Annotated in this window: 37 protein-coding genes and 2 pseudogenes; 26 read left to right on the forward strand and 13 right to left on the reverse strand. The window is 66.3% G+C overall.

Annotation, left to right across the window (positions count from 1 at the left end; translation table 11 throughout):
* Positions 1-120: 120 nt before the first annotated feature.
* Entirely contained in the window at positions 121-1,290 is a 1,170-nt protein-coding gene (locus tag ABZW16_RS25450) for an acyl-CoA dehydrogenase family protein (RefSeq protein ID WP_354958529.1), read from the reverse strand.
* Between the two features lie 246 nt (positions 1,291-1,536).
* Between ABZW16_RS25450 and ABZW16_RS25455 the strand changes: the two genes are divergently transcribed.
* Entirely contained in the window at positions 1,537-2,058 is a 522-nt protein-coding gene (locus ABZW16_RS25455) for a hypothetical protein (RefSeq protein WP_354958530.1), read from the forward strand.
* Between the two features lie 788 nt (positions 2,059-2,846).
* Here ABZW16_RS25455 and ABZW16_RS25460 read toward each other — a convergent pair.
* From ABZW16_RS25460 to kstR, 5 genes and pseudogenes are all read right to left on the reverse strand, one after another.
* Complete coding sequence (locus ABZW16_RS25460; RefSeq protein WP_354958531.1) at positions 2,847-3,716, reverse strand: metal ABC transporter permease; 870 nt, start codon at positions 3,714-3,716, stop codon at positions 2,847-2,849.
* A 710-nt stretch (positions 3,717-4,426) separates the two neighbouring features.
* Positions 4,427-5,257 (reverse strand): annotated as a pseudogene (locus ABZW16_RS25465) (ATP-binding cassette domain-containing protein); the annotation flags it as partial.
* Positions 5,258-5,468: 211 nt separating this feature from the next.
* Positions 5,469-6,344, reverse strand: coding sequence for a zinc ABC transporter substrate-binding protein (locus ABZW16_RS25470; protein ID WP_354958532.1), 876 nt, complete (start codon positions 6,342-6,344; stop codon positions 5,469-5,471).
* Positions 6,345-6,534: 190 nt separating this feature from the next.
* Entirely contained in the window at positions 6,535-9,105 is a 2,571-nt protein-coding gene (gene otsB / locus ABZW16_RS25475) for a trehalose-phosphatase (protein WP_354958533.1), read from the reverse strand.
* A 248-nt stretch (positions 9,106-9,353) separates the two neighbouring features.
* Positions 9,354-10,016 carry a cholesterol catabolism transcriptional regulator KstR gene (gene kstR, locus ABZW16_RS25480; RefSeq protein ID WP_354958534.1) on the reverse strand — a complete coding sequence of 221 codons (663 nt, stop codon included), beginning with the start codon at positions 10,014-10,016 and terminating at the stop codon, positions 9,354-9,356.
* A gap of 119 nt (positions 10,017-10,135) precedes the next feature.
* Between kstR and ABZW16_RS25485 the strand changes: the two genes are divergently transcribed.
* The 7 genes from ABZW16_RS25485 to ABZW16_RS25515 all read left to right on the forward strand — a co-directional run bounded on the left by ABZW16_RS25485 (position 10,136) and on the right by ABZW16_RS25515 (position 17,678).
* A complete protein-coding gene (locus ABZW16_RS25485; RefSeq protein WP_354958535.1) occupies positions 10,136-12,307 on the forward strand; it encodes an acyl-CoA dehydrogenase in 2,172 nt (723 codons plus the stop codon).
* Positions 12,308-12,380: 73 nt separating this feature from the next.
* Positions 12,381-13,445: an acyl-CoA dehydrogenase family protein gene (locus tag ABZW16_RS25490; protein WP_354958536.1), complete on the forward strand. Its 1,065-nt coding sequence runs from the start codon at positions 12,381-12,383 to the stop codon at positions 13,443-13,445.
* Entirely contained in the window at positions 13,430-14,590 is a 1,161-nt protein-coding gene (locus ABZW16_RS25495; protein WP_354958537.1) for an acyl-CoA dehydrogenase family protein, read from the forward strand. The genes ABZW16_RS25490 and ABZW16_RS25495 overlap by 16 nt, the downstream gene beginning before the upstream one ends.
* 34 nt (positions 14,591-14,624) lie before the next feature.
* Entirely contained in the window at positions 14,625-15,563 is a 939-nt protein-coding gene (locus tag ABZW16_RS25500) for an OB-fold domain-containing protein (RefSeq protein ID WP_354958538.1), read from the forward strand.
* Entirely contained in the window at positions 15,560-15,970 is a 411-nt protein-coding gene (locus ABZW16_RS25505; RefSeq protein ID WP_354958539.1) for a MaoC family dehydratase, read from the forward strand. The genes ABZW16_RS25500 and ABZW16_RS25505 overlap by 4 nt, the downstream gene beginning before the upstream one ends.
* On the forward strand, positions 15,970-17,157 hold the full coding sequence (locus tag ABZW16_RS25510; protein WP_354958541.1) for a lipid-transfer protein: 1,188 nt from the start codon (positions 15,970-15,972) through the stop codon (positions 17,155-17,157). Before ABZW16_RS25505 ends, ABZW16_RS25510 begins: the two co-directional genes overlap by 1 nt.
* Before the next feature lie 77 nt (positions 17,158-17,234).
* Positions 17,235-17,678: an NUDIX domain-containing protein gene (locus tag ABZW16_RS25515; RefSeq protein ID WP_354958542.1), complete on the forward strand. Its 444-nt coding sequence runs from the start codon at positions 17,235-17,237 to the stop codon at positions 17,676-17,678.
* On the opposite strand, the gene ABZW16_RS25520 is transcribed toward ABZW16_RS25515, so the two are convergent.
* Entirely contained in the window at positions 17,675-18,253 is a 579-nt protein-coding gene (locus ABZW16_RS25520) for a TetR family transcriptional regulator (RefSeq protein ID WP_354958543.1), read from the reverse strand. The genes ABZW16_RS25515 and ABZW16_RS25520 overlap by 4 nt on opposite strands.
* Before the next feature lie 64 nt (positions 18,254-18,317).
* Here ABZW16_RS25520 and zapE point away from each other — a divergent pair, with 64 nt between their 5' ends.
* The 8 genes from zapE (at position 18,318) to ABZW16_RS25560 (ending at position 24,522) form a co-directional block, all read left to right on the forward strand.
* On the forward strand, positions 18,318-19,292 hold the full coding sequence (zapE, locus tag ABZW16_RS25525) for a cell division protein ZapE (RefSeq protein WP_354958545.1): 975 nt from the start codon (positions 18,318-18,320) through the stop codon (positions 19,290-19,292).
* A 165-nt stretch (positions 19,293-19,457) separates the two neighbouring features.
* The gene (locus tag ABZW16_RS25530) at positions 19,458-20,375 is read left to right on the forward strand and encodes a DUF4129 domain-containing protein (RefSeq protein WP_354958546.1); all 918 of its coding nucleotides are present in this window, start codon (positions 19,458-19,460) and stop codon (positions 20,373-20,375) included.
* Positions 20,372-20,866, forward strand: a complete 495-nt coding sequence (locus tag ABZW16_RS25535; RefSeq protein ID WP_354958547.1) for a hypothetical protein — start codon at positions 20,372-20,374, stop codon at positions 20,864-20,866. Before ABZW16_RS25530 ends, ABZW16_RS25535 begins: the two co-directional genes overlap by 4 nt.
* A 103-nt stretch (positions 20,867-20,969) precedes the next feature.
* Positions 20,970-21,932, forward strand: coding sequence for a MoxR family ATPase (locus tag ABZW16_RS25540; RefSeq protein ID WP_354958548.1), 963 nt, complete (start codon positions 20,970-20,972; stop codon positions 21,930-21,932).
* Between the two features lie 172 nt (positions 21,933-22,104).
* Positions 22,105-23,391, forward strand: coding sequence for a DUF58 domain-containing protein (locus tag ABZW16_RS25545; RefSeq protein ID WP_354958571.1), 1,287 nt, complete (start codon positions 22,105-22,107; stop codon positions 23,389-23,391).
* Positions 23,388-23,843: a hypothetical protein gene (locus tag ABZW16_RS25550; protein ID WP_354958550.1), complete on the forward strand. Its 456-nt coding sequence runs from the start codon at positions 23,388-23,390 to the stop codon at positions 23,841-23,843. Before ABZW16_RS25545 ends, ABZW16_RS25550 begins: the two co-directional genes overlap by 4 nt.
* Positions 23,844-23,914: 71 nt before the next feature.
* Positions 23,915-24,148 carry a DUF433 domain-containing protein gene (locus ABZW16_RS25555; RefSeq protein ID WP_354958551.1) on the forward strand — a complete coding sequence of 78 codons (234 nt, stop codon included), beginning with the start codon at positions 23,915-23,917 and terminating at the stop codon, positions 24,146-24,148.
* Positions 24,145-24,522: a DUF5615 family PIN-like protein gene (locus tag ABZW16_RS25560; protein WP_354958552.1), complete on the forward strand. Its 378-nt coding sequence runs from the start codon at positions 24,145-24,147 to the stop codon at positions 24,520-24,522. Before ABZW16_RS25555 ends, ABZW16_RS25560 begins: the two co-directional genes overlap by 4 nt.
* A gap of 11 nt (positions 24,523-24,533) precedes the next feature.
* Here the strand turns inward: ABZW16_RS25560 and ABZW16_RS25565 are convergent, their stop codons facing one another.
* Positions 24,534-25,400, reverse strand: a complete 867-nt coding sequence (locus ABZW16_RS25565) for a MaoC/PaaZ C-terminal domain-containing protein (RefSeq protein WP_354958553.1) — start codon at positions 25,398-25,400, stop codon at positions 24,534-24,536.
* 188 nt (positions 25,401-25,588) lie between these two features.
* Positions 25,589-27,313 (reverse strand): 3-oxosteroid 1-dehydrogenase, encoded by a 1,725-nt coding sequence (gene kstD / locus ABZW16_RS25570; RefSeq protein ID WP_354958554.1) that lies wholly within the window; start codon positions 27,311-27,313, stop codon positions 25,589-25,591.
* Between the two features lie 105 nt (positions 27,314-27,418).
* Here kstD and ABZW16_RS25575 point away from each other — a divergent pair, with 105 nt between their 5' ends.
* The 9 genes from ABZW16_RS25575 to ABZW16_RS25615 all read left to right on the forward strand — a co-directional run bounded on the left by ABZW16_RS25575 (position 27,419) and on the right by ABZW16_RS25615 (position 37,047).
* Positions 27,419-29,059 carry an FAD-binding protein gene (locus ABZW16_RS25575; protein ID WP_354958555.1) on the forward strand — a complete coding sequence of 547 codons (1,641 nt, stop codon included), beginning with the start codon at positions 27,419-27,421 and terminating at the stop codon, positions 29,057-29,059.
* A gap of 1 nt (position 29,060) precedes the next feature.
* Complete coding sequence (locus ABZW16_RS25580; RefSeq protein WP_354958556.1) at positions 29,061-29,846, forward strand: 2-keto-4-pentenoate hydratase; 786 nt, start codon at positions 29,061-29,063, stop codon at positions 29,844-29,846.
* A gap of 10 nt (positions 29,847-29,856) precedes the next feature.
* The gene (locus ABZW16_RS25585) at positions 29,857-30,771 is read left to right on the forward strand and encodes an acetaldehyde dehydrogenase (acetylating) (protein WP_354958557.1); all 915 of its coding nucleotides are present in this window, start codon (positions 29,857-29,859) and stop codon (positions 30,769-30,771) included.
* A gap of 13 nt (positions 30,772-30,784) precedes the next feature.
* Positions 30,785-31,819, forward strand: coding sequence for a 4-hydroxy-2-oxovalerate aldolase (dmpG, locus tag ABZW16_RS25590; RefSeq protein WP_354958559.1), 1,035 nt, complete (start codon positions 30,785-30,787; stop codon positions 31,817-31,819).
* Positions 31,820-32,137: 318 nt separating this feature from the next.
* Complete coding sequence (locus ABZW16_RS25595; protein WP_354958560.1) at positions 32,138-33,028, forward strand: hypothetical protein; 891 nt, start codon at positions 32,138-32,140, stop codon at positions 33,026-33,028.
* Positions 33,013-33,831, forward strand: coding sequence for a hypothetical protein (locus tag ABZW16_RS25600; protein ID WP_354958561.1), 819 nt, complete (start codon positions 33,013-33,015; stop codon positions 33,829-33,831). The genes ABZW16_RS25595 and ABZW16_RS25600 overlap by 16 nt, the downstream gene beginning before the upstream one ends.
* 216 nt (positions 33,832-34,047) lie before the next feature.
* A complete protein-coding gene (locus tag ABZW16_RS25605) occupies positions 34,048-34,524 on the forward strand; it encodes a hypothetical protein (protein ID WP_354958562.1) in 477 nt (158 codons plus the stop codon).
* Positions 34,525-34,556: 32 nt separating this feature from the next.
* On the forward strand, positions 34,557-36,254 hold the full coding sequence (locus tag ABZW16_RS25610; protein ID WP_354958564.1) for an asparagine synthase-related protein: 1,698 nt from the start codon (positions 34,557-34,559) through the stop codon (positions 36,252-36,254).
* A 37-nt stretch (positions 36,255-36,291) separates the two neighbouring features.
* Positions 36,292-37,047 (forward strand): hypothetical protein, encoded by a 756-nt coding sequence (locus ABZW16_RS25615; protein WP_354958565.1) that lies wholly within the window; start codon positions 36,292-36,294, stop codon positions 37,045-37,047.
* Positions 37,048-37,120: 73 nt separating this feature from the next.
* Here ABZW16_RS25615 and ABZW16_RS25620 read toward each other — a convergent pair whose 3' ends face one another.
* Positions 37,121-37,690 carry a helix-turn-helix domain-containing protein gene (locus tag ABZW16_RS25620; protein ID WP_354958567.1) on the reverse strand — a complete coding sequence of 190 codons (570 nt, stop codon included), beginning with the start codon at positions 37,688-37,690 and terminating at the stop codon, positions 37,121-37,123.
* 114 nt (positions 37,691-37,804) lie between these two features.
* Here ABZW16_RS25620 and ABZW16_RS25625 point away from each other — a divergent pair, with 114 nt between their 5' ends.
* Complete coding sequence (locus ABZW16_RS25625) at positions 37,805-39,247, forward strand: MFS transporter (protein ID WP_354958568.1); 1,443 nt, start codon at positions 37,805-37,807, stop codon at positions 39,245-39,247.
* A gap of 116 nt (positions 39,248-39,363) precedes the next feature.
* Here ABZW16_RS25625 and hsaB read toward each other — a convergent pair whose 3' ends face one another.
* From hsaB to ABZW16_RS25640, 3 genes and pseudogenes are all read right to left on the reverse strand, one after another.
* Positions 39,364-39,939 (reverse strand): 3-hydroxy-9,10-secoandrosta-1,3,5(10)-triene-9,17-dione monooxygenase reductase subunit, encoded by a 576-nt coding sequence (gene hsaB / locus ABZW16_RS25630; RefSeq protein WP_354958569.1) that lies wholly within the window; start codon positions 39,937-39,939, stop codon positions 39,364-39,366.
* A 38-nt stretch (positions 39,940-39,977) separates the two neighbouring features.
* Positions 39,978-40,883, reverse strand: a complete 906-nt coding sequence (gene hsaC / locus ABZW16_RS25635; RefSeq protein WP_354958570.1) for an iron-dependent extradiol dioxygenase HsaC — start codon at positions 40,881-40,883, stop codon at positions 39,978-39,980.
* A pseudogene (locus tag ABZW16_RS25640) lies at positions 40,883-41,260 on the reverse strand (alpha/beta fold hydrolase); the annotation flags it as partial. The pseudogene ABZW16_RS25640 and the gene hsaC, both read right to left, overlap by 1 nt.
* Positions 41,261-41,361 lie beyond the last annotated feature (101 nt).

Genomic DNA, 41,361 nt, shown 5'->3' on the forward strand with positions numbered 1-41,361 from the left:
TCGAGTTGATCACGCTCGGCCGGGCACGGGGCGCATTGCTGATCGCCGCCGGAATCCCGGTGGCGTTGGTCATGATTGCGCTGATCTGGTCGCTGACGCAGCGCCGCAGGCGCTGCAAATTCAACGCAGCACATGGCGGCCGATCGCGTACTTGTGGACCTCGGTCGGGCCATCGTAGAGGCGGAAGGCGCGCATATCGCGGAAGATCATTTCGACCACCGTTTCATCGCTGATGCCGATGCCGCCGAGCACCTGAACACAGCGGTCGGTGACCTTGAACAGTTCTTCGGAGACGAACGCCTTCGCGATCGAGCTCTCATGCCTGGCCTTCTCGCCCTGGTCCATCAGCCAGCAGGCATGCCAGATGGTGAGGCGGCACTGGTGCAGCGCGATCGCGTTATCGGCGAGCATGAACGATACGCCCTCGTGGTCGCCGATCGGCTTGCCGAAGGCGGTCCGGGTCTTGGCGTATTCGACCGCGATGGACTGCGCGCGTTCGGCCGCGCCGAGCCAGCGCATGCAGTGGGTGAGCCGGGCCGGGGCGAGCCGCAGTTGGGCATAGCGCAGCGCTTGGCCGGTCTCACCGAGCAGCGCCGACTTGGGCAGTACCAGATTCTCGAAGCGCACGACGCCGTGGCCGCCGACGTAGTTGCGATCCATGGTGTTCATGGTGCGTTCGATAATGATGCCGGGTTGATCGCCCTCGGTCAGGAACAGTGTCGGGCCCTCGGGCAGATGCGGGTTCGGCGCGACCCGGGCCATGATGATCCAGCTCTTGGCGCCGTCGGCGCCGGTGATGAGCCATTTGCGGCCGTTGATGGTGAAATTCTCGCCGTCGAAGACGGCCTCGGTGGCGAGCTGATTCGGATCCGAACCCGCGCCGTCGGGTTCGGTCATGGCGAAGACGGTGCGCCGGTGACCGGCGACCGCGGGTGCGAGGTGGCGCTCGACCTGCTCGGGATCGGCGATCTTGGAGAGCAGGAACATATTGCCCTCATCCGGTGCGGCGCAGTTCATTGCGACCGGGCCGAGGGTGGACCAGCCCGCGGCCTCGTAGATCACGGCCTGCTCGATATGGGTGAGACCCCGCCCGCCGAGTGCTTCCGGAGCCTGCACGGTCAGCAGCTTCTCCGCGCGCGCCAGCTCGACGAGTTCCTGGCGCAGTTCATCGGTGGGGCCGTGTGAGGTGACGCGGGGGTCGCGCTCGAAGGGGACGATTTTGTCGATGACGAACCGGCGGACCCGGTCGCGTTCGGCGGCGAGTTCGGCGGGAATCGTGAAGTCGATCATTGGTCACCATTCGTTCGACGGGGCGCGTGGGTCGAGCATACGAAATCGGGGGCTACTGACTGACGGCGGCTGCCATCAAACTCCAACTTGTCGCCGGAAGGGCCTTGCTGACCTGCGCTGATAACGGTGTCAGCGGGGGTGGCGGAGGTGTCAGCGCGCTGTCAGCGCCGCAGGCGATCGTTTGGTCATCGAGCACGGGGAGCCGCACCGGCCCTCGGATGAACAACCCGCTGAGGAGAAATCGCCATGATGACCGTCGCTGCCGTCGCCCAGCTGCTGATCGCCCTCGCCTTCGTCAGCATTCCGCTGGTGCGGCACCGGTACGGAGCCGCCGCCAAGGCCGCCGCCGATGCCGAGCTGACCCGTCAGGGTGTGCGGCCCGCCGTCCTCGAGGAGAACGGTATGCGGTTCGACGCGGGCGGCCACGAGACCTGGGCACCCGTCGGTATCGCACTGGTGATGACCACCCTGGCCGTGTTGAACGTTGCGGGCAACGATTGGGGTCGGATGCTGTCCTGGATCTTCCAGGTGCTGGTGCTGCTCGGCAATGGCGTGATCCTGTACAGCAACCTGACCGCAGCCAAGAGCATCCGAGCAGCCTTCGCCCGCAAGGCCGACCCGGAACTGGCCCGCATCGACGTCGAGCGCTTCCTGGATGCCGCCGAGAACGCCTTTCCCCGTTGGGTAATGCCCTACCTGCAGAACCTGCGCCACGTCATCGTGTTCGGCGGTTCGATCCTCGTCTTGATCGCCCTGCTCGTCGCCTGATCCCCACCCACCGGCCAGGTGCCCGCCGCCGCGCGAGCACCTGGCTTCTGCGCTGCCATCAGTCCGCCGAGTATCCGCACCCGATTCGGCGTGCCGCGCATGAATTCCATGCGTGGCGCGTAGCGGTGTGCGCTGCACCGGCTTCGATACAGCGAGCGCGGGCAGCCTGGCGGCGATGGGCCGATTGCGGCGTCCCACACACGTACCGGTGTGCCGTGCGTGGCTTTTCCCCGGTGCTCTGTGCGCGGAACCGGCTTCGGGGCTGCAAGTGGGTGCAGACGGCCTGGTGGTGGTGGGCTGATCTGGGAGCGGCCGCGAACTGGCGTGTCGCGCGTGGCTTTCCCGGTGGCTCTGCACGCGGCGTGTAGCTGCGTGCGTGGCACTGCTCGGGTCCGGTGAGCGGGAGGTCAGGGGTGGGGCTGCCTGGTCGGTGATCCGATCTGGCGTGTCGCGCGTGGCTTTCCCGGTGGCTCTGCACGCGGCGTGTAGCTGCGTGTGCGGCACTGCTCGGGTCCGGTGAGCGGGAGGTCAGGGGTGGGGCTGCCTGGTCGGTGACCCGATCTGGGAGTGGTCTGCGCGTGTATGGGCCTGCTGTACGTGGGTTCCCCCGGAGACTCTGTGCACAGCGGGCAATTCGCGTACAGCAACGGCTTCGGGACTGGGGAGCGGGGCAGCGGGAGCGGCGGCCTGGCGTCGACGGCCGGGGTGCGGTCCGCGCATGGACTGGGGTGTCGTGCGTGGCTTCCCCGGTGGCTCCGGACGCGGGCACCGGGTCGGTGAGCGGGAGGTCAGTGGGTGCGGGCGGCCTGGCGGCGGCGGGGGCCGAGGATTCGGCAGATCAGGTAGATCAGGAAGGAGATGGTGGTGACGAAAGTGGAGACGGGGACGCCGGGGGCCAGGGATAGCAGGATGCCGCCTACTGCGGCGGTTTCGGCGAAGACGACCGCGAGCACGGTGGTCCGCACCGGATTCGCGGTCAGCTGTGCCGCAGCGGCGGCGGGGGTGATGAGCAGCGCGAGGACCAGCAAAGCCCCGACGATCTGCACGCCGAAGGCCGCGGTGATGCCGAGCATGACCGCGAACACCACCGAAAGCGCCCGCACCGGAACCCCGCGTGCGACTGCCACTTCGGGATCCGAGCTCGCGAAAAGCAGCGGCCGGTAGACCACCGCGAGCACGGCGAGCACCAGTACGGTGCAGGTCACCAGCAGGGCGAGTCCGCTGTAGCCGACGCTAACCACCTGACCGGTGAGCAGCGAGAATTTCGAACCGGCGCGCTCGGGGCCGAGCCACAGGAACAGCACCGAGAGTCCGAGTCCGAACGACAGCACCACCGCGATCACCGAATCACGTTCTCTGGCTTTGCTTCCGAGCAGACCGAACAGCACCGCCGCCACCACCGAGCCGACGATCGCGCCCAGCCCGACCCCGATTCCGGCGAGCAATGCGGCCGCCGCGCCGGTCAGCGACAGCTCGCTGGTGCCGTGCACCGCGAACGACATCTGCCTGCTGATGATCAATGGACCGATCACCCCGGCCAGCAGTCCGAGCAGCGCGGCCGCGAGCACCGCCTGCTGCACGAAGGAGTAGGAGAGCAGATTCGCGGTAGTGGAGAAGTCGAACACCTTCGAAATGACGTCCGACAGCTTGTCGATCACGAACGAACCCCACTCGTCTTCGGCGGTGTATTGGAGACCGGCCGCCCATCCGCCGTCGGCTGTTCAACGGCGACCAGCGGCGGGTGCGCAACCGGCTGACCATTGGTCAGCGGCTGTGCGTCGACGACTGGGCGCGTATCGGGAACCGACTGTGCGTCGGCATCTGGCCCCCCGTCGGCAATCGGCTGCGCGTCGGCAACTGGCCGTCCATCGGGAACCAGCTGCGTGCCGGCAACGGGGTGCGTGTTGGCAATTGGCTGTCCGTCGGCAACCGGCGGCGCGTCGGCGACTGATCGCTCATTGGAAAGCCACCGTGTGTCGGCATCTGGCTGCGCGCTGACAAGTGGGTGAGCGTCGACAACTGGGTGCGTGTTGGCGACTGGTTGTCCGTCGGCACTCGGCTGTGTGTTGGGACTCGGCTGTCCATCGGCAACCGGGTACGTGTTGGCAACTGGCCCCCCATTGGCAACCGGCTGTGCGTCGGCAACTGGATGGGTGTTGGGATCCGGCTGTGCGTCGGCAACTGGATGGGTGTTGGGATCCGGCTGTGCGTCGGCAACTGGATGGGTGTTGGGAACCGGCTGTACGTCGGCAACTGGATGGGTGTTGGGAACCGGCTGTGCGTCGGCAACAGAGTGCGTGTCGGCGACTGGCTGGGTAACAGCAACCCGTTCGGGATCGGAAAGGGTTGCGCCGTGGCAATGTTGGGCTCCGGCGGCGCCGAAGGCGTCCATCGTGTCGCCGGTGCCGACTACAACCAGCCGGCCGCGTACTCGCAGCACGTCGACCTCTGTCCGGTACAGCTCCGAGAGGACTGCCGAGGTCATCACCTCATCGGGGGTGCCGATACGGAACTTTCCGTCGACCAGGTACAGCACTCGATCCACCAGCGGCAGAATCGGATTGATTTCGTGTGTCACGAAAAGCACTGCGGTGTTGTGGGTTCGCCTGCGCCGATCGATCAGCTCGGATACCAGTCGTTGATTCGCCAGGTCGAGGCTGAGCAGCGGTTCATCGCAGAGCAGCACCTTGGGATCGCCGACGAGTGCCTGTGCCACGCGCAGTCGCTGCTGTTCGCCGCCGGACATGGATTCCAGTGGCGCATAGGCGAATTTCTCCGCGCCGACATCAGCAATGGCGGCGCGGACCTTGCGCTTGCGCTCGGCACGGCGGCGCAGTCCGAGGCCCCAGTTGTGCCCGTCGACACCGAGCCCGACCAGGTCGACCCCGCGCAGCTGGACACCGGCGTCGATCGTCTTCTGTTGTGGCACATAGCCGATATCGGGGTTGCCCGCGCGTGCGGGTCCGCCCGCGATATCGGCGCTGCCGGAGCTGAGTGCGAGCTGTCCGAGCAGCACCTTCAGCAGCGAGGTCTTGCCGGATCCGTTCGGCCCGAGAATCGCGATGAATTCACCGGGCGCCACCTCGAGATCCAGTCCCTGCCAGAGCGTGCGTTCGCCGAATGCCAGGCTGGCGGCGTCGAGGTGGACGACGGGGCGGGTATCCGACGGCCGCTGCTCGGTGGTCGGCGCGGCTTCCATGGACGCACCGGTCACCGGGCTTCTCATCGAATCATTGTGTGCTGCTCGCCCACTTCTCACCCGGCCACCGCTCCTCATCGAATCATTGTGCGATGCTGGCCCATCCGCCACCTGGCCACCGCTCCTCATGGAATCGCTGCGCGATGCTGGCCCATCCGCCACCTGGCCACCGCTCCTCATAGAATCGCTGCGCGATGCTGTCATGATGCGGTCAGGCCAGCGCCGCGGCCAGTGCCTGGGCGTTCTTGGTCTGCCACTGAATGTAATCCATACCGGCAGGGAGGGTTTCGGTCACCTCGACGATAGGTAGACCGTTCGATTGCGCGAGCGCGCGTAGATCCTTGGTGATCTTGTCCTCGGTCTGGATGTTGTAGACCAGCGCGCGAACCTTCTTGCCGGTCAGTAGATCCCGCGTGGCGGCGACCGCGGCGGGGGCCGGATCGGTCTCCTGCTCGATCGCCTCCTGGAACTCGTGCGGGGTCAGATCCTCGGTTCCGGCGGCGACCAGCAGGTAGTGCGCCAGCGGTTCGGTCTGCAGCACCGGGGTCTTCGGGTGCTCGCTGGCGATCTTGCTGGAGATCGCGCTGATCGCGCTCAGTTGGGTCTTGAACGCGGCGGCGCGGTCGGTGTAGGCGGCGGCATGCGCGGAGTCGATTTCGCCGAGGGCGCTCGCGATCCGATCGGCGACCGTGCTCACCGTGCGCAGGTCGTAGAAGACATGCTCGTTCTCATCGTTCTTATCGGTGCGGGAGTCGAACGCGTCGACGGTGCGCTTGCCCCGGATCGCCTTCTCGACGAATTCGTCGTAGCCGCCGCCATTGAAGACGACCAGGTCGGCGTCGCTGATCTTGGCCGACTCCACGGCCGAGGTCTCATGCGAATGCGGATCGGCGGCGGGATCGGTGATCAGTGAGGTCACCGAGGCGTCCGGACCCGCGATGGTCGCGGCGATATTGCCCCAGACGCTGGTGGCGGCGACGATATTCGGCTTATCCGAATCCTTCGAGCTTCCGCATGCGGTGAGTGTCAGCGCGGTGGCCACCCCCACGGCGATACCGGCGAATCCGAGGGCAATTCGTGTGCTCACGCGCGGGGTACTCCTGGCAATGCGGCAGATCTGAGAGTGCTCTAGATCATAATGGAAATCGTTACCATTTGAACTGTAGCAGGAGCCCCCGTCCAGCACGAGCCGGTGTTCGCCGGATCACTGCGGCGGCGGATACGGGCCGGGCCCGCGAACCGATGGTGCGCGGGCCCGGAACTATGCGGCGGTCGCGTCAGACCAGCGCTTCCACCGGCTTGCCCAGTAGCTGTGCACAACGCAGCAGGCCGAGATGGCTGTAGGCCTGTGGATGGTTGCCGAGCGAGCGCTCGGCGACCGGGTCGTACTCCTCGCTGAGCAGACCGGTCGGTCCGGCGACATCGATCAGCTGCGCGAACAGTGCCTCGGCATCCGAGCGCTTGCCGATCAGCAGATACGCCTCGACGAGCCAGGCCGCGCACAGGTGGAACCCGCCCTCGCCGCCGGGCAGGCCGTCGTCGTGGTGGTACCGGTACACGGTCGAGCCGCTGCGCAGCTCCGCCTCGGTGGCCACCACGGTCGCCGCGAAGCGCGGATCCGACGGTTCGATCAGGCCGCTGAGGCCGATGTGCAGGGTGGCCGCATCCAGATCGGTGCCGTCGTAGGCGGCGGTGTAGGACTGGACCTCGTCGTTCCAGCCCTTGGTCCTCACCTCATCGGCGATGATCTCGCGCAGCGTGATCCAGGCCGGGTCGATCTGACGCTCGAAGCGCTGCGCCAGCGTGATCGCCCGGTCCACGGTCAGCCAGCCCATCACCTTCGAGTACACGTGGTGCCGCGGGTTGCCGCGGATCTCCCAGATGCCGTGGTCGGGTTCCTGCCAGCGCCGCTGCACCGCGGAGACCATGGCGTGCACCAGTTCCCAGTCGGCATCCGGCAGCGCCTTGGCCGGATCGGTCAGGCCCTTCGCCTCGCGGCCGTGCGCCAGCGATGCGATGAGATCGACGATCGGGCCGAAGACATCCAGCTGCACCTGCATATTCGCGGCGTTGCCGACGCGGACCGGGCGCGAACCCGCATAACCGGGCAGCTGATCGATCGATGCCTCGGGGGGCAGCGTCTCGCCGTAGAGGGTGTACAGCGGGTGCAAACGTTCCGGACCGGGCAGCGTCTCCAGCACCCGGTGCACCCAGCCGAGGAATTCCTCGGCCTCGGTCAGTGAGCCGAGCGAAACCAGTGCCTGCGCGGTCAGCGAGGCATCGCGCAGCCAGCAATAGCGGTAATCCCAGTTGCGCACGCCGCCGATATCCTCCGGCAGCGAGGTGGTGGCCGCGGCCAGGATGGAACCCGACGGCGCGTGCACGAGTCCGCGCAGGGTGAGTGCCGAGCGCTTCATCAGATCCGGCTTCAGCGGCGGCAGCTGCAGTTTCGCCGCCCATTTCGACCAGTAGTCCTCGGCATCCTTGCGCCGCTCCGCCTCGCTGCTCATGGCGGGCGCGAGATCCTGTGTACCGCAGCGCATTTCCAACACGATCGGGCCGCGTGACGGATCGACGACGGCGCGGGCCGAACTGTACATACCGTCGGACTGGATCTCCCAGTGCACGCCGGGGGAGCGCAGCACCATCGGATCGTTGGTGCCGAGCACGCGCAGGCCGGTCGGCTCGCATTCGATGCTCACCGGCACCTGGCCGAATTCCGGTCGGGGCGCGAAGGTTACGACGGCCTTGGCATCGCCGGTGATCACCCGGGTCAGGTCGGTGCGGTTCGGTGCCACGTCGTGCGGCAGATAGTCGACCACTTGCAAACTGGCCCAACGGGTTTCGACGGTCATGGTGCCGTCGATATAGCGCTGGGACAGCGGCAGGCCGGGCCGTTCCGGTTCGATGGTGAAGTGGCCGGCCTGCGGTCCGCCGAGCAGATGGGCGAAGACCGCGGCCGAATCCGGTTCCGGATGGCAGAACCAGGTGACGGTCGCGTCGGGGGTCAGCAGTGCCACCGAGCGCGGACTGGCCAGCATGCTCAGCCGCTCGATCCGCGGCGCGCTGGCACCGGCCAGCCAGGTGCGCCGTTCCTCCAGCAGGAAGGCCAGTGCCCAGGAGACGGCCTCGGTGCTGTCCACCCGGTATTTGGCCAGGCTCTCGCCATCGCCGACCTTGATGCCGACATCGGGGCCGGAAAGCATGCGGAAGGCCTTTTCATCGGTGACGTCATCACCGAAGAACACCGCGGCCGATGCGCCCTCCTGGTGCCGGACGGTATCGAGCGCGACGCCCTTATCCGTCTGGATCACCGCGAGTTCGATAACGGATTTCCCCTCGGTCACCTGTACGCCGACCCAGCAGGACGGGCCCAGCCGCACCGCTTTCAGCGCGCGCAACCCGATTTCCGGACTCGCATTGCGCACATGCAGTGCGACACTTGCCGGTTTGATCTCGACGCTGGCACCGGGATTCTCCGCGGCGATCTGTGACAGACTCGTCTGCACTTCAACCAGCAGTTGTTTGGCGTCGTTGTCGATGGCGTGTACGAAACCCACATCGAATTCCGAGCCATGACTACCGATCAGTTGTACCTCGACCGGCAGACGCGACAATGCGGCGAGATCCCGCAGTGCGCGGCCGGAGATAACGGCGGCGGTTGTTCCGGTTAGGCCGGCGAGCGCTCGTAGCGCGCTCACCGATTCTCGGTGTGGAAAGGCCTTCGCCGGATCGGACACGATGGGTGCGATAGTCCCGTCGTAGTCCGATGCGACCAAAAGCCGTGGCACGCGCGCGACCGTCGACAGTGCACGGCGAAGTTCCAGTGGCAGATCCTGTGCGCTCACGCATCCAACCTAGTGATCGGAGGAGTTTTTTCAGGGGCACGCGTGACAATACTGTGTTGAATTTGCCGCACCGAAGCGCGCCGTCATGCGTGCGCAGTATTGCGTTAACGCAATGGTCGCCCACCTCCCCGGCGCGCCGCCATGCGTACGGCGCGGTGAGCTGTGGATGTGACCGAAATTACGACGCGCGCACCGGCCTCCGAAACCGAATTTGCCTGGTATGCGCTGGTAGTCGAGCCGGGTGATTGCTACTTGGCGCCATTTTCGCCGAGCAGCAGATCGACGGTCAGCTCGAGGCGTTCGGTGACGTCGGTCGCCGATGCGCGCCTGGTCAGCCAGGCCACCAGATTGGACAGCCAGACGTCACTGATGACGCGCGCGATCGCCAGCTGACGTTCGGTGGGTTCACCGTCGTTCATGGCGCGGGCGAAGACGCGATCCATCACCTTGCCGACCCGATCGACCTCAGCGGCCGCCGACGCGTCGGCGAACATGAATGCGCGGGTCATCGCCTCGGTGAGCAATGGATCGCGCTGCATCATCCGGGTGATCTGGGTCAGCAACAGGTGCATGCGCTCATTCGGCGTCTGTCCGGCAAGCGGCTTACGTTTGCCCTCGATCTGCTCGAATTCCCGCGACAGCGCGGAGACCAGCAAATGCACCTTGGACGGGAAATATCGGTAGAGCGTCCCGACGGCGACATCGGCGCGTTCGGCCACCGCGCGCATCTGTACGGCGTCGTAACCGCCCTTGGAGGCCAGTGCGAGGGTCGCGTCCAGAATTCGCTTACGCCGCTCCCGCTGCGCGGCCGAGCTCAGCTCGTCTTCGCTGAGCGTCGTGACCGTCGCGTTGGCCGACGCTCGCCCTGCCGCATTCGAATCGGCTGGCTGCGATCGGGAGGGACTGGCCATGGATTGAGAGTCCTTTCGAATTCCGGCAACGGGCCTCGGTCGTCTCTTGACTTCCGCCCAGCTAGGATATTAGAACATGTTCTAGGTGTGGGAGTCACGCCGGAAAGGCGGTACGGACTGTGACCATCGCCACCACTGACGAGCATAAAGCCGGTCAGGAGTCGATGCGCGGATGGGCTGGATCGGTGCGTCCAATTGCAACAATGCGGGACGACCCGGCGGACTTCTGGCGCGCCTACTGGCCCGGACTGGCCGACTTCGGGATATTCCGGGTCGCGGTTGCCGAAGCGGACGGCGGCCACGGCGGATCGGTCGCCGACCTCGCGGTATTGGTCGAGCAGGCGGCGCACGACCTGGTCGGCGGGCCGGTGCTGGCCACTGCATTGGCGAATCTGGTCACCGCTGGCGCCCTCGCCGAGGATATGCCGTGCGGTGTCGCGCTCGACTTCGTCGTCGGACCCGTCGCGAGTGTAACGGCCGCATCCGGTGACCTATTGCTCACGGGTGTCTGGGATTCGGTGCTCGGTGCCGCGCCGGGTACCTCGGTGCTGTTGCCGGTGCGCACGCCGGAAGGGTTGCGCTGGTGTGTGATCGGACCCGATGCCGATGGTCTGCGCATCGAGTCGCTCGCACCGGCTGACTCGAGTACGCCACTGGCGCGTGCGCACTGTGCCGAGGTTCGGGTGCCGGCGGAGCGGGTGTTCGAGTCGCCGCACGCCGTGGAAGATCTACTTGCGGTGCTGGTTTCGGCAGAACTCGCCGGTGTGGCGGGTTGGTGCCTGGAGACCGCGGTCGAATATGCCAAGGTGCGTGAGCAATTCGGGCGCAAGATCGGGTCTTTCCAAGCGCTCAAACACATTTGCGCATGGATGCTGTGCCGCACCGAGCTGATCCGCTCCGTCGCGGCAGATGCCGCGGCCGCGGTCGACGAGGGCGGTGCGGAACTGCCGATCGCGGCCGCGATCGCCGCCGCGATTTCCCTGGACGCCGCGGTGGAGACCGCCAAGGACTGCATTCAGGTGCTCGGCGGCATCGGCTTCACCTGGGAGCACGACGCGCACTTCTACCTGCGCCGGGCCACCGCATTGCGGCAGCTGCTCGGCGGCTCGGCGCGGTGGCGGGCCAGGGTCACCGAGCTGACCCGCGGCGGTCAGCGCCGGACCACCGGTGCGGACCGGATCTTCGCCTCCACCACGCAGGCGACGGCCCCCGGGGCGCTCGCAGGACCTGACGGCGGCGTGCCCGAACTGGCCGCCGAGGTCGCCGCGATCGCAGCGCTGCCCGTCGACCAGCAGCGCAATGCGCTGGTCGAGGCCGGACTCGTCATGCCACACTGGCCGGCACCGTACGGCCGTGGCGCGAATCCCATGACAGGCCTGGTGATTTCGGAGGAACTGCGCCGCGCGGGCGTGGAGTCACCGGATCTGGCGATCGGCGGCTGGGCGATTCCGACGCTACTGCAGCATGGCACTCAGCAGCAGATCGATCAGTTTGCCTTGCCGACGCTGCGCGGTGAGGTGATCTGGTGTCAGCTGTTCAGCGAGCCGGAGGCCGGTTCGGATCTGGCGGCGCTGCGGACCACCGCCAAGAAGGTCGACGGCGGCTGGGTGTTGCGCGGGCAGAAGGTGTGGACGTCGCTGGGCGACCGGGCGAACTGGGCGATCTGCCTGGCTCGCACCGATCCCGACGCACCCAAGCATCGCGGTATCAGCTATTTCCTGGTCGATATGCGCAGCGCGGGGCTCGAGGTGCGCCCGCTGGTGCAGATCACCGGTGAGGCGCGGTTCAGCGAGGTCTTCCTCGATGACGTCTTCGTGCCGGACGACTGTGTGGTCGGCGCGCTGAACAACGGCTGGAAGATCGCCCGCTCCACCCTGTCGACCGAACGCGTCGCCATGGGTGGCAATGGGATCGGGCCGGTGCTCGAGGAACTCATCGCCAAACTGCCCGCCACCGGGCCGGGCGCCGAGCTTGTGAACGATCGGCTCGGCGGTTTCGTCGCCGATGCCATCGCTGGACTGCTGCTGGAACAGCGCGCCGCGGTGCGGATGCTGGCGGGCGGTGATCCGGGAGCGCAGAGCAGTGTGCGCAAGCTCGTCGGCGTCCGGCATCGCCAGGCGGTTGCTGAATTTGCGGTGGAGACGGCGGGGGCCATCGGTGCGCAGGACTCCGAGGTGCTCAAAGAGTTCCTGCTCACGCGCTGTCTGTCGATTGCGGGTGGTACCGAGCAGATTTTGCTGACCGTTGCCGGTGAGCGAATTCTCGGACTGCCCCGCGACGGGGACGGCTAGTCGACGAGGTCGATTGCCAGAAGATCGCCCCACGTCGAAGCGCGGAGCGATACTGAACCTAATTGGAGTAAGCGTGGACTTCACCCGGGACGAGGGCCAGGACGCCGTGGCCGAAGTTGTAGTGAGTTTGCTGGAGCGTGAACCGGCACGCGATATGGAGCTCTGGCCGAGTCTGATCGAGACCGGCCTGCTCTCGCTGGCGCTGCCGGAGCGGTTCGGCGGTGACGGCATGGGGCTGCCGGAGGTCTCGGTGCTGCTGACCGAACTGGCCACCGATGCGGTGGCGGTGCCCGCCCTGCCGACCCTCGGCTTCGGGCTGCTGCCGCTGCTGCCGGTCCTGCCGGACAGCATCGCCGAGCGGGTCTATCCGGAGGTCGCCAAGGGTGCGGTGCTCACCGCGGCCCTGAGCGAGCCCGCGAATCCCTTCGTCGTCAAACCCGAGACCACGGCCGTCTCCAATGGCGAAACCGTGCGCATTACCGGCCACAAGGTGGCGGTGCCGTATGCGGAGCAGGCGCGCTGGCTGCTGATCCCGACGAATTCCGGTATCGCACTGGTGGATTCGGATGCGGCCGGATTGAACCTGACGCCGACGCCGGTATCCGGTGGCATCCCCGAATGCAGTGTGCGACTCGACCAGGTCGAGATTCCGGCCGAGCAACTGCTGCCGGGCGGCATCGCCGAACTGCACCGCTCGGCCGTCGCTTCGATCGGCGCGACCGCGGACGGACTGCTCAAAGGTGCGCTCGTACTCACCGCCGAACATCTGCGGACCCGCCACCAGTTCAACCGGCCGCTCGCCGAATTCCAGGCCGTCGCCCAGCAGATCGCCGATGTCTATGTCGTCTCGCGAACTCTGCATACCGTCGCCGTATCGGCGAACTGGGCACTGGCACAGGGCGATTCGACGCCAGCGCACCAGGAGCGCATCGATGACGACCTCGATGTGCTCGCCTACACCGTGGCCTCGGAATTGCCCGCCGCCATGCAGAAATGCCATCACCTGCACGGTGGTCTCGGGGTCGACGTGACCCATCCGATGCATCGCTACTACTCACAGGCCAAGGACCTCGCCCGCTGGCTCGGCGGCGAATCCCTGCGCCTCGACCGATTGGGGGCCAGATGTTCATCGATCTGACCGCGGAGCAGCGCCGGCTACGCGACGAACTGCGTTCCTATTTTGCCGATCTCGTGACTCCCGAGGAGGAGGCCGAGATGGCGGTCAACCGCCACGGTGACGCCTACCGGGCGGTGGTGCGCCGGATGGGCGCGGATGGCTGGCTCGGCGTCGGCTGGCCGAAGGAATACGGCGGCCAGGGCTTCGGCCCGATGGAACAGCAGATCTTCTTCAATGAGGCGGTGCGCGCGGATGTGCCGCTACCGCTGGTCACCCTGCTGACGGTCGGACCGACGCTGCAGAGCTTCGGCACCGATGCGCAGAAGGCGAAGTTCCTGCCCGGAATCCTTTCCGGCGATATCCATTTCGCGATCGGCTACTCCGAACCGGAGGCCGGTACCGATCTGGCCTCGCTGCGCACGAGTGCGGTGCGTGACGAATCCGGCGACTGGATCGTCAACGGGCAGAAGATCTTCACGACCGGCGCCCACGAGGCCGACTACATCTGGCTGGCCTGCCGCACCGGGTCGGTCGAATCGCGGCACCGCGGCATCACGATCCTGATCGTGGACACCACCGATCCCGGCTACTCGTGGACGCCGATCATTACCTGCGATGGGGCGCACCACACCAACGCGACCTACTTCGACAATGTGCGGGTTCCCGCCGATATGCTCGTCGGCGAGGAGAACCGCGGCTGGCGGCTGATCACCACCCAGCTCAACCACGAGCGGGTGAGCCTGGGGCCGTCCGGCAAGATCGAACAGCTCTACGACCGCGTGCGCGAGTGGGCGCAGCCGCGCGGCGTGCTGGCCCAAAATGACGTACGCCGTTCACTCGGGCGCATCCACGCCATGGTCCGGCTGAACGAATTGCTGAATTGGCAGGTGGCGGCGACCGTCGACGGCGATCAGGCCTCCGTGATCGCCGATGCCTCGGCCACCAAGGTGTACTCGACCGAATCGCTGCAGGAGGCGGGTCGGCTCGCCGAGGAGATCGTCGGGCACTACGGGGACCCGGCCGATCCGGCCACCGCCGAATTGCTGACCTGGCTGGACCGCAGGACCAAGCAGAACCTGGTGGTGACCTTCGGCGGCGGCGTCAATGAGGTGATGCGTGAACTGGTCGCCTCGTCCGGTCTGAAACTGCCTCGGGTACCACGATGAATCCCGCGAGATGGACTACAGCAAGGAGCCGCGCGTGCCGGAAACTCTGACTCCGGAAGCGATTACCGCCGCCGCAGAGAAGATCATCGCGGCGGGGGATTGCGCGCCACGCCTCGGGCGTGACCGGGTGAACCAGCCGATGATCAACAACTGGGTCGAGGCGCTCGGGGACAATAACCCGATCTACGTCGACGAAGCGGCCGCCCGCGCCGCCGGATTTCCCGGCACCGTGGCGCCGCCCGCCATGATCCAGGTCTGGACCATGCTCGGGCTCAACGGTTCCCGTGCCGCGGACGATCCCACGAACCAGGTCATCGAGCTGCTGGACAGCGCGGGCTTCACCTCGGTGGTCGCCACCGACTGCCAGCAGACCTACCACCGATACCTGAATGTCGGTGAGCAAGTATCGGTTACCAGCAGGCTGTGCGATATCCGCGGCCCGAAGCGGACCGCGCTCGGCGAAGGGTGGTTCGTCACCTTCGAGATCAGTTGGCGGGTCGGCGACGAGGTGGTCGCCGAAATGCTGTGGCGGCTGCTGAAATTCGCGCCGGGGACCGGTACCGCCGCGCAGGCGCCCGCGGGCGACCGGGTCAAGCCGCTGGTCTCCTGGGATACCGAATTCTTCTGGGAGGGTACGAAAGCCGGTGAGCTGCGGATCCAGCGGCTGCCGGACGGCACGCTGCGGCATCCGCCGATCCCGGCGCTGTGGCAGGACAAATCCGAGCAGACCGACTACGTCGTCGCCTCGGGGCGCGGTGAAGTCTTCAGCTACGTCGTGCATCACGCGCCGAAAGTGCCAGGGCGGCAACTGCCGTTCGTCGTCGCGCTTGTCGAATTGGAGGAGGGCGTGCGCATGCTCGGTGAACTGCGGGGCATCGACCCGGCAGATGTGAAGATCGGCCTGCCGGTGCAGGTGGAGTTCGAAAAGCTCGACGACGAGGCCGTGCTGCCGGTCTGGCGGGTGATCGCATGACCTACGTCGAACCCGCCGCCGTGCAAGTCGGGACCGCACTGCCCGAGCTGGTGATTCACGCCGATCCCACCTTCGTGATCAGTACGGCATTGGCCACCAGGGACTTTCAAGATGTGCACCACGACAGGGACAAGGCCGTCGCCCGCGGTTCCAAGGACATCTTCGTCAATATCCTCACCGATACCGGGCTGGTGCAGCGCTTCGTGACCGACTGGGCCGGACCGCGCGCCATCGTCAAATCGGTCGCGCTGCGCTTGGGGGTGCCGCTGTATGCCGGTGACACCCTGACGCTCTCGGGCACCGTCGCCGCCATCGAGGGCGATGACATCCACATCGATGTCGTCGGACGCGACAGCCTCGGTGACCACATCACGGCGAAAGCCGTTATCGCCCTGCGGAGGCCATGATGACCGCTGACAACACCACCGGGATCTCCGGCCGCGCCGCCATCGTCGGTATCGGCGCCACCGACTTCTCCAAGGACTCCGGCCGCAGCGAATTGCGCTTGGCCGCCGAGGCGGTCACCGCGGCGCTGGCCGACGCGGGTCTGACACCCGCCGATGTCGACGGCCTGACCACCTTCACCATGGATACCAACACCCAGGCGGCGGTCGCGCGTGCCGTTGGCATCCCACAGCTGAAGTTCTTCAGCCACATCGGCTACGGCGGCGGCGCGGCCTGTGCCACCATCCAGCAGGCCGCCATGGCGGTCGCCACCGGTGTCGCCGATGTGGTCGTCGCCTACCGTGCCTTCAATGAGCGGTCGGTATCGCGCTTCGGCCAGTTCTCCACCGCGCTGGCCACCGCGCCGACCTCCTCGGGTATCGATGCGGGCTGGTCCTATCCACAGGGCCTCGGAACTCCGGCGGCCCAGGTGGCGATGGTCGCCAGGCGCTATATGCACGTCTACGGTGCGACCAGCGCGGACTTCGGCCGGGTCGCCGTCGCCGATCGCAAACACGCCGCGGTGAATCCGGCCGCCTTCTTCTACGGCAAGCCGATCACCCTCGAGGAGCACCAGAATTCCCGCTGGATCGCCGAACCGCTGCATCTGCTCGACTGCTGTCAGGAGTCCGACGGCGGCGTTGCGATCGTGGTCACCAGCGTCGAGCGCGCCCGCGATCTCCCGCAGCGCCCGGCCGTGATCACTGCCGCCGCACAGGGTTCCGGTGCCGACCAGTACGTGATGACGAGCTACTACCGCGACGCCCTCACCGGCCTGCCGGAAATGGGTCTGGTCGGCGACCAGCTCTGGGCCCAGAGCGGTTTGCGCCCAGAGGATATGCAGGCCGCCATCCTCTACGACCACTTCACCCCGTTCGTGCTCATGCAATTGGAGGAGCTCGGCTTCTGCGGACGTGGTGAGGCAAAGGATTTCATTGCCGACGGTGCCATCGAAATCGGCGGGCGGCTGCCATTGAACACCCATGGCGGACAGCTCGGCGAGGCGTATATCCACGGGATGAACGGGATTGCCGAGGCCGTTCGCCAGATTCGCGGTACTTCGGTGAATCCCGTTGCGGGCCTGGAGAACATCCTGGTCACCGCCGGTACCGGCGTGCCGACCTCGGGGTTGGTGCTCAGCGCCAACTGAGTCCGATCGGGCGCCGACCGGGTTCATTCGGGTATACCGGTGGATCGGTAGGTTGCAGCGTCACCGGGAGGAGTCTCATGACCGATCGACACCTTGTCGACGTGCATATTCTGCTCGTTCGTGGCCGGGAGGTGCTGCTCAGCAGGCGGCGCAGTGCCGACGAGTTCGATGGGCTGTGGCATCTGCCCGCCGGAAAGCTGGAAGCAGGGGAGTCGGCCACCGCCGGTGCGGTGCGGGAGGCATATGAGGAGGTCGGGGTCGTTATCGACCCGGCGGATCTGCGGCATGTGCATACCGCTCATGTGGTCGGCTCCGGCCGCGAGGCGCGGCTCGGGGTGTTCTTCGAGGCGCTGCGCTGGCGCGGCGAGCCGATCAACCGGGAACCGGATAAAAGCTATGGGCTGCAATGGTTTCCGTTGGACGCGCTGCCCGATGACTCGATCATCGGGTATCCCGCCGCGGGGCTGCGTGGCTACCTCAGCGGGGTTACCTACAGTGAGCGCGGCTGGTCGCGACGCTAGCCGTCGAGGTGACGGGCCAGCAGCCCGGTGAGTTGATCAACGCTGTCGGCGGTGCCTGCGGGGAGGTGGGCGCGAGCGCCGGCGAAGCGATCGAAGATGGCGCCCTCGATGACTGCGATGAAGTCGGCGGCGGCACCGCTGGGATCGGGGAAGTGCAAGGCGCGGAACAGGTCTCGGGCTCGAACGGTCGAGAACAGACTGTGCGCGAGTCGATCGTGCAGTTCGGGATCGGCGTGTAGGTCGATGATGAGCGCGTGCCGGACGATCAGGTGATTGCGTCGTTCGACGAGCAGTCGATCGAGCCACATCGCGATGGCACGGGCGACGTCGGTCGCGTTGGCGGATTCGGATGATTCGAGCTCGGCGGCGGTGAAATCGTCGCGGGAGCGGGTGGTGATCCGGTCCGCAATCGCCTCGATGAGTGCCCGCTTGGTGCGGAAGTAATAGGAGGTCGATCCGGCGGGTAATTCGAGCGCGGTATCGAGGGCGCGGTGGGTGAGCGCTCGAATGCCCTGGGTGGCAATGAGGTCGATGCCGGCATCGACGATCAGTGTGTGCCGGTCGGTTGTGGACATCATCACCTTCTGTGGCGTCCTTCTGTATCGATCCTCTACAACTGTAGAGGATCAGGAGGATGCCGTGCAGAACAACATCACATTGGATGCCGATCAGCTCCGAGCGCGGGCGCGACTGCTGGAACTGCTCGACCGGCGCGGCCATCCGCTGAAGCGGCATCGCGGCGCCTACCTGCACGGCCGACCAGGCCGCGGCAAAACCATGCTGATGGACGATTTCTTCGTGAGCGTGTCATCGAATCGCAAGCGCCGCTTCCACTTCCACAGCTTCTTCGCCGAATTGCACACCGCGGCACATGAGTCGGGTTCCATCGACAAGGCCATCGACACCCTGCTCGGCAATGCCGAGCTGGTCTGCTTCGACGAATTCCATGTGCACGATATCGGCGACGCGATGCTCATCGCCCGCATGCTCGACGCGCTCTTCGCCCGCCGCATCGTGCTGGTGGTGACCTCGAACTATCCGCCGGAGCAGCTGCTGCCCAATCCGCTGTTCCACGATCGCTTCCTGCCGACCATCGCGCGCATCGTCGGGCACCTGGACGTCGTCTCCGTCGATGGTCCACTCGACTACCGCAGGCGCGGAGGTGCGGATACCGCCTTCGCGGGCGGGCGCTACCTCGTATGCGACGCGGATAGCCCGGCAGTTCCTGTTGTCCGGGAGGCGGCCTCCGGCGTCGATATTCCGGTCGGCACCCGCATGATCCGCGCCCGCGCCGTCGAGGATGCTGCGCTTGTCATCGACTTCACCGCCCTGTGCGGCACCGCAACGGCCGCCGCGGACTATGTCGAGTTGGCGCGCCGCTTTCAACGGTGGACCCTGCGCGACGTGCCACCCCTGCGCGAGGTCCCACCGGACTGGGCGATGCGCTTCGTCAACCTGATCGACGTGCTCTACGACGCGGATCGCGAACTCACCCTCGCGGCCCGGGCGCCGCTATCGGACCTGGTGGCCGACGTCCCCGGCGTCCCCGATATCACGCGGACCGAAAGCCGTCTCGGCGAACTCCATCAGCCCGAATCCGTCGCGATCGGCTAGCACCGTACACGATCGAAGTGGCGCTATCGTCGATTACGAGGAGGCGATCGGAAGTATTCGATTCCATCTCGAGCCGACCACTCGGCATGTAACTATGTGCCTGTTCAGAGCTTTACTCAGATGTGGTGGTAGCAGGTGGTTAGGGCGGGAGCGCCGATAACGCGCGTGATCGTGCTGATCACGCTGCTGGCGTGTGCCGCGATCGCGCTGCGCGGCCACATTCCCGGGGCGCATGCCTCCGGTGACCACCGCACGGTGCCATCGGCCATCTCGGTGGTGCTGATGCCGGTGCTGCTCACTGTATCGCTGGTGATCCTGATCGCCGGGGTGATCGCCAGTCAGCACCGGCTGCCGCTGGCCATGCCGGAGGTGGATCGTGATTCCGAGCGCGGACACGGACGTCTGGGCCGGGTCGGCCTGCTGATCCTGGCCGCCCTGGCGGTGGTTTCCCTGATCGTTGCGGCCGCGTCGGCGGTCTTCTTCGTCGGTTTCGGGCGCGAGGGCGAGCCGGTGCCGTCCTCGGTGCCGCGAGACGGCTCGGGCCGCACCACCGAGCAGGTCGTCACCACCGCGCCGACGCCCGATGCCGCGCCGACCCCCCATCTCGGCGGCACGGCGATGCTGGTGGCCACCATTGCCGCGATCGCGCTGGTCGGTGCCGCACTGGCCGGGGTGATCGCGGTCGCGATGGCGGGTCAGCGCAAGCAGCGTCCCGCAGCGCCACCGCTGCCCCCTACCGCGCCTACGGTTGCGGGTTCGCTGGCCCGCGCGGCCGAGATGGGCCTGGCCGCGATGAACGCGCCCGGCCAGGATCCGCGTGAGGCCATTATCGCCTGCTATGTCGCGATGGAACGCGGCCTGTCCTTCGATCGCGCGGCCGCGCCACTGGCCTCCGATACCCCCATGGAAGTGCTGGCCCGCGCCTTCGAACGAGGCGCACTGCACGACGCATCCGCCAGGGAACTGGTCGCGCTGTTCGAGGAGGCCAGATTCAGTCCGCATTCGATGCTGGAGTGGCAGCGGATGCGGGCCGAACAGCTGCTGCGCATCGTTTTGGCGGATCTGCAGGGGGAGATGGTATGAATCGCGCGATCGTATTCGGTGCGCTGATCATCATCGTGCTGATCGAGTTGATCACGCTCGGCCGGGCACGGGGCGCATTGCTGATCGCCGCCGGAATCCCGGTGGCGTTGGTCATGATTGCGCTGATCTGGTCGCTGTCGAGCAGGTCCGGCCCGAGGGCCGATGCGGAGCAGGACTACATCGAGAACGGCCCCGCGGAAATGCTGCGGCACTGGTATGCCAGGGCGGAAATGCTCGCCGACCGCGCGGACGGCACCAGAGCCGACTGGGATCGGCACCTGCGTCCGCTGCTGGCCAAGGAGTTCGAGTTGTCCACCGGACTGCGGGTCGCCAAGAACCGCAAGGCGACCGAGGCCGCCGGGATACTGCAGTTCGGCCCGGAATTATGGCTCTGGGTGGATCCGGCCAATTCGGCGCTGCGGGATCAGACGACGCCCGCACCCGGGCGGGCGGCACTGGACGAAATCCTGCGCCGTCTGCAGAGAATGTAAGTGTCCCGGCATGAGCGGTCGGGCCCGGAGGAGGCGGGTTCCCGATCATGCGCAATTGGATACGGCCGAAAGAGAATGGGTTGAGGCAAGTGCGAGTAGACAAATGACGATGCCGATGGACGCAACCATCCAGCGCAGCGAGGCGGTACTGCGGGAACTGTCCCGAGTGATCGTCGGCAAGCGGGATGAGTTGCAGCTGATCATGATCGCCGTGCTCTCCGGCGGTCACATCTTGATCGAGGACCTGCCCGGCCTCGGCAAGACGCTCATCGCCAGGTCCTTCGCCGCCGCGCTCGGCCTGGACTTCACCCGCGTGCAGTTCACGCCCGACCTGTTGCCCGCCGACCTGCTCGGCTCCACCATCTACGACATGTCATCGGGCCGGTTCAATTTCCGGCGCGGTCCGGTGTTCACCAATATGCTGCTGGCCGACGAGATCAACCGCACGCCGCCGAAGACGCAGGCCGCGCTGCTGGAGGCAATGGGCGAGGGTCAGGTCAGTATCGATGGCGAGACTTTCCCGCTGCCGCAGCCTTTTATCGTGCTCGCCACCGATAACCCGATCGAATACGAGGGCACCTATCCGCTGCCCGAAGCGCAGTTGGACCGGTTCGCGATGCAGCTGCGGCTGGGATATCTGTCGGAGAACGACGAACGGCAGATGATCCGCCGCCGCCTCGAGCGCGGTTCGGCGACACCGCAGGTGGTCCAGGTCGTGGATGCGAATGGGCTAATGGAGATGCGGCAGTCGGTCGAGTTCGTCACGGTGCATCCGGATGTGGTCAGCTATGTGGTCGCGCTCGCGAGTGCGACGCGCGGGCATCCGCAGGTCGAGGTGGGCGCGAGCCCACGGGCCGAACTCGATCTGGTGCAGATGTCGCGGGCCCGCGCACTGCTGCTCGGACGCGACTATGTGATTCCGGAAGATGTCAAGGCGCTGGCCGTTCCGGCGATGGCGCACCGGATCACCCTGCGTCCCGAGATGTGGGTGCGTCGGATCCGCGGCGAGGACGTGATCACCGAATTGCTGCGCCGTCTGCCGGTTCCGCGCGCATCGGTGACCTGATGCGGCAGGGGAGGACATGACCCAGCCAGGTGTTTCCCAGCCGGATGCGACGGAGTCGGGCGGGATACAGCCGGGAGCGCCGCAGTCCGGCGGGATCGAACCGGACGCCGTTATCCAGGGGATCGCGGCGGCCCGGGCCTATGACGCGCGACGACCGAGCCGCGACGAGCCGATGGCCGGTGGGGCGCGACACCGGGATATCAGCACCTCGGTCGAGGCCGAATTGCACTGGCGCCCGGCCCCATTGGTGTTCATGCTGGCGGTGGCCGCGGCCGTCGCGCTGGTGCTTGCGCTGGTACTCGGCCGCTGGCAGCTGGTCGTATTCGCGGCCCCGCTGCTCGGTGTGCTCGCCACCGCGCCATGGCAGCAGTCGACGACGCGGATCCTTGTCGACGGCGGCGGCACGCTGCGCTGCTTCGAGTCCGAGGAGATCGTGACGACGATCGTCGCCTTCGTCGAATCGGGCCATGCACTGCTGCGGCTGACTGCGGAGAAGTCCGCGGGCCTCGCAATCGAAACCGAGGAGGCGATCGATTCCGGGACGGCACCCGCCGGGCTGCGGCTGGCCCTGACGGCGGACCGCTGGGGTCGCTATCCGCTATCGGTCCGGGTCTCCGCGCTCAGTCCGGCGGGTCTGTCGGTCGCGACCGCGGTGCTGCCAGCGGGTCAGCTCTTCGTCTATCCGATCACCGACCCGCAGCGAATGAAGTTGCCGCGCACCGAACTTCCCGAACGGCTCGGCACCCACCTCACCCGCAAGCACGGTCCGGGCGTCGAGTACGCCGATATCCGCGCCTACGCGCCCGGTGATCAGCTGCGAATCGTGAACTGGCCGGTCAGCGCCCGGCGCGGGCGGCTTTACGTCACCGAGCGGCTCACCAACCGATCCGCGGATGTGGTTGTGCTCGTCGACACTTCGCAGCAGGCACCGGGTCCGGCCACCGACTCTCTCGAACTGTCGGTGCGCGGTGCGGCGCAGGTGGTGCAGTCGACGCTGCAGGCGGGGGATCGCACCGCGGTGGTCTGCCTCGGCCAGTCCCCCCGCTGGTTGCGCCCCGATATCGGGCGGCGGCAGTTCTATCGGATCGTGGACACCGTCCTCGATGTCGGCGATGAGCACATCCCGACCACCGGCACCCTCGCCCCACACGCCGCCGTCCCACTCGGCGCCATCGTCGTCGCCTTCTCCACCCTGCTCGACACCCAATTCGCCCTCGCCCTCATCGACCTGCGCAAGCGCGGCCATGTGGTGGTGGTCGTAGACGTACTGCGCGGCACCCCCTTCCAAGAAGAGCTCGACCCAACCCTCGCCAGAATGTGGAATCTGGAGCGCGCCTCGATGTATCGAGATATGGGCACCGTCGGCGTGGACATCGTCGCCTGGACCGAAGACGCCCGCCTGGACCAGGTAATGCGACTGATCCCCGAGCACCGCCGAACAGTACGGGTACGCCGATGATCCGATTCCTCGCAATCCTCTCCGGCGCCCTACTGGTCACCTCGATAACCCTGATGACCCCCTGGGCAGGCCTCCCCGCAGTCGTACTCGTAGCAGCAGGCTGGTGGTCCCGCCTCCCCGCCACCGCCGCAGTCCTCCTGGCAATCGGCGTACTAGCCGCCGCCGACACCGGCGTACTAGCCGCCGCAGCAACAGGATTGGTGGCAACGGCCTACCTCCTCAACACCGCCACCGTCTCCGCCCCCGCGGGCGTAGTCCCAACCACCGTCCCCTCGGTAATCGGCGCAGTAGCCTTCGCAACCGTCGCCGTATGTGCGGCACTGCTCCCCCTACGCCTGGCCTGGGTCCCGATCGCCGCACCGATCCTGGTAGTCCTCCTGTACGCCTTGGTAGTCCAAGGCGTAGCCACCAAACGCCGCCGCACTAACGACACCACCCCCGTCCCCTCCTGAGCCATCCGTAGTCGGTCGGCTTGCCTCGACGAGCAACCTGCGCGGCCACCCGTACCGGTAGAGTGGTTCGCATGTCCCGACTGGAACGCATCACCTCCGACCCTGCCGTCTGCCACGGTAAGCCGGTGGTGCGCGGCCTCCGGTATCCCGTGGAGATGCTCCTCGAGCTGCTGGCCGCAGGCATGAGCATCGACGACATCCTCACCGACTATCCCGATCTCGAAGGTGACGACGTGCTGGCGGCGCTCGAGTACGCCGCAATCGTGACCGCCCAGCGGACAACGATTCCTTTCAACGCGGCGTGAAGTTCCTCGTCGACGCTCAGCTGCCTCGGCGCTTGGCCGTGTTCCTGGAGGCGACGGGTCACGATGTTATGCACACATCGCAACTCGAGCAAGGAAACCGCACGGCTGACGACGACATTGCCAAACTCGCGGACTTCGAGAACCGTGTGGTCATCAGCAAAGATCGCGACTTCTGGATCGGCTACGTGCTCGACGGGTGTCCGTCCAGGTTGTTGATCGTTTCGACCGGCAATATCGCCAACAATGCACTGCTGCAGATCTTTGCCGACCACCTGGATGACATTGTCGGCCTACTCACCGAGAACTCTGTCGTAGAGTTGGGCCGCGATCGGCTGATTGCACACGCCGACCGCGACCCGGACAGTCGCGCCTGACGCCCCGGGGCTCAGGCGGGCTGGAAGCGCAGGGTGACGTCGCTGAGGACTGGAGCGTCGTCGCGTTCGACCACCGTTGCGGCAATGGTCAATTCGCTCTCGGTGCGCCAGATTCGGGTGCGGATTGTTTCGCCGGGGTACAGGACGCCGGCGAAGCGGGCGCGGAAGCCGGTGACGCGGGTTGCGTCCGAATCGAGGACTGTGTCGGTGGCGGTTTTGCAGACGATGCCATAGGTGCAGAGGCCGTGCAGGATGGGGTTGGGGAAGCCTGCGGCTCGGGCGAATTCGGGGTCGGAGTGCAGGGGGTTGCGGTCGCCGCACATGCGGTACAGCAGGGCCTGCTGGGGGAGGGTTGGGGTGGTGACGTCGAAATCCGGGGTGCGGGTGGGGAGTTCGGCTTTCGTGCTCGGGCCGCGTTCGCCGCCGAAGCCGCCCTCGCCCTTCGCGAAGATGGATGAGCGCGCGGTCCAGAGGGGTTCGCCGTCGGAGCCGGTGACGGTCTGCTCCTGCACGACAACGGCGGCGGAGCCTTTATCCCACAGTTCGGTAATGCGTCCGGTGCTGGTGGCCTTGCCGGAGGCCGGAATCGGGCGATGCACTTCGACCTCCTGGTGGCCGTGCACCACCTTCGCGAGATCGATATCGATGCCAGGGAACTTGACCTTCGGCGGTTCGGTGTCGTGGAAGGTGGCCGCGACGGTGGCGAAGGTCGGCAGCACCTGCGGGGTGCGGTCGTCGAGGTAGCGCAGTTCGGCCGCATCGGTCCAGCGCGTGCCCGCCCCGAGTCCCAGCTGGTACAGCTGCACATCCGACGGCGTCCAGGCGAACTCCCGGCTGGGCAGTTCCGCGCCGAGGGCGATTTTCGGATCGATGGGCATCGAGTTCTCCTTGTGAATGCTTGTGGACAGATTCATCTGCCCGGTGCGGCCGGTCCTGGTCGGATGTGGTCCGGCGAGGTGGCCTGCGGTTCGTCGCTCACGGGGACGGTTGCCTCGAATCGATCCTGCGGCGAGCGCATCCGCGTGGGCAAGGGGGCGTCCGCTCGGTGAGACGCCCCCTCGGTCGCTCACGCCTCGGCCGCAGCCTCGGCCGACAGTTGCTTCTTGCGTTCGGCGATATCCAGCACCGCGAGGTAGCCGAAGGTGATCGCGGGGCCGATGGTGGCGCCCGGGCCCGCGTAGGTGTGGCCCATCACCGGGGTCGCGTTATTGCCGGAGGCATACAGACCCTCGATCACAGTGCCGTCCTCGCGCAGCACCCGACCGGCGGTATCGGCGACCAGACCACCCTTCGTGCCCAGGTCACCGGGCACGATCTTGGCCGCGTAGTACGGGCCCTGCACCAGCCCCGCAAGGCAGGGGTTGGGCTTCACCGTCGGATCGCCGTAGTAGCGGTCGTAATGGCTGTTGCCGCGGCCGAAGTCTTCGTCCTTACCCGTCTCGGCGAACTTGTTGAACCGCTCGACGGTCGCCGCCAGACTGTCCGCGGGCACGCCGATCTTGGTGGCCAACTCCTCGAGGCTATCGGCCTTGACAATGAGGTCGTTTTCCATCCAGCGGGACGGAAACCGCTGACCAGGCTGCAATCCGGCGAAGATGTAGCGGTTCCGGTAGCGCTGGTCGAAAACCAGCCACGCGGGGATATTCGCGCCCGGACCTTCACCCTGCCCGTATTCGCCGCCGTACATGGTGTGCACAGCCTCGACGTAAGGAGCGGACTCATTTCCGAATCGCTTGCCGTCGGCGTTGACCATGATGGTGCCGGGCAGATTCCGCTCGGCCAGTGCGAACCAGGGCTTACCGCCCTTGAAGATGGTCGGCCCCCACCAGGAATCCTCCATGAAGCCGACCGCGGCGCCCACATCCATGCCCGCATTGATGCCGTCGCCGGTATTGGCGGCCGCACCGGTGGTCCACTCGGTGGTGATGGGCTGGCGCTGGTACTTGGTGCGCATTTCGGCGTTGTGCTCGAAACCGCCGCTGGCCAGCAACACCCCGTACTTGGCGGTGAACCGCACCGGCTCGCCGTTGTGCTCGGCCTCGACGCCGGTGACCACGCCGTCTTCCACAATGAGCTTGGTCAGCGGAGTGTTCAGCAGCAGCGGCACATTCGCATCCAGGAGCCCCTTGCGCATGGCGGCGATAATGGCCTGCCCCATGCCGAGGATGTGCTTACCGGTCCACTTGGCGAAATAGGTGCGGGCGCCGACCCGCATCGCCCGCATAATGCCCTTCGGGTGGCGGCGGATCAGATTGAGTCGCACGAAATCGGCCTGCATGACGACCACATTCAGCGGAGCCTTGGCGTACGGCGGCTCCAGATTGAACCGCTCCTCGCCGAGGACCTTGGCGTCGAACGGCGCGGGTTCGCACGAGCGTCCAGCGCCGAGGCCGCCCGGAGCCTCCGGGTAGTAGTCGGAGTAGCCGGGCACCCACTTCATCTTCAGCGGCGTGTGGTCGAGGACGAAGTCGAAGGCCTCCGCACCGCGGTCGATGTAGGTGTCGATCCGGTCCTTCGGCACCACGTCACCGATGATGCTGTGCAGGTAGGTGCGTGCATCCTCACGGTCATCGGGCCGGCCGGACGCCGCGAGCGCCTTGTTGCCGGGGATCCACACACCGCCACCCGAGCGCGCGGTCGACCCGCCGTAGTGCGCGGCCTTCTCAATGATCACCGCACTCAGTCCATGGTGGGCTGCGGCAAGGGCGGCGGTCATACCTGCAGCACCACTGCCGACCACCACCACGTCGTAGCTCTGTGGATCATTAACCGGATCAGTCATGTAGAACACGTTATAGAATGGGGGCACATTTGGTCTATGTTGAGTGGCAGAAGACTTGCTCGGCGTTCCATTCGTCGAGAAAACTTGTTTCAGTTTCTGACCGGAGTGATGTACATGGGCCTCGAATGGGACCTGGCCGCCGACGTGGTCGTCGTCGGATTCGGCGCCGCGGGTGCGGCGGCCGCGCTGGAAGCGACGGATGCGGGAGCTCAGGTGCTGGTGCTGGAGCGCTTCACCGGTGGCGGCGCGTCGGCACTGTCCGGCGGCATCATCTACGCGGGCGGCGGCACATCGGTGCAGCACGAGGCGGGTGTGCGCGATACACCGGAGCAGATGCTGGCCTATCTCGAGCGTGAAGTCGGCACCGCCGTCAGGCCCGAGACGCTGCGGCGATTCGTCGCCGAGAGCCCCGCGATGATCGAATGGTTGCAGGGGCACGGGGTGCCGTTCGAGGCGTCGCTGTGTCCGTACAAGACGTCGTACCCCAATGACAGCTACTACCTCTACTACTCGGGCAGCGAGGTCTCCGGTTACGGGCGTGAGGTCGCGGTGCCCGCCCAGCGCGGACACCGCGTCAAGGGCAAGGGCACCTCGGGTAAGAAGCTCACCGGTCCACTGGCCGCCTCGGCCGCGCGGCGCGGGGTTCGGGTGGAAGCCCTCACGCAGGCAACCCGATTGATCGTCGATGACAACGGCACGGTGATCGGCGTCGAATGCGAGACCCTGCGCGACGCCCCGGGAGCGGTCCGGGACCGCTACGCCCGGATGGCGAAAATCGCGGCCAAGCCAGGCATCTACTACCCGCCGCTGCGCAAGGCGCTGGAGCGTCGGCTGGTGAAGCTGGATCGCCGCTACCGCACCACGATTCGGATCCAGGCCCGCCGCGGTGTGGTACTCAGCGCGGGCGGGTTCATCGCGAATCGGGACATGCTGCGCGAATACGGGCCGCGCTACCGCGGCGGACTCGCACTCGGCACCACCGCCGATGACGGCAGCGGGATCCGGATGGCCCGGCAGGTCGGTGCTGCGACGGATCGGATGGGGAATATCTCGGCGTGGCGGTTCATCTTGCCGCCCAGCGCTTTTACCGGTTCGGTACTGGTCGACGCGGACGGCCGCCGGGTCATCGATGAGACCCGCTACGGTGCCGCGGTCGGCCACGCGTTGATCACCGAACACGACGGCAAGGGCTGGCTGCTCGCCGACGACAAGCTCATGCGGACCGCGATCGGGCAGATCCGGACGCAGTCGGCCTGGTTCCAGCGCGGGCAGTTCGAGGCGATGCGGCGGACCGCGGTGCGCGGCGCGACCCTGGACGCCGCCGCGGCGAAGGCCGGTATCAATGCCGACGGGCTGCGTGCCACCGTCGCCGAGCACAATGCCGCCATCGAGAACGGCGCGCCCGATCCGGTCGGCAAGCCCGCGGAGTTCACCAAAACTGTGGGGGCCGGGCCGTTCTGGTTGTTGGACGTGGGTATCAAGCCGAGCGTCATCAACCCGTGTCCGATGCTCACCCTCGGCGGCGTGGTCGTCGACGAGAGCACCGGAGCCGTGCAATCGACTGCCGGAACCGATATTCCCGGCCTGTTCGCGGCCGGGCGGACCGCGGTCGGTATTTGCTCGGACTCCTACGTCAGCGGATTGTCCCTGGCCGACTGCATTTTCTCCGGTCGGCGTGCGGGCAGGTTCGCGGCAGGTGTCGACGGGCTTTCGCGGGCAGCCGTGCCCGAAGCGACAACAGTGGAAGGAAATTAGCGTGCTGTCCGACGCGGTACGAATCGAATTGGCCGATGAACTCGACGTCGCCGAGCGCGACCGGGTCGGCATCGAACCCCTCATCGCCAGGCATCTCGATATCGATGTCGTGGACGCCTACGAGATCCAGCTGATCAACATCCGGCGCAAGCTCGACAATGGCGCGAAGGTGGTTGGGCACAAGGTCGGGCTGTCCTCGCTCGCCATGCAGCAGATGATGGGTGTCGACGAACCCGACTACGGTCATCTGCTCGCGGATATGCAGGTATTCGAGGATGTTCCGGTCGAGACCTCGCGCTATCTGATCCCCCGGGTGGAGGTCGAGGTCGGCTTCATCCTCGGCGCGGATCTGCCCGGTGCCGATTGCACCGAGGCCGATGTGCTCGCCGCGACGGTCGCGTATGCGCCGTCCATCGAGCTGATCGATTCGCGGATCAAGGATTGGCAGATCGGGCTGGCCGACACCATTTCCGATAACGCGTCGTCGGCCGGTTTCGTACTCGGCGCGGCGCGAGTCGCGCCGAAAGACATTGATATCAAGGCCATCGACGCCGTGCTCACCCGCAATGGCGAGGTGATCGCCGAGGGCCGCAGCGATGCCGTGCTCGGCGATCCGGTCATCGCGGTGGCCTGGCTGGCCCGCAAGGTGGCCAGTTTCGGGGTGCGGCTGAAGGCGGGCGACATCGTGCTGCCCGGCTCCTGCACCCGCGCCATCGACGCCCGTGCGGGTGATTCGTTCCATGCCGAGTTCGCCGGACTCGGTTCTGTCCGTTTGCAATTCAAATAGGAGGCTGGCCGTGTCCGAAACGGGGACCGTCACCGCCGCGATCGTCGGATCCGGCAATATCAGCACCGATCTGCTGTACAAACTGCTGCGCTCCACCACGGTGGAACCAAAGTGGATGATCGGAATCGACCCGGAGAGCGAGGGTTTGAAGCGCGCCCGCGGGCTCGGGCTGGAGACCTCGCACGAGGGCGTTGACTGGTTGCTCGCGCAGTCGGAACTGCCCGATCTCGTCTTCGAGGCGACCTCGGCGTATGTGCATCGCGCCGCGGCACCCAAATATGCCGAGGCCGGGATCCGCGCGGTCGACCTCACCCCCGCCGCCGTCGGGCCCGCGGTCGTACCGCCGGTGAACCTGGTCGGTGCGAATCTCGATGCGCCGAACGTCAATATGATCACCTGCGGTGGTCAGGCCACCATTCCGATCGTCGCGGCGGTATCGCGCGTGGTGCCGGTGCCCTACGCCGAGATCGTGGCCTCGGTATCGTCGGTCTCCGCCGGACCGGGCACCCGCGCCAATATCGATGAGTTCACCAAGACCACCTCGCGTGGTGTGGAGACGATCGGCGGCGCGCAGCGCGGCAAGGCGATCATCATTCTGAACCCGGCCGAACCGCCGATGATCATGCGCGACACCATCTTCTGCGCGATCCCGGAGGATGCCGATACCGATGCGATCGCCGATTCCATCCATCGGATGGTCGAAGACATCCAGAAGTACGTGCCCGGCTACCGGCTGCTGAACGAGCCGCAGTTCGACCCGCCGTCGGTGGTTTCCGGTGGTATGGCGAAGGTTTCGGTCTTCGTCGAGGTCGAGGGCGCCGGTGACTTCCTGCCGCCGTACGCGGGCAACCTCGACATCATGACCGCCGCCGCCACCCAGGTCGGCGAGGTCATGGCACAGCAGATTCTGTCGGCCCGGGTGTAAAGGAGCCTTCGATATGGTCTATTCAGCAGAACTCGACATCCGCGTCACCGATACCTCACTGCGTGACGGCTCGCACCACAAGCGCCACCAGTTCACCGTCGACGATGTGCGCAATATCGTCGGCGCGTTGGACGGCGCCGGTGTGCCGGTCATCGAGGTGACCCACGGCGACGGACTCGGCGGCTCGTCGTTCAACTACGGCTTCTCGCACACTCCCGAGCAGGAGCTGGTCAAGATCGCGGCGGAGACGGCCAAGCAGGCCAAGATCGCGGTGCTCATGCTGCCCGGCGTCGGCGTCAAGGAGGACATCAAGATCTCCCAGGACAACGGTGCCTCGATCTGCCGCATCGCCACGCACTGCACCGAGGCGGATGTGTCGATCCAGCATTTCGGTCTTGCGCGCGAGCTGGGACTGGAAACCGTCGGCTTCCTGATGATGTCGCATACCCAGCCGCCGGAAGCGCTGGCCAAGCAGGCCCGCATCATGGCCGACGCGGGTTGCCAGTGCGTCTACGTGGTGGACTCCGCGGGTGCGCTTGTGCTCGAACAGGTTTCGGACCGGGTCGCCGCGCTGGTTGCCGAACTCGGCGATGATGCCCAGGTCGGCTTCCACGGGCACGAGAACCTGGACCTGGCTGTTGCCAACTCCGTCTATGCTGTTCGCGCGGGCGCGAAGCAAATCGACGGCAGCGCAAGGCGATTCGGCGCTGGCGCGGGCAATACACCGGTTGAGGCATTCGTCGGCGTCTGCGACAAGCTCGGCATCAAGACCGGTATCGACTTCTTCGCGATCGCCGATGCGGCCGAGGACGTGGTCCGCCCGGTCATGCCGCAGGAATGCCTGCTGGACCGCCAGGCACTGATGATGGGCTACGCAGGCGTGTACTCCAGCTTCCTCAAGCACGCCGAACGTCAGGCCGAACGCTACGGCGTCTCCGCCGCCGAGATGCTGGTCCGCGCAGGCAAGCGCAAACTCGTCGGCGGCCAGGAGGACCAGCTGATCGATATCGCCCTCGAACTCCAGCGCGAGGCCACCGTCTCCGCCTGACCCGGACCGCAAGGCCGCGACCGGTCCCCGACTGGTCGCGGCCTTTGCGTGGGGTGCCGCATATCCAGTGGGTACCGCGCACAGGCTGCAACTTATGCGCGGTGCCCAGCGGATATGCGTCGGTCGCTGACGGGTCGGTGAACATTGGAATTTTGGGGTCGCGGGTGGTGGGGGAATCGGAGACTATGAGGCGTGATCTGTCCGCATTGCAATGCGAATCTGTTGCGCAAGGAGCGTGGGGGGCGGCGCTGTTCGACTTGTAAGCGGGAGTTTGCGCTGGAGCCGAAGGAAAGTCCGTTCGGGCTGCACGATATTCGGATGCGCAAGCTGGCCGAGCGGCTCGGGGACGGGCGGGGGCTGCGGTATACCTTGACGCAGCTCTGGTATGCGGCGGGGCGCAAGAAGGTTCCGGATGTGCTACAGGTGTTCAAGCGGGTGCGCATCGGGGGTTCGGTGGCCATTGTGGTGGTGGCCTTCTTCCTGATGGTCAGTGGCGCGGCACCGGCGGGGGTGGTGATTCCGCTCGGTGCGCTGGTGCTGGCGCTGGCCATTGTCGGTCTGCAGTTCGTGCGGCCCTGGTTCCTGAGTCGGGCCTCGGTCCGAATGCTGGTGTCGTACAACGTCTTCCGTCGGGATGTGGTCGGCCGGTGGGCCCCGATCTACAACGGTCCGCCGCCCGGCTCGGTGGACGAATCGCTGGTGAAACCACCCGCCGTGCAGCGGCCCCGATTCGCCGTGCTGTGCCCGGATGTGAGCGTGCTGGCCTGCCTTGCCGCGAACGATGTGTCGCGGACCTGGGATATGGCCCTATCGGATCGCATCGATCGGCTGCCACCGGATGTGCCGGTGATCGTGCTGCACGATGCCAGTCTGGCCGGTGTCGCCCTGGCCGGACAGGCTCGGGTGGCGCTCGGTACCCGGGTCGTGCCGGTCGGTCTGTGGCCGCGCGCGGTACTGGCCAATGCCTCGGCGCTGCGGCTGCGTGAGCCTCGACCGCCGGAGTCCGATACCGCATTTCTGCGCGGGGAAGCGCTCTCGGCGGCGGAGATCGAATGGCTCGCCGAAGGGTGGTGGTCGCCGATCGCCGCGATTGCGCCGGCGAAACTGCTCGCGGTGCTCGAACGGGCGGTCGAGCGGGTCGAGGATGCGGCCGATCCGGAGCGACGGCGCGCCCGCGAGGTAGGTTTCCTCACGTGGCCGGCCGGGTGAAACCGCATATGCTCGATCGGCTGCTGCGCATCGCCGCCGAGCGAGCCGCCGCGCCGAGCGGTATCCGATTCACCGAGCGCCAGCTCTATTACGAGGTGTGCCGAATCATCACACCGGTGCATCGGATCCCACGGCGCTTCGCATTCACGGTCCCCGCACCGCTGAGCTACGCGTCGTTTCGCACCGCGCTCGACCGCCACGGCGAGCTGCCAGGTCTTTTGACGCTCGCGCCACCGGAGTCAACCCGAGCCGGACGGCACACACCCGAACCGGACCTGTTCGACTACGGCCTACCGCGGCTGCTCGTCTGCGAATCGGATGCAATCGCACAAATGCTGCGCGCCAACGGATTACCGATGGAATCCGCATGTCCGGTACTCAGCGCAGCCGAACTCCCCCTCGATCCCGGCATCGCAGGCATGCTCGCAAGCGTCCAGGGCACCATCTATCTGCTGCACGATGCGAACGCTGCCGGACTCACCTTCCCAGCACGGCTGAGGGAACTGACCGAAATCCCCGACGGCGTACGAGTCGTCCCCTTGGGCCTACGCCCGCGCCAAGCAGGCACACTACACCTGCCCCATGTCCGTGGACCGGTGCCGAACATGTATGCGGCCCAGCTGGATTCGTGGGAACGCGCATGGCTGCGCCGCGGCCGGTACATCGAGGTCGAAGCAGTGCGCCCGGCCTCGCTGCTGCGTACGGTCCACCGCCTCGTCCGTGAGGTCCGCCCACCCCGACGCACCTTCACCGAGCTACGCCGCGCCCGAAAAGCAGGCTTCCTGACCTGGCCCGCCGCATGAGTTTCCATGCCGCCGTGGGTCAGCAGGGTGTGCTGGCGGTCGGTCGATCACGGGGAGAATATGGCTGTGGCACGCCCGCTGGATCGAGTGGGACGCCGTCGGTGCCGCGCAGTGCATCGCTTGGTTTGCGGGGTGCGCGTGCTGATAACGCATGTGACCGAACTACGCAGGACTACGGGCTTGTTGGTCTGGCCCGACGCAGGAAAGGGGAGTGCCGTGTCGGAGCATCGGCAGATCACCTATACCGATGAATTGCTTGCAGATGGGTCCGTGCATCGGCGCTATGCCGATGGGCGTCAGGAGTGGCGGACTCGTGATGCGCAGGGGGTCGTGTCGTGGCGTGATGATCGAGGTGGCGCTGGGACCGATGAGGCGCTCGGTCCGAAGATCGTGAAACGCGTGTACCGCAATGGATCCGTTGTGTACGGGCGGGAGGCGGGTTTCGGGCGCACGCTGTGGGGTGACGGTGTGCTGACGGTGAATCGATCCTCGTTCGGTGGTCGGCTCGGTGCGACTGTGGCCGCGGGCGCACTGCTGGGCGCGCTGGTTATGCCGCCGATTTCGCTGACCGCCGAGGAAGAGGAGGAACTGCGCCGACAGGCGGTTGCGCAGTCGTCCGGTTCCAGTGACGGGGGCGGCGATTATGGCGGCTGGGACGATGACGGCCGGGATGACGGCGGCGATTTCGGCTGAGGGGAACCATGTCTCGTTGGTGTGCTTTCCAGATGCCGGATGACCCGGCCGGTCAGGTGCGGGCGGTCGGCGGTGATCCGGTGTCGGTCATCGGTCGTCATGCGCTGGGGTTGCTCGAAGGTCCCGGCATCGCGGCGGGGCCCTTCACCGTCGGTGCATTGACCGCGGTCGGTGAGGTCACGCTGTTCAACGCCGCCCGGCTGCGTGCCCGACTCGGCGCGGACGTATCACCGGACTGCGCCGACGGCGAACTGCTATTGCACTGCTACGCCCGTTTCGGACTCGACGGAATCGCCACAGCGGACGGCATGTTCGCACTGGCCATCGCCGACGGTACCGATCTGGTGTTGATCCGCGACCACGTCGGCACCCGCACGCTCTTCCACGCGCGCGCAGGCCATGGCTGGGCCGCATCCACCTCGCTGCGCGCACTGCACCGCTGGCCCGCACTGCGCACCGGACTGCATCTACCCGCGGTTCGGTCATTCCTCACCTTCGCCTACCTGCCGGGCCGCGAGACGCTGCTGCGCGATATCAGCGAGGTCCTGCCCGGCCGCTGCGTTCGCCTGCACGACGACGGCTCGATGACCGAGGAAACCTACTGGGAGCCGATCGAAATCGAGGACGCGCGCTCGGCCGCCGACCACGCGCTGACACTGCGTGAACTGCTCGAGGACGCGGTCGCCCGGCGCCTGCCCGCGTGCGAACCGGTCGCGGTGCTGCTCTCCGGCGGTATCGACAGCAGTCTGGTCACTGCGCTCGCCGCCAAGCTGCACGATCAGCGCGTGCGGTCGTATTCCATCAGCTTCGGCGGCACCACACCGAACGAACTCGCCTACTCCGGTCTCGTTGCCACGCACTGCAATACCGAACATCGAATACTCACCGTGCCAGGTGCGACGGTCGCATCGCGACTGGCGGAGACGGTATCGCTGCTGGACTGCCCGGTCGGCGATCCGCTCACCGTACCGAATCTGATGCTCGCCGAAGCCGTTGCCGCGGACGGTATTCGGGTGGTGCTCAATGGCGAGGGCGGCGACCCGGTCTTCGGCGGTCCCAAGAACCTGCCGATGCTGATCTTCGAATTGTCCCGCGACGATCCGGCTCCCGACGCCAGGGCTGCGGCCTATCTGGACAGCTACCGCAAGTGCTACAGCGACCTGCCGGTGCTACTGAGCCCCGACGTGCTGACCGCACTCACCGATGCGCCACCGCTGACCGAGCTGATCGCCCCGTACCTGCGCCAGGGGCGAATGACCGGCCTGCTCAACCAGTTGCTGCATACGAATCTGCGCACCAAGGGCGCACATCACATCCTGACCAAGGTCGAACGACTGACCGCCGCAAGCGGTTTGGAGGGACGTGCGCCGCTGTTCGACCGCGCCGTGATCGACCACGCCTTCCGCGTGCCCGGTCGGTACAAGCTGGCCGGTACCAGCGAGAAGTGGATTCTCAAGCAGGCTGTGCGAGACCTACTTCCGGGCACCATTGTGGACCGTCCGAAGAGCGGTATGCGAGTGCCGGTGCAGCAGTGGCTCTCCGGACCGCTGCGCGAACTCGGCCACGACCTGCTGCTCGGCTCGTCGGCCCGGGCGCGTGGCCTGTTCCGCGAGGACACCATCCGCTCGTGGTTGCGCGGTGACGGCGCGCTGCTGCCGCGACAGGGCGGCAAGTTGTGGCTGGTGCTGTCGTTGGAGCTGTGGTTGCGTTCCTTCGACGTTGGGCCGTGACCCGCATTCGTCCGTTGGAGTAGCACCGAGGAGCCGCATGTCCGATCCGCGAATCAAGTACCGCGCAGACGATGAGAACGAAATCCACGACCTCGCCGAATTCCAGGATGCGGGATGCAATGTCGTCACGCCCGTCGCGCAATTTCCGGCCGAGGTCGCCGCGGTGGTCGTCCAAGCGTTCGCCCAGATAGTCCGCAATGCCAAGGCGAGTCGTGCCGCCACCACCCCCGATGCGGATGGCATCGTCCGGTCCCAGACCTTCGAAGAGGGCGACGTCTATATGATCGAAACCCCCTTCGACGGCTTCTTCGCCGACCGCTACCTCATGGATTTCTATAATGCCGAGGAACGCGGCATCTGCTCGCGCATGCATTTGCACACCGGCCTGCGCTTCGTCCGGATGATGACCGGTCCCGACACCCACATCCGGGTGAGCAGCCTCTCGCCGTTCCGGGTGACCGATGTCGTCGGCGTTACGCCTTTCGTGCCGAGCGAATTCGAGGACGAACTACCGGATACGCCGCCCGGCCTGCACCGCACCAGATACAACCTGATCGTCCCGCCATGCTCCTTCGTCGATATGCAGATTCCGCGCGGCGTCAGCCACCAGTTCAATGCCATCGGCCCACATGCGGTCATCGATTCGGTGCATCCGGAAGAGTCCATCGAGGTTTTCCGCGAACAGATGTCCGGCTTCAAGATGATGGCCCAAACCGTTTTCCTGGCAGAAGAATTGCCGGATGTCGCCACGTGCACATCGCACACCTGGCCCGCCGCGGGTGCGGTCCGATAATTCGGTTGCGATCGCGCGCGGGCGTGCTTACCGTGAATTCAACGAGACACCTCGGCTTTCCGCCACAGCACGTTCAGTCCGACGCGCGCATACCGTCCAGCGTCACGGTGAGCATCCGATCGGCGGCTTCGGGCACCGTTTCGCACGCGACCCCGATGCCATGGCCGAATCTGAGCAGATCGCGCGGCTCGATATCGCGCCGGATTTCGCCGGCATCCTGTGCCGCCTGCAGGAGTGCGCCCGCTGCATCGGTGATCAGAGTCCGGCACAGCTGGAAGGTCGGCGAGCCCTTGTCCATTCCGGCCTTCAGGGTGGTTGCGAGGCTGCGGTTGTCCATCACCCATTGCACCTGTTCGCGCAGCCACTGCTCGAAAGCCTCGGCAGCCGGACGGGTTTCGAGCAGGTCGTGGGCGCGGGCACTCAATTGTTCGATGCTGGAACGGTATACGGCCTCGACCAGCACCTCGCGGCTCGGAAAGTGCCGGTAGAGCGTACCGATGCCGACACCGGCGCGGCGCGCGATCTCTTCCAGCGGCGCCTCGGGGCCTTGTTCGGCGAACGCCTCCTGAGCGGTCGTCACGATCCGCTCGTAGTTGCGCCGGGCGTCCGCGCGCATCGGCCGTCCGGTCGACGGTGCTGCCATATTCCCTCCAGTGGAAAACGGAAGGACCCTCCAGATAGAGTTGCGTAACTGGAGGAACCCTCCATATGATAGCTCCATCCAAAACGGAGGCTACCTCCGCTTGAATCTCATGCGATGGAGCGTTCTTTGTCCACCACCCTCTCCGCGGATACCCGCGCGTCCGCCATCCCGACAGCCGGTCGGCTCCGCTCCGGCATCGTGCTGGTCACCCTGCTGACCTGCCAATTGATGATCATCCTCGACATCACGGTGATGAATGTGGCGCTGCCGCGCATCCGCACCGACCTGCACTTCACCGCGACGAACCTGTCCTGGGTGATGAATGCCTACACCCTGGTCTTCGGCGGGCTGCTGCTGCTCGGCGGCCGCGCCGGTGATCTGTTCGGCCGCCGCAACCTGTTCATCGCCGGTACGGCACTGTTCACACTCGCCTCGCTGGCGGGCGGACTGGCGCCATCGGCGACCTGGCTGCTCATCGCCCGTGTCGTACAGGGCATCGGCGGTGCCATGGCGGGGCCGAGCACCCTCGCGCTGCTGACCACCACATTCAGCGAACCCAAGGCCAGGATGCGGGTACTCGCATTGTTCTCCGGCATGTCCAGTGCGGGTTTCGCGATCGGCCTCATAGTCGGCGGACTGCTGACCGAATGGCTGAGCTGGCGCTCCGCACTGTTCATCAATGTGCCCTTCGGCCTGGCCGTGGTCGTGCTCGCGCTGCGCTATCTGCCGATCGTCGAGCGTCAGCCCGCGCGCCTCGACCTGCCCGGTGCAGTGACCGCCACCGGCGGCGTCGCCGCGCTGGTCTACGGCTTCATCAGCGCCGCGTCACACGGCTGGGGCGATGCGGGAACGGTTATTTGGCTGGCGGTCGGCGCGGCATCGGTCGCCGCCTTCCTGACCATCGAGGCGCGAACGGCCCAGCCCCTATTGCCATTGCGGCTGTTCCTCGACCGCAATCGCGCCGCGGCCTACGCCAATATGTTCCTCGGCCCGATGGCCGGTATGTCGATGTTCTTCTTCCTCACCCAATACCTGCAGGAAGTGCGCGGATTGTCTGCGCTGGCAACGGGTTTCGCCTTCATGCCGACCGCACTGCTGATGTTCACCATGATCCGGCTCATTCCGCGGTTGCTGCCGCGCTTCGGTCCGAAACCGGTGACCGTGGTCGGCACGATATCGATGGCGGCCGGTCTGGCCCTGCTGACCCGACTGACGGTCGACAGCGGCTACTTCCCACTGCTGTTCGTCGCCATGATCCTGATGGGATGCGGTATCGGCCTTGCCTTCTCACCGCTCAATGTGATCATCATGTCGAGCGTGCCCCCGGCCGAAGCCGGTGCCGCGGGCGGCGCACTGCAAACCCTCCAGCAGACCGGCGCCTCCCTCGGCCTCGCCATCCTGGTCACCATCTTCGGCACCGCCTCCCGCAATGCCGGAGGTTCGGCACAGCACGCCCTGGTCAGCGGCATTACCACCGCCTTCGCCGCAGCGGTGGGCATTGCCGCCTTGACCTTCGCAGTCGCCCTGACCTTCCGCAGCACCCGTCCCACAACCTGACCATCTAACGCAGCTGTGGCCCGACCCGAGTTACTTCGGGTCGGGCCACTGGGGCGCCTACATAGACGAATGATGGTCCGTGCGAAGGCGATTCGACTCATACATACGCCGCAGCGCTAGAGCCAGGTGTCCAGCGTTGTGGTGGTGAGGAAATGCTCCAGGTCGTGGCGCCAGGGGGCGGGGACGGTCTTTTCCGGTTCGATGGCCGTGTACTGCCCACGGTAGAACAACAGCGGCCTGCCGGAGCTGGTCGACTCCGACAGGGCCAGGACTCGGCCGATCACTATGTAGTGATCGCCGCCGTCGACGACGCTGTCCACCTTGCACTGGATGGTGGCCAGGGCGTCGTCCAGGAGCGGGAGCTCCAGTTCCGAGGTGTGCCAGCTGGTTTCGGCGAATTTATCGGGTTCGCGGGAACCGAAGCGGGCGCACAGCTGCTGCTGCTCTTCGGCCAGGACGTTCACGCAGAAACGTCCGGACTCTTCGATGGCCGCCCAGGACCGGGAGGTCTTGGTCGGGCAGAACAGGACCAGGGGTGGGTCGAGGGACAGGGCGGCGAAGGACTGGCAGGCGAAGCCGATCGGGGCGCTGTCGGCATCGAAGGTGGTGATCACCGTGATACCGGTGCAGAACTGCCCAAGGACATTTCGGAACTGCCGTCCGTCGATCGCGGGGTATTCGTCGATTGTCATGGTCTTCCCGCCCGTATCGTCGCTCGCCCTGTCACTCATTACTGCTGCCGCTGTCCGACCGTGAAGTCGTGACCCCACAGGCTGACCGCAGTCGATTCCCTGGCGATCCAGTCGTCGTCATCGACTTCCAAACCTTCACAGCCGAATTCGACATCGAATCCGCCAGGTGTCTTCATATAGAACGACAGCATCTTGTCGTTGACGTGCCTGCCGAGCGTCGCCGACATCTTCACCTTCTTGCGCAGCGCGCGGTCCAGGCAGAGCCCGACATCGTCGGACCCCTCCACCTCGAGCATGAGGTGCACGATGCCGCTCGGGGTCGGCATGGGCAGGAAGGCCAGCGAGTGGTGCCGCGGATTGCAGCCGAAGAAGCGCAGCCAGGCCGGTTCGCCGTCGGCCGGACGTCCGACCATCTGCGGTGGCAGCCGCATCGAGTCGCGCAAACGGAAGCCGAGCACATCGCGGTAGAAGGTCAGCGCGGCCGCATCGTCCTTGGTGCTGAGCACCACATGGCCGAGTCCCTGTTCGCCCGTGACGAACCGGTGCCCGTACGGGCTGACCACGCGCCGATGCTCCAGTGCCGCACCGTGAAAGGCCTCCAGGGTGTTGCCGGAGGGATCCTCGAACGAAATCAGGTCGTAGACCCGGCGATCGGCCTTCTCCTGCGCGGTGCCCTCCTTGAACGGCACCCCGGCCGCATCCAGCCGGTCCCGAATGTCCTGCAGATCAGCGGCATTGGCGGTCTCCCAGCCGGAGACCTGCAGCCGGTCCTTATCGCCGGGCACGATGACCAGGCGTGCCGGAAAGTCGTCCATACGCAGGTACAGCGCCTCTGGATCGCCGCCCTTGCCCTCGACCATGCCGAGCACCTTGAGCCCGTATTCGCGCCAGGCCGCCATATCGGTGGCCTCGATGCGCAGATACGCCAGTGATCGAATGCTCATCACTTCTCCTTCACACCAGCAAGGAAGTCCGTTGCCAGCCGGTTGAATTCATCGAACTTTTCCAGCTGGGCCCAGTGTCCGCAAGCACCGAATACGTGCAGCTGCACCCGTGGAATCATCTTCGTCGCGACCAGTGCGCCATCGAGCGGATTCACCCGATCCTCCCGGCCCCAGATCAGCAGCACCGGCTGACGCAGCTTATAGGCGTCGCGCCAGATCATGCCCTGCTCGAAATCGGATCCGGCGAACGACTTTCCCATCGCCCTGGTCGCGGCCAGTGCCTCGGGTGTGCTCGCCGAAGCGAAACGCTCATCGATCAGCTCATCGGTGATCAGCGACTGATCGAAGACCATGATCCGCAGGAACGCCTCCAGGTTGTGCCTGGCGCTCGGCGTCGCGCAGCGATTTTATGACCGGTGGCGCGGCCGGGCAGCGGTACTGGCTCGGCGTGGTTTCGCGCGAGCACGTCCAGCGCGGT

Origin of the sequence: Nocardia sp. NPDC004604, from assembly GCF_040609795.1 — a bacterium.
In the GTDB taxonomy this organism is placed as follows: Bacteria; Actinomycetota; Actinomycetes; order Mycobacteriales; family Mycobacteriaceae; genus Nocardia.

What these genes read in the sequence shown, in the direction of transcription:
- ABZW16_RS25595 (WP_354958560.1), top strand. Translation starts at nt 32,138, where the DNA reads ATGCGCAAGCTGGCCGAGCGGCTCGGGGACGGGCGGGGGCTGCGGTAT.
- ABZW16_RS25520 (WP_354958543.1), bottom strand. Translation starts at nt 18,253, where the DNA reads ATGTCCACAACCGACCGGCACACACTGATCGTCGATGCCGGCATCGAC.
- ABZW16_RS25625 (WP_354958568.1), top strand. Translation starts at nt 37,805, where the DNA reads ATGGAGCGTTCTTTGTCCACCACCCTCTCCGCGGATACCCGCGCGTCC.
- ABZW16_RS25620 (WP_354958567.1), bottom strand. Translation starts at nt 37,690, where the DNA reads ATGGCAGCACCGTCGACCGGACGGCCGATGCGCGCGGACGCCCGGCGC.
- ABZW16_RS25610 (WP_354958564.1), top strand. Translation starts at nt 34,557, where the DNA reads ATGCCGGATGACCCGGCCGGTCAGGTGCGGGCGGTCGGCGGTGATCCG.
- ABZW16_RS25495 (WP_354958537.1), top strand. Translation starts at nt 13,430, where the DNA reads ATGTTCATCGATCTGACCGCGGAGCAGCGCCGGCTACGCGACGAACTG.
- ABZW16_RS25540 (WP_354958548.1), top strand. Translation starts at nt 20,970, where the DNA reads ATGACGATGCCGATGGACGCAACCATCCAGCGCAGCGAGGCGGTACTG.
- dmpG (WP_354958559.1), top strand. Translation starts at nt 30,785, where the DNA reads ATGGTCTATTCAGCAGAACTCGACATCCGCGTCACCGATACCTCACTG.
- kstR (WP_354958534.1), bottom strand. Translation starts at nt 10,016, where the DNA reads ATGGCCAGTCCCTCCCGATCGCAGCCAGCCGATTCGAATGCGGCAGGG.
- ABZW16_RS25450 (WP_354958529.1), bottom strand. Translation starts at nt 1,290, where the DNA reads ATGATCGACTTCACGATTCCCGCCGAACTCGCCGCCGAACGCGACCGG.
- ABZW16_RS25455 (WP_354958530.1), top strand. Translation starts at nt 1,537, where the DNA reads ATGATGACCGTCGCTGCCGTCGCCCAGCTGCTGATCGCCCTCGCCTTC.
- ABZW16_RS25550 (WP_354958550.1), top strand. Translation starts at nt 23,388, where the DNA reads ATGATCCGATTCCTCGCAATCCTCTCCGGCGCCCTACTGGTCACCTCG.
- hsaB (WP_354958569.1), bottom strand. Translation starts at nt 39,939, where the DNA reads ATGACAATCGACGAATACCCCGCGATCGACGGACGGCAGTTCCGAAAT.
- ABZW16_RS25505 (WP_354958539.1), top strand. Translation starts at nt 15,560, where the DNA reads ATGACCTACGTCGAACCCGCCGCCGTGCAAGTCGGGACCGCACTGCCC.
- ABZW16_RS25515 (WP_354958542.1), top strand. Translation starts at nt 17,235, where the DNA reads ATGACCGATCGACACCTTGTCGACGTGCATATTCTGCTCGTTCGTGGC.
- ABZW16_RS25565 (WP_354958553.1), bottom strand. Translation starts at nt 25,400, where the DNA reads ATGCCCATCGATCCGAAAATCGCCCTCGGCGCGGAACTGCCCAGCCGG.
- ABZW16_RS25615 (WP_354958565.1), top strand. Translation starts at nt 36,292, where the DNA reads ATGTCCGATCCGCGAATCAAGTACCGCGCAGACGATGAGAACGAAATC.
- ABZW16_RS25575 (WP_354958555.1), top strand. Translation starts at nt 27,419, where the DNA reads ATGGGCCTCGAATGGGACCTGGCCGCCGACGTGGTCGTCGTCGGATTC.
- ABZW16_RS25555 (WP_354958551.1), top strand. Translation starts at nt 23,915, where the DNA reads ATGTCCCGACTGGAACGCATCACCTCCGACCCTGCCGTCTGCCACGGT.
- hsaC (WP_354958570.1), bottom strand. Translation starts at nt 40,883, where the DNA reads ATGAGCATTCGATCACTGGCGTATCTGCGCATCGAGGCCACCGATATG.
- ABZW16_RS25535 (WP_354958547.1), top strand. Translation starts at nt 20,372, where the DNA reads ATGAATCGCGCGATCGTATTCGGTGCGCTGATCATCATCGTGCTGATC.
- ABZW16_RS25545 (WP_354958571.1), top strand. Translation starts at nt 22,105, where the DNA reads ATGGCCGGTGGGGCGCGACACCGGGATATCAGCACCTCGGTCGAGGCC.
- ABZW16_RS25510 (WP_354958541.1), top strand. Translation starts at nt 15,970, where the DNA reads ATGACCGCTGACAACACCACCGGGATCTCCGGCCGCGCCGCCATCGTC.